Source organism: Geodermatophilus sabuli (assembly GCF_010686765.1).
GTDB lineage: Bacteria > Actinomycetota > Actinomycetes > Mycobacteriales > Geodermatophilaceae > Geodermatophilus > Geodermatophilus sabuli_A.
In genome coordinates this window covers 227,506-284,255 of sequence record NZ_JAAGWF010000002.1, presented here as the reverse complement: position 1 = coordinate 284,255, position 56,750 = coordinate 227,506, and the positions used below count along the sequence as shown (strand labels likewise).

The window sequence follows — 56,750 nt, the reverse complement described above, 5'->3', positions numbered from 1 at the left end:
ACCGCTCGGCGAGCTTGCGCACCTCGCCGGCGACGATCGAGAAGCCGACGCCGTGCTCGCCGGCGCGGGCGGCCTCGATGGAGGCGTTGAACGCCAGCAGGTTGGTCTGGTTGGCGATCTCGCCCATCACCCGGACGATCTCGGTGATGGAGTTGGACGACTTCTGGATCAGGGCGATGGCCTCCAGCGACGCGCGCAAGGCCTCGACGCCCTGCTGGGCGTTGTCCTGCGTCTCCCCCGCCAGCCCGGTCGCGGTCCGGGAGCTGCGGGCGATGTCCTCGATGGAGACGGCCAGGTCGCTCACGGACTCGGTCATGGCGCGGGTGGCGGCGGCGATGCGCGTCTCCCGCTCCACCTCGGCGGTGACGTCGTAGGCGAACTTGACGACCTTGAACGGCTGACCGGACAGGTCGAAGACCGGGTTGTAGGTGGCCTGGATGTGGACGTCCCGGCCGTACTTGCCCTTGCGGTGGAAGCGACCGGCGAGGACCTCGCCCTTGCCGAGCCGGAGCCAGAAGTCCCGGTACTCGGGCGAGCGGATGTACTCGGTGTCGCAGAACTCGCTGTGGTGGTGCCCGAGGATCTCCCGCAACGAGTACCCGAGGGTCCGCAGGAAGTTGTCGTTGGCCGTCAGGACGTTGCCGTCGAGGTCGAACTCGATGACCGCCTGGGCCCGGTCCACGGCGTCGATCCGCGCTTCGACCTCGGCCGACCTCAGTTTGCTCGCCGTGACGTCGACGGCGAACTTGACCACCTTGAACGGCTTGCCGGACTCGTCGAGGATCGGGTTGTAGGTGGCCTGGATCCAGACCTCCTTGCCGCCCTTGGCCAGGCGCCGGTACTCGCCACTGTGGAAGTCGCCGGTGCCGAGCTTCTCCCAGAAGTCCCGGTACTCGCCGCTGGCGGCGTACGCGGGGTCGCAGAAGATCCGGTGGTGCAGGCCCTTGATCTCGGCGAGGGTGTAGCCCATCGCGTCCAGGAAGTTGGCGTTCGCGGAGAGCACGGTGCCGTCCAGGTCGAACTCGATGACCGCCTGCGCGCGGTCCATCGCGGCGACCTTGCCCGTGAACTCGTTGTGCTGGCGCTTGGTCGCGGTGACGTCGGAGGCGAACTTCACGATCTTCACCACCCGCCCGGAGTCGTCGAGGATCGGGTTGTAGGTGGCCTGCAGCCACACCTCGCGCCCGTCCCGGTCCCGGCGCTTGAACTCCCCCGCCTGGTACTCGCCCTGCCCCAGCCGGCGCCACAGTTCCCCGTACTCCTCGGACGCGGCGTAGGCGGCGTCGCAGAACATGCGGTGGTGCTTGCCGCGGAGCTCGGCGACCGAGTAGCCCATCGTGTCGCAGAAGTTCTGGTTGGCGGTCAGGACGCGGCCGCTCAGGTCGAACTCGACGACCGCCTGCGCACGGTCGATGGCGGCGACCTTGCCCCGGGCCTCCGCGCCGGCGAACTTGGCCTCGGTGATGTCGCTGGCGAACTTGACGACCTTCAGCGGCCGGCCGTCCTCGTCGAGGATCGGGTTGTAGGTGGCCTGCAGCCAGATCTCGCGCCCGTCCTTGGCGATCCGCTTGAACTCGCCGGCCTCGTAGCCGCCGGCGCCCATCCGGGCCCAGAACTCCGCGTACTCCTCGCTGCTGGCCAGCGAGGGCTCGCAGAAGACCCGGTGGTGCTTGCCCTGGATCTCGTGCAGGGCGTAGCCCATGGTGTCGCAGAAGTTCTGGTTGGCGGTCAGGACCGTGCCGTCGAGCTTGAACTCGATGACCGCCTGGGCGCGGTCGATGGCGGCGACCTTGCCCCGGGACTCGGTGTCGGCGCGCCGGGCGACGGTGATGTCGGACGCCAGCTTGACGACCTTCAGCGGCCGGCCGTCCTCGTCGAGGACGGGGTTGTAGGTGGCCTGCAGCCACACCTCCCGGCCACCCTTGGCCAGGCGCCGGTACACCCCGCCCTCGAACTCGCCGTTGGCCAGCCGCCGCCAGAACTGGGCGTACTCGTCGCTGGCGGCCAGTGCCGGCTCGCAGAACACCCGGTGGTGCTTGCCCTTGACCTCGGCCAGGGTGTAGCCCATCGCGTCCAGGAAGTTCCGGTTCGCGGTGAGGATCGTGCCGTCGACGGCGAACTCGATCACCGCCTGGGAGCGGTCCAGCGCCACCGCCTGGCCCTCCCGCTCGAGCGCGGCCACCTTGCCCTCGGTGATGTCGATGGCCAGCGCGAGCACCTTCACCGGCCGGCCGGACGGGTCCGCGATGGGGATGTAGGAGGCCCGCAGCCACACCTCGCGGCCGCCCTTGGCCAGCCGCTTCACCACCACGTCGGTCTGGGAGATGCCGGCGGCCAGGTGCTCCCAGAACTCCGCGTACGCGGCGCTGTCGGTCAGCGCCGGCTCGCAGAACATCCGGTGGTGCCGGCCCTGCACCTCCGCCAGGGCGTAGCCCATGGCGTCCAGGAACCGCTGGTTGGCGGTCAGCACCGTGCCGTCGACGCCGAACTCGATGACCGCCTGGGAGCTGCGGATGGCGTCGACGATCGTGTGCAGCTCGAGCAGCTCTCCGGGGGACTGGGCGGACGAGCTCGGCGGCATCAGGCACTCCTCGACAGGCAACGGCGACCAACCGGACGACGGCCTGCTCGGCCCCCGGTTCCACCTTCGTCCGCAGGCCGGTGGTCTCCAGCTCAAGCCGGCGACGACGACCGTCTCGTCCCAGGAGCCCCACCCGCCTCACGACGTCCCCCGGCTGCGGGGCCGCCTGGGACGGTCCCCGAGCGCGGCGCGCGAGCCACTCGCCCGGGGCGAGCGCGGGCGCTGCGGCCGGTCGTGGACAGGGAGGTGGTTCCGCCGGACGCCGCCCTGACCGACGATGACGCCGGGTCCCGAGGCCTGCCCACCGTCCCGAGGAGGAAGTCACCGTCATGTCGCCTGCGCCGTCGACCGCACCACCGCCGGACCCGGACGCCTTCCCACCGGGCTCGGACGGAGACACTCCGGCGGTACGGCAGCGGGTCGTCGGCATGCTCGGCGGGATGAGCTGGGAGTCCACCGCCGAGTACTACCGGCTGGCCAACGTGCTGGTCCGGGAGCGGCTCGGCGGACTGCACTCCGCCCGCCTGCTCCTCGCCTCCGTGGACTTCGCGGAGGTCGAACGCCTGCAGGTCGCCGGCGAGTGGGAGCGCGCCGGGCGGCTCCTGGCCGAGGAGGCGACCCGGCTGGAGGCGGCCGGCGCGGAGCTCCTGGTGCTCTGCACCAACACCATGCACCGCGTGGCCGACCAGGTGCAGGCAGCGGTGGCCATCCCGCTGCTGCACCTGGCCGACGCGACGGCCACCGCCGTGCGGTCGGCGGGACTGTCCACGATCGGGCTCCTGGGCACCGCCTTCACGATGGAGCAGGACTTCTACCGGGACCGGCTGGCCGGGCACGGTCTCCGGGTGCTGGTGCCCGGGGCGGCGGACCGCGCCGAGGTCCACCGGGTCATCTACGACGAACTGTGCCTCGGCGTGGTCCGGCCCGAGTCCCGCGACGCCTACCGGCGGGTCATCGAGCGGCTCGTCGACGCCGGGGCGCAGGGCGTGGTCCTCGGCTGCACCGAGATCGAGCTGCTCGTCGGCGCCGAGGACAGTCCCGTCCCGGTCTTCCCGACCACGCGGCTGCACGTCGAGGCAGCGGTCACCGCCGCCCTGGAGGGCGTGCCGGCCCGCTGACCCCGCCCGCGTGCCGTGCCGCGCGCGTCTCCCGGATGGCGGCCGCGGTCAGGGCGACCCGACGGTCGGGGTCTCCGGTGAGTGCCTGCAGTGCCCGGTCGGCGGCGGAGCCGGGGATCTCGGCGAGGGACTGCACCAGTCGCAGCCGGGCGTCGGACTCCGTCCCCCGGCGGCCGAGCTCGTCCGCGAGCAGGTCGGCGATCCGGTCGACGGTGCCGCGCTCGCGGGCCAGCCGGCCGAGCGTCTCGGCCGCCTCCACGTCGTGGACGCCGGCGACGACCAGGCCGACGAGCACGGGGACGGCGCGGGCGTCGCCGCGGGCTCCCAGCGCGAGCGCGGCTGGCCCGCGGACGGCGGGGTCGGGATGGTCCAGCGCGCCGGTGAGCAGCGTGGCGGCCTCGTCGCCGTCCAGCTCGGCGATCGCGGTCACGGCCCGCCGTCGCGTCTGCGCCTCCGGGGAGTCGAGCGCGGGACCCAGGACGTGCAGCGCCCCCTCGGCCGAGCGCTGCAGCGCCCAGCGGAGCGCCCCGGCCACGTGCGGATCGGCCTCCCCGAGCACCGTCTCGGCGAGCAGCCGACCGGGCGTGGTCGTGTCGTCGCCCGCGGCGAGCGCGCTCCGCTGACGTCTGGACGCGTCGTCGGACTCCAGACCGCGCATCAACGCGACGATGCGCAGCACCTCGGTCCACTCCGTGGGTCCGCCGTCGTGCACGTGGCGCAGCCGCCGGAGCAGTTCCTCGTCGCGGGCGATGCGTTCCTGCGTGCTGGCGATGAGGTCGCCCACGAGATCCGCCGGCGTGGCGTCCGGCTCGTCCAGGGCGCGCCGGAGATCGCGCAGCGACAACCCGAGCGACCTGAGGGCCTCCACGTGGAAGAGCCGCCGGATGTCGGCGGGCGAGTAGTCGCGGTAGCCGCCGTCGGTGCGACCGGTCGGTGAGACGAGCCCGACGGCGTCGTAGTGGCGCAACATCCGGGCGCTGATGCCCGCACGTCGCGACACCTCACCGATCAGCACGACCCGCGGGCAGGGTCGGGGCGCCCTGCAGGGCGAGCACGCGCCGCGCCTCGGCGATCGCCGCGTCGAAGCCCTCGTCCGGGTCGCGGACCAGGCGCTCGGTCGCGATCGCATGGGCCCGCACCGCGGCGTCGCCGTCCCGGGCGGCGTCGGTCAGCACCGGCCCCGCCGCGTCCCCGAGGGCGGCCAGGGCCCGGCTGAGGCTCAGCTGGACGTCGCGGCCACCCCGCCCGAGCTGGGTCGCGAGCGCCGCGGCGAGCTCGGCCTCGCTGCCGTCCGGGACGAGCACCACGGCGGCGCGCCACGCGCTGCGGGCGACCTCGTCGTCGGCGTCGTGCAGCAGGTCCCGCGTGACCGCCGTCCAGCCCCGGGGGTCGCCGACCTTCGAGAGGGTGTGCAGCGCCTGGCTCCGTGCCTGGCGCCCCGCCGCCCTCGTCTCCTCGAGCAGGCGCGGGACGGTGGCGGACGCGGGATGCCTGGTCAGCGACCAGGTGAGCACGTCGCGGACGTAGAAGTCCGGTTCGACCGCGCACCGCTCGACGAGGGCGTCGACCTGGCCGGGGTCGGGGTGGGTGCCGGCCGCGAGCACGGCCTGCAGCCGTGCCGACGGGACCGGCGAGCTCAACGCGCTGCGCAGCCGCGTGCGGACGTCCGCTCCGGTGGGTGTGGGCATGGGGACCTCCTCCACCTCCAGGGAACACGTTCACACGGTGTCAGGGTCAAGACAGATCCCGCCGGGCGCGGCGCGGTGCCCCGCGACGACCCCCCGCCGGGGGCGGTCCGGCGCCAGGGATGCTGTCCGGGTGCCTGCCACCCAGCGACGCCCCTCGCGGGCCGCGCTCCTCACCGAGCCGCCGCGGGCGGGACTGGACGTCGCGGCGCTCGCCGCTGCCTGGCCGGTGCTCGCGACGGCCCGCCGCGGGGACGGCCACCCGGTGCTGGTGCTGCCGGGTCTGCTGACCGGTGACCCCGCCACGCTGGTGCTCCGGACCGCGCTGCGCGCGCTCGGCCACGACGTCTCCGGGTGGGAGCTGGGCCTCAACCGGGGCCCGACGAGCCGCGTCGTCGACGCGCTGCGCGCCCACCTCGAGCGAATGCACCGGAGCACCGGACGGCGGGTCAGCCTCGTCGGCTGGAGCCTGGGCGGCCTCTACGCGCAGGAACTGGCCCGGGCCGCGCCGGGCAGCGTCCGCGCGCTCGTCACGCTGGGCACGCCGGTCGGGCGATGGGCGCCCTGGGTCCGCACCGCCTCGCGGATCGTCGACGGGGGCGGCCGCCTGCCCGGAACGGCGTCGCTGCCCCGGCCGTGGGCCGAGCGCGGTTCCCTGCGCGTGCCCGCGACGTCGGTCTACACGCGGGGCGACGGCATCGTGCACTGGTCCACGTGCCGGTACGAGCTCCGCGCACGGCGGGAGAACGTGGAGGTCCGCGGCAGTCACCTCGGCCTCGCCGTCAACCCGGCGGTGCTGTGGCTGCTCGCCGACCGGCTGGGGACGGCGGAAGGGAGCTGGGCCCCGTTCCGGCCCCCGCTCGCCCTCCGCCCGCTCTTCCCCCGCCGCTGACATCGGAGGATCCGCTCCGCGGCCGGCTCAGAGCCCGAGCCGGGCGGATGCCGGATCCGCCCAGCGGCTGCTGGCGTCGTAGCCCCGCATGGTGGTCACCGACGCCCACCGGCCCGTGCGGGCCAGCTCCCGCTCGCTGACACCGGCCCGGTAGCCCTCGGTCGCGAAGGACCGGCGCAGGCTGTGCGGGCTCAGCCCGTCCAATGGGACGCCGGCCCGTTCGGCGGCGCGACGCAGGATCAGCCGCACCGACGACCTCGCCATCCGGGTCCGGCCGATGGCCGGCCGGGCGCCCCGGCCGACGCTGCGGAACAGCGGCCCGCTGCCGCCGCGCAGGCCGGCCGCGTCGATCCAGGCCTGCAGGGCGCGCACCGGGCAGGTCGGCGCCCGCACCCCCGGCGCCAGGGCGAGCACCTCCCCGGCACCCTCCTGGTCGGTCTTCGACCAGCGGATGGTCACGTCGAGGCCGCCGTGGCCGGCCGCGACCAGGTCGGCCACGTCCAGCCCGCAGGCGTCCGAGGCCCGCAGCCCGAGGGCGAACGACACGAGGATGAGAGCCCGGTCGCGGTCGCCGGCCGCTCCGGCCGGGAGGTCCTCGACGAGCGCCCGGATGGTCTGGGTGTCGACCGCCCGGGCCTGCCGGGGACGACGGCCACTGCGGGCGGCCGTGCGCCGGATGCCCCGCAGGACCGCGCGGGTCCCGGGGTGCTCGGAGGGACTGGGGTGCCCGGCCTCCCGGTGGGCGTACGCGATGCCCGACAGCCGCCGGGCGACGGTGCGGGGGCTCGCCCCGGCGTCGCTCAGCGCCGCGAGGTAGGCGGCCACCGCGGCGTCGGCCGCGGGCAGCGGGGTGGCGCCGCGCTGCCGGGCCCAGGCCGACCAGGCGCGGAAGTCCGCCTCGTAGGCGCGCCTCGTGGACTCGGCCTTGGCCGCGCTGAGGTAGCGCCCCACCGACGCGACGTCCCCGGGGAGCACCAGGCCGCCGTCGGCGGCGACGGCCGCGGTCGTCACCAGGGTGCCGCCTCGGGGGGCGTCGGAGGTCGGCGCGGACGTCGACAGGGAGGACTCCATAACAGGTGATTATGGAGTGCTCGGCCGCCATTCCCGGCGCGTCACGGCGGAGTGCCGGTCGTCCGTTCGTCCGTCGCAATGGCATCAAATGACGGACGACCGCAGACTGGGCGCCATGACGGCGGCGACGGGCACGTGCACCTTCCCCGGCTGTGACCGGCCCGTGGCTCCGCCGCCGCCCACCGGCGGGCGGTCCGCCTACTGCTCGCAGCCCGACCACAACCGCTCGACCGCCTTCGCCGTCCGACGGGCGGGGGCGACCACCCCGGCGTCCGCCGCGACGGAGGACGCCGCTCCACCGCCGGGCCGGGAGGCCGCCGGCACGCTGACCGAGATCGCCGACCGGCTCCGCGCCACCCTGGCCGGTATCGAGAGCCAGGTGAGCCGGGCCCGCGAGGTGCTGACCAGCGCCGCCGACGCGGAGGTGCTCGAGGCGGAGCGGGCGGCGATCCGCACCGACGCACGCCGGGAGGTCGCCGAGGCCGTGCAGCGGGCATCGCACGCGGAACGACTGCGGGCGGTCGCCGAGCGGGCGACGCGGGCGGCTCTCGAGGTCGCGGCCCGGGCGGAGGCCGACGCCGCCGGCGCCCGGGACGCGGCAGCGGCGGCCCAGGACCAGGCCGCCACCGCCCGGGAGTCCGCCGAGGCCGCGCACGGGGCAGCCCGGCAGGCGCGCGCCGACGCGGAGCTGGCGGACACGGCCGCGCGCACGGCCGAGGCGGGGCGCCAGGACGCCGAGCGGCAGTGGGAGGCGGCCGTGCGCGACGCGGAGTCGGCCCGCGCGCAGGCCGCCCGCTCGGACGAGGCGCGGGACCGCGCCCTCGCCGACGCCGCGGCGGCCCGGGAGCGGGCGGAGTCCGCGGAGGCGGCGCGGGACCGGGCGCTGGAGGCCGAACGCGAGGCCCGGACCGAGACCGGACGCGCCCGGATCGACGCGGCGCGGGCGGTCAGCCGTGCCGAGCAGGCGGAGGCGGCCCTCCGGCTGGAGACCGCCGCCGCGGAGGGCCGCGTCGCGGCGGCGGTGGCCCGGGCGGATGCCGCCACCGAGCACGCGAGCGCGCAGGAGGCGCGCGCCGAGCGTGCCGAGCGCCGGGCCGAGGAGAGCCGGGCGGACCGGCTGCGGGCCGAGGAGGCGCGGGACCGGGCGGTGGCCGACGCGGCGGCGGCCCGGACCCGCCGGCTCCCGTCGCCCGGCGCGGTCCGCGCCGGGAGCGACGAGGAGGCGGCACCGGGCGACGACGCCGGGGCCCCGCCCGGCGCGGCCGGCTGAGCGGCTGCCAACCGGGATGACGTCCGGGAGCCCCGGGCGACGGCGCCGGCGGCCGCACGCGACGGCAGTGCCGCGGGTCAGGCCACCGGCGTCGGCGCCCGTTCGTGGGGGTGCGGCTGGCCCGATCGCGCGAGCACGACGACGCCGACGGCAGCGACCGCTGCGGCGGGCAGCCAGATGGCGGCGTGCCCGGGCTCCAGCCGTTCCCCGAGCAGGAACCGGGCCGCCGGCACCGCGGACAGCGGGTCGAGCAGGATCAGGGCGGGCAGGGACCAGGCGAGCGACCCGCGCGCGTACGCCTGCTGACCGGCCAGGATCGCGACCACCGCCACGATGACCGCCCCCCAGACCGCGACCCCGGCCAGGGCGTGCACCCAGCCCCCCTCGCGCAGGCTGCGGATGCCGACGGAGATGAGGACGGCGGCGATCCCCGCCGCGATACCGGCGGCGCTCCCGCACGCCAGCGCGCCGTGCCGCCCGCGCCCGAACAGGGTGGCGCCGGCGACCAGGGCGACGGAGACGCCGACCGCGACGAGCATCTCGACCAGGGACGGCGGGGGCTGTTCCGGAGCCGCGGCCGGTCGGGCCGCGACGAGGAACACCGCCAGCCCGACGGTGGTGAGCGCGGCGCCCACGAGCTCGAGTCGCAGGGGTGCCTGCCTGGTGCGGATGGCGCGCAGCCCCAGCCCCAGGACCAGGGTGACGGCGAGCGCCGGCTGGACGACCGCGACCGGCGCGACCGCGAGGGCGGCGACGTGCGTCGCGGTCCCGAGCATGGTGGCGGCCTGGCCCACCATCCACCGGCGCCGCCGCATCAGGCGGCGCAGGCTGAGTCCTCGCGTCGTCGTGCTGAGCTCGGCCGCCTCGTGCTGCAGCACCGCGCCCAGCGCGAACAGCGCGGCCGCGGCCGCCGCGAGCCCCAGCCCGGCCGCCGGGTTGCCGGTCTGGGCCGCGGCGAGCACCTGCATGCCCCAGGTTGGCACGCCCGGCGGTGCCCTGCACGGCACCGCCGGGCGAGCGACGCGTGCGCCCGCCGGGACGCAACCCGCCGCCGGATCGGTCTCCGGCTGAACCGCCGCGGCCGCCGATCCGTGTACCAGGGCACAGGCCATCACGGAGGCGCGATGCACCCCGATCCCGTCCGGCACGTCGGCGCGCGCGCCGCGGGCCGGCGCCGGGTGCCGCAGCGCCCGCGAGCCCGCCCGCGCCCGGTGCCGCGGGCGACCGGGGGGTCACGACGGTGAGACAGGACCAGCGCGCCCCGTTCCTCGCGGGGCTGCAGCGGGCGCGGGAGACCGCCTACCCCGCGGGCGAGTACGTGGGCCAGGAGAGCTTCCTGCGGGCCACCGAGATCCGTCGGCTGGCGGCCCGCGCGGGCATCGGTCCGGGCGTGTCGGTCCTCGACCTGTGCTGCGGCACGGCCGGTCCGGGCCGGCTGCTCGTGGCCGAGCTGGGCTGCCGGTACCTGGGCCTGGACAGCTCCGCGAGCGCGGTGGAGCTGGCCCGGCGCCTGGCCGGCGACCTGCCGTGCCGCTTCGAGCAGGCGGAGCTGCCGCCGGTGCCGGACGGCCGCTTCGACGTCGTCCTCCTCCTGGAGACGATGCTGGCCTTCCCCGACAAGCGGGCCCTCCTGGCCGACGTCGCCGGCGTCCTGGCACCCGGCGGCCGCTTCGCCCTCACCCTCGAGGAGGGCCGGCCGCTCACGCCGGGCGAGCGCAGGCAGATGCCCGATGCCGACACGGTGTGGCTGGTGGAGCTCGCGGAGCTCACCGAACTGCTCGGCGAGGCCGGGTTGACCGTCACGTGGTCGGAGGAGTGGAGCGCCGCCCACCACGCGACGGCGACGGCGCTGCTGCACCGCTACCGGGCCGACGCCAGGGGCATCGCCGGCCAGATCGGACCGCTGGCCCTGACCGAGCTGATCGCCGCCCACGAGCTGTGGGCCGACTGGCTGGGCAGCGGACGGGTGCGGAAGTTCGCGCTGGTGGCGGTGAAGCGGTGAGCTACCCCTACACCCGCTACCTGGCCGCGAAGAAGAGCGTCGACGACCGGGCCCTCAACCGCCAGGTGCTGGCCGACCTGCGCCGCCTGATGCCGCCGGGTGCCGGGCGGGTCCTGGAGATCGGCGCCGGGCTGGGCACGATGGTGGCCCGGCTGCTCGAGTGGCAGGTCGTCACCGCCGGCGAGTACATCCTGCTCGACGTCGACCGCCGGCTGCTGCACGACTCCCGCGCGTGGCTCTGCGAGTGGGCGGACGCCCGCGGCCTGCCGGCCCGGCCGCTGCCCGACGGCGTCCGCCTCGGCGAGCTGCGGGTGCGGCTGGTCGAGGCCGAGCTCGGGAGCTACCTGGAGTCCGGCTGCGGGGAACCGGCCGACCTGCTGGTCGCCAACGCCTTCCTGGACCTGGTGGACGTGCCGACCGTCCTGCCGGGACTGCTGCGGCTGCTGGTCCCGGGCGGCGTCTACTGGTTCACCGTCAACTTCGACGGCGAGAGCGTCTTCCAGCCCGACCACCCGCACGACGACGACGTCCTGGGCGCCTACCACCGCAGCATGGACGACCGCGTCCGCCACGGCCGGGCCGCCGGGGAGAGCCGGACGGGTCGCCACCTGTTCGGCCACCTGCGTGCCGCCGGCGTGCCCGCCCGGTCGGCGGGGTCCTCCGACTGGGTCGTCATGGCCGGGCCCGACGGCACCTACCCCGGCGACGAGGCGTACTTCCTGGAGACGATCCTCTCGACGGTCGAGGAGGCCCTGGCCGGCCCGGCGGCACCGGCCGGTCTCGCCGACTGGCTCGCCGTGCGCCGGGGGCAGCTCGCCGGCGGAGAACTGGTGTACCTCGCCCACCAGCTGGACGTCGCGGGCAGGTCACCCGGGTAGCCGGCCGGGGGGGGGCGGCTCGTTCCGGCCGATGTGAACCGCCGGTCCCGCCCATCCGTGATCCCGGACAGTGGCAGCGGATCGCTACGGAGGTGCCGTGCGCTCGGTTCGGCTGGACGTGGTCCTCGGCACCCTCGCCACGCCCGCCCTCCTCGGCGTCCTCGCCCTGACCACCGGGCTCGACGCCCTCGGGTGGGGCGTCGGACTGGCGTCGGGCTGGGCGGCCACCGCGCTGCTGGCCGCGGGGCGGTCCCGGACCGGCGAGCGGATCCTCCCGGCGGACCGGGTCACCCTGACGCGGGCGCTGCTGACCGCCGGGGTCGCGGCGCTCGTCGCCGACTCCCCGGACCGCCCGCCGGCGCTCCCCGCCGTGGTCGTCCTCGCCTCCGTCGCGCTCCTCCTCGACACCGTCGACGGGCAGGTGGCCCGCCGCACCGGGACGGCCACCCCGTTCGGGGCCCGCTTCGACGCGGAGGTCGACGCCTACCTCATCCTCGTCCTGAGCGTCGCGGTGGCCCGGGACTACGGCGGCTGGGTGCTGGCCATCGGCGCCGCCCGGTACGCCCTGCTGGTCGCGGGGTGGGCGGTGCCGTGGCTGGCCGCGCCGCTGCCGCCCCGCTACTGGGGCAAGGTGGTCGCCGCCGTCCAGGGCGTCGTCCTCACCGTCGCGGTCTCCGGCGTGCTCCCCCGCCTCGCCGGCCTGGTCGCCGTCGGCGCCGCGCTGCTGCTGCTGGCCGAGTCGTTCGGCCACAGCCTCGTCTGGCTGTACCGCACCGGCGCCGGTCCGCGCACCCGGAGGGCGCTGCGCGTCTCCACCGCGGTGGCCGCCGGGGCGGTCGTCTGGACCGTCCTCGTCCTCCCGCCCCGGCTCGACCAGCTCACCCCGGCCGCGTTCGCCCGCATCCCGTTGGAGGGGCTGGTCCTGGTCCTCGCCGGGCTGGCGCTGCCGCCCCGGCCCCGTCGGGTGCTGGCCGTCGCGGCGGGCGCCACCTTGAGCCTGCTCACCGTCGTCAAGCTCCTGGACGCCGGCTTCACCGCGCAGCTCGGACGGCCGTTCAACCCGGTGTTCGACTGGGGCTCCTTCGGCCCGGCGATCGACGTGGCGCGCGACTCGATCGGCGACGCCGCGACCGACGTCGTCCTCGTCCTGGCCGGGCTCGCCCTGGCGCTGTTGCTGGCCGTCGTCACCGCGTCGACCATCCGGCTCACCGGCGTCACCGCCCGGCACCGGCACCGCTCGGCGCGCGGGATCGCCGCCCTGGGCGTGGTGTGGGCCGTCTGTGCCGCGCTGTCGCTGCAGCTCGCCCCGGCCGGACCCGTCGCCTCGGCGGGCACCGCCGGACTGGTGCTCGCCCACGGGCGGGAGGTGCAGGCGACCCTCGCCGACCAGCAGCGCTTCGAGGAGGCCAGCCGCTCCCCCGACCCGCTGGCCGAGCAGCCGGACCCGCTGGCCGGTCTGCGTGGCAAGGACGTCCTCGTCGTCTTCGTCGAGAGCTACGGACAGGTCGCCGTCCAGGACCCCGACATCGCTCCGGGCGTCACCGCCGTGCTGCGCGAGGGCACCGCCCGGCTGGCCCGGGCCGGGCTGGGGGCGCGCAGCGCCTTCCTCGACTCCCCCACCTTCGGCGGCATGAGCTGGCTCGCCCACGCGACCCTGCAGTCGGGACTGTGGATCGACAACCAGCCCCGCTACGACCAGCTCATGGCCAGCGACCGGGTCACCCTCGCCCGCGCCTTCGGCGACGCGGGCTGGCGCACCGTCGGCGTCAACCCGGCCAACGACCGACCGTGGCCGGAGGGGACGTCGTTCTACCACTTCGACCAGCTCTACGACCGGTACGGCCTCGGCTACCAGGGACCGGCGTTCAGCTGGGCCGCGATGCCCGACCAGTTCACCCTGGCGGCCTTCCAGCGGCTGGAGCTCACCCCGGGGCACGCCCCCGTGATGGCCGAGATCGACCTCGTCTCCTCGCACCACCCGTGGACGCCGCTGCCGACCATGGTGCCCCCGGAGCAGCTCGGCGACGGCTCCGTGTTCGACCCCATGCCCGCGCAGGGCATGTCGCCGGACGAGGCCTTCCGCGACGCCGACACCGTCCGGCGGCTCTACGGGCAGTCCATCGAGTACTCCCTCGAGGCGCTGATCTCCTGGGTCGCCGACCTGCCGGACGACGACCTGGTCCTGGTCCTGCTCGGCGACCACCAGCCCACGGCGGTGGTCAGCGGTGCCGACGCCGCCCGGCACGTGCCGATCTCCGTCGTGGCCTCGGACCCCGACGTGCTCGACAGCATCGCGGCCTGGCAGTGGCAGGACGGACTGCTGCCGAGCCCGTCGGCACCCGTGTGGCCCATGGACGCCTTCCGGGGCCGGTTCCTGGACGCCTTCACCCCCACGCCCGCGGCGCAGGCTCTGCGGCCGCCCCGGTGAACGCCGTGCCCGAGGAGGACGTGCCCGCAGACGCCGGACCCGAGCAGGACGCCGGGCCCGGCCGGGCCCGTGCCTTCTGGCTGCGGGAGCCGGGCGCCGGGGAGATCCGGGCGGTCCGGCTCCCGGAGCCCGGCCCGGACGACGTCGTCGTCCGGGCGCTGCACTCGGGCATCAGCCGGGGCACCGAGGCCCTGGTCTTCCGCGGCGAGGTGCCGGAGAGCCAGCGCGCCGCCATGCGCGCGCCGTTCCAGGACGGGGACTTCCCGGGCCCGGTGAAGTACGGCTACCTCAGCGTCGGGGTCGTCGACCACGGGCCCGCCGGGCTCCTCGGGCGCACCGTCTTCTGCCTGCACCCGCACCAGAGCGCCTACGTCGTCCCCGCCGATGCCGTGGTGCCCGTCCCGGACGGCGTCCCGGCCCGGCGCGCCGTCCTCGCCGGCACGGTCGAGACCGCGGTCAACGCGCTGTGGGACGCCCCTCCGCTGCTCGGTGACCGGGTCACCGTCGTCGGCGCCGGGATGGTGGGGTGCTGCGTCGCGCGGCTGCTGGCGCGGTTCCCGTGCACCGACGTCGAACTGGTCGACGTCGACCGGAGCCGGGCGGAGGTGGCCGCCCGGCTCGGCGTGCCCTTCGTCGTGCCGGAGGACGCCGCCGGCGACCGCGACCTCGTGGTGCACGCCAGCGCGACCTCGGCCGGACTGCAGCTGGCGCTCGGCCTGCTGCGGGCCGAGGGCACCGCGCTCGAGCTGAGCTGGTACGGCGACCGGCAGGTGACGGTGTCGCTCGGCGGCGCCTTCCACTCCCGCCGGCTGGACCTGCGCGCCAGCCAGGTCGGCACGGTCGCGCCCGCGCGCCGCGGCTCCCGGACCCTCCGGAACCGGCTCGCGCTCGCCCTGGAGGTGCTGCGCGACCCGGCCTTCGACGCGCTGCTGACCGGGTCCTCGGCCTTCGACGACCTGCCCGACGTGATGGCCCGGCTCGCCGACGGCCGGCTGCCCGCCCTCTGCCACACGATCACCTACCGCGAGGAGTGACCCGGTGTTCAGCGTGACGGTCCGCGACCACATGATGATCGCCCACAGCTTCACCGGCGCCGTGTTCGGCCCGGCGCAGCGCCTGCACGGGGCGACCTACGTCGTCGACGTCACCTTCCGCCGCGCCGAGCTGGACGACGACGGGGTGGTCGTGGACATCGGCGCCGCCGCCGACCAACTGCACGAGGTGCTCGGCGAGCTGACCTACCGCAACCTCGACGAGGACCCCGACCTCGCCGGCACGAACACCACGACCGAGGTCCTGGCGCGCGTGGTCGCCGACCGGCTGGCGCTCCGGATCGGCGACGGCGCACTCGGCCCTGGCGGCAGGAGCCTGGAGGGCCTGGCGGTCACCCTCCACGAGTCGCACGTCGCCTGGGCGAGCTACGACCGTCGACTGTGAGCTCCGCCCGAGCGAACAGGGCAGGACCGTGAGCGGCGTCTGCGTCGTCGTCCCGGCCGGGATCGACGACCCCGCGCGGGTCAGCGGCGGCAACCGGTACGACCGCCAGGTCTGCGACGGCCTGCGCGACGCCGGGTGGACGGTGTCCGAGATCGCCGTCGGCGGCCCGTGGCCGTGCGGCGACGACCCCGCCCTGGCCTCCCTGGCCCGGTCGCTCGACGACCTGCCGGACGGCGCGCTCGTCGTCGTCGACGGGCTGATCGCGTCCGGGGCCGCAGGGGTGCTCGTGCCACGCTCGGCGCGGCTGCGGCTGGTCGTCCTCGTGCACATGGTCTTCGGTGGCCAGGTCGTCGACGGCGTCGCCGTTCCCGAGTGCGACGAGGCTGCGGTGCTCGGTGCCGCGCGGGCCGTCGTCACCACCAGCGCCTGGACCCGCCGCCGGCTGCTCGAGCGCTACCGCGTGCCGGCGGCCCGCCTGCACGTGGCCCGCCCCGGCACCGAGCCGGCACCGGTGAGCCCCGGCACGCCCGACGGCGGCCGGCTGCTGTGCGTGGGGACGCTGTCCCCGATCAAGGGCCAGGACCTGCTGGTGCAGGCGCTCGGGGAGCTGGTCGGCCTCCCCTGGCGCGCCACCCTGGTGGGTTCGCACGATCGGGACCCGCGGTTCGCCGGGGCGCTGACGCGCCAGGCCGCGGCCGCCGGGATCGCCGACCGCATCCGGCTGCCCGGCACCCGCGGCCGGGCGGCGCTGCAGGCCGAGTACGGCGACGCCGACCTGCTCGTCGTCCCCTCGCGGGCGGAGACCTACGGCATGGTCGTCCCGGAGGCGCTGGCCGCCGGCGTGCCCGTGGTCGCCACCGCGGTCGGGGGCATCCCGGAGGCCCTGGGCCGTACCGCCGACGGCCTGCCCGGGCTGCTCGTCCCCCCGGAGGACCCCGCCGCCCTGGCCGCCGTCCTCGCGCGCTGGCTCACCGACGGCGAGCTGCGCCGGCGGCTGCGGGACGCCGCGCTGCGCCGGCGGCCGACCCTGCCGGACTGGCGGCAGACCGCCGCGCGCATCCGGGACGTGCTGGCCGCGGTCCGGACTGAACCGGATCCGCCGGGGGTCCGTGTTGCCCTGTAGACGGACGGAGGCCGATGGCGTGAGACGACGCGCGTGGGCTGGGGCACGCCTCCTGGGCGGTGTCCTGATCCTCGCCGTCCTGGTCTGGCTGCTGGGCGCCGGCCCCTTCCTCGACGGCCTGCGCGGGCTGGGCCCCGGCACCCTGCTCGCCGCGATGGTCATCGGCGCCGTGATCACGGTCTGCTCGGCCTGGCGCTGGCGCGTCGTGGCCGCGGCGCTGGGCGTCGGCCTGCCCCTGCCCGGTGCGACCGCCGCCTACTACCGCTCCCAGTTCCTCAACAGCACGCTGCCCGGTGGCGTCGTGGGGGACGTCCACCGGGGACTGCGGCACGGCATGGACGCCGGCGACCTCGGCCGCGGCGTGCGCGCCGTCATCTGGGAGCGCGTCGCGGGCCAGGTGGTCCAGGCAGCGGTCGCGGTCGCGGTGCTGCTGACCCTCCCCTCCCCGGTGCGCGCGGCGCTGCCCCAGGTCGTCACCGTCAGCGTCGTGGCGCTGGGCGTCCTGCTGCTCTGCGGCCGCGGGATGGCCCGGCACGGTCCGGCCCGTGCGGCCCGGGCCCTGCGCGCCGCCGCGGCCGAGGCCCGGGGTGTGCTGCTGCACCCAGCCGCCGCGCGACCGGTCCTCGTCGCGTCCCTCCTCGTGGTCGGCGGGCACCTGGGGATGTTCTGGCTCGCCGCCCGCGCCGCCGGGGTGGACGCCCCGCCGCAGCAGTTGCTGCCACTCGCGCTGGTCGTCCTGCTGGCCGCCGCCATCCCGCTCAACGTCGCCGGGTGGGGACCCCGCGAGGGTGCGGCGGCGTGGGTCTTCGCGGGCACCGAGTGGGGGGCCGGCGCCGGGGCGGCCGTCGCCACCGCGTTCGGCGTGCTGACGCTGGCGGCGGTGCTCCCCGGGGCCGCCGTCCTCCTCGCCGGCCGACGGCACCGGGCGTCCCGCGCCATCCGGCCGGCCGGTCCCGGACGGGAACCGGCCGTCGTCCACAGCGGGACCGGGGAGGACGGTGCGGCGCATGGCTGACCGGCCCTACACCCTGCTCAGCTGCGGCATGTCGATCGACGGCTACCTGGACAGCGCGGACGCCGCGCGGCTGCTCCTGTCCAACGCCGACGACTTCGACCGGGTCGACGCCGAGCGGGCCCGCTGCGACGCCATCCTCGTGGGCGCCGGCACGATCCGGGCCGACGACCCGCGCCTGCTGGTCCGCTCGGCCGCCCGGCGGGCCGAACGGGTGTCGCGGGGGCTCCCCGCATCACCGGCCAAGGTCACCCTCACCCGCCAGGGCGACCTGGCCCCGACGGCCTCGTTCTTCACGACGGGCGACTCGGAGAAGCTGGTCTACTGCCCCGGCGCCGCCGCCGACGACGTCCGGGCCCGACTGGGTGCGGTGGCCACCGTCGTCGACACCGGCCCGGGGAGCGAGGTCGACGTGGCCGGGGTGCTGGAGCACCTCTCGGCCCAGGGGGTGGACCGCGTCATGGTCGAGGGCGGCGGGACCGTCCTCACCCAGTTCCTCACCGCGGACATCGTGGACGAACTGCAGCTCGTGGTGGCGCCGCTGTTCGTCGGCGACTCCCGCGCGCCCCGGCTGGTCGGCAACGGGCGCTTCCCCTGGAACGCCCACCGCCGGGCGCGACTGGCCGGGGTCAGGGAGATCGGTGACGTGGTGCTGCTCCGCTACGCGCTGTCCGAGCGGTTCTGCGCCGAGCACACCCCGGGTGCGGGCTCATGATCCCCGCCCTCCCCGAGGCGGTCATCCGCACCCAGGTGCCGGTCCCGCTGCGCTTCCCGGACGGCTACGCCACCACGGTCCTCGTCACCACCTTCCGCGGCCTGGTTGACGGCCGGGAGCACCTGGCGCTCGCGTGTGGCAGCCCGACGGCGCTGCCGCTGGTCCGCCCGCACAGCGAGTGCCTGACCGGGGACGTCTTCGGCAGCCAGCGCTGTGACTGCGGCCCGCAGCTGCGGGAGGCGGTCGAGCGGATCACCCTGGCCGGTGGCTACCTGCTCTACCTCCGCCAGGAGGGACGTGGGATCGGGCTGTACGACAAGCTGGACGCCTACGCGCTGCAGGACACCGGCCTCGACACCTACGAGGCGAACGTCGCCCTCGGCCACGCCCCCGACGAACGCGACTACACGGTCGCCGCCCAGATGCTGCGGGCGCTCGGCGTGTCCACCCTCGCGCTGCTCAGCAACAACCCGGACAAGGCAGCCCAGCTCGAGCAGCTGGGCGTGACCGTGGCGGCGCGGGTGCCCACGGCCGTGCACCTCTCCGACGCGAACGCGAGCTACCTCTCCACCAAGGCCCGCAACGGTCACCACGGCCTGGCCTCGAACCACCGGTCCGGCGGGGTCTCCCCCTCCCGGGCCGAGGCCGGCTGAACCGGGGCCGGCCGGCGCGGCGCGCTCGTCCCGCTCCCTCCTCCCGCGGGGGCCCGGTCGCCGCTCGGCCCCCGGTGGCGCCCCGGGCGGCACCGGCGGGAGGATCGCCGGGATGGACGCGGGCCGGCGACTCGCCACCTGCGGCAGCCTGGCGCCCGGCCGTCCCAACCACCACCTCGCCGGGCTCCGGGGATCCGGTCAGCGACCGCCGGGACCCCGCCCGCTCCCCGATCCCGCCCGGTGACACCGGGGGGACGGGACGACGCGGGACGAGCCGATGGCCGCGGAGCGGGCTCCTGCGACCGGTCGTCGGCCGTACCGTGGTCGCGTCGCCGCGACCGGCCACGACCGGTGCCTCGTGCGCGACACCGGCGGAGAGGGAGACCGATGGCGACCGACCGGCCCGACCCGGGCGAGTTCCTCGAGATGGCGCAGCGGATGCTGCGCGAGGTGTTCGGCGGTCCGCGCAGCGACGACGACCCGTGGGCGCAGGCGACGCGCCGTCCGCGCGGGCACGCCGGTGCGCTGCGGGACGACGGCGAGCCCAGCCCCGAGCGGCAGCGCGAGAACCTCACGTTCGCCCTCGCCACGCGCGCCGTCGAGGCGCTCGAGGACCTGGCGCTCAACGTCGCGGCGATCCGTCAGCGCCTCGAGCGCCGGGACGCCCCGGCCCCGGAACGGCCCGAGAGCGAGACGCGTGGCCCGGACGGGGCGGACGCCACCGGACCGTGACGCGGAGCGGACGACCCTGACCACGGGCGCCGCCGGCATCGGCGGCCGGACCCCGCGGCTGCGACTGCGGGCGGCGGCGCCTCAGTGGTGGTGGTGGCCGTGCCGGCCGAGGGTCTCCACGGGGGTCGCGCCGGGGCGGGTCCACTGCGGCGCGGGCCGGCTGGTCGGGCCCCAGGTGGCGTTCCCGTCGGCGTCCGAGCGCCAGTACCAGCAGATCGGCGCGCCGTGCCCGCCGACCGGCGCGCCGACGTCGGGGGCCTCGGGCCAGCCCTCGGGGACCTCCTCCCACCCCTCGCGGCGACCGTAGGGCGTCATGTCCAGCAGGCCCAGCGAACCGTCGGCGGGCTCGTTGCCCCGGCCGGTCGTCGCGTAGGTGAGGAACACGCGGTCGCCGTCGCGCAGGTAGCAGACGATGTGCCCCTCCTCCGTGGCGATCGACGCCTCCACGCCCCGCACCGAGTACCAGGGCTGGGTGTACCCCATGAACTCGCGGTAGGGAGCCACCTCCTCCCACGGGCCCGAGGTCAGGACGGCGAAGGAGACGCCCCGGGCGTTGAGGTAGACGGCGTCCCGCATGTGCCAGACGTTGAAGGTGCAGCCCTCGCACTGCCCCTGGTGCGGGGCGCCGTCGTACCACATGGAGTGGTAGACCACGAGCTCGTCCCGGCCCTGGAACACGTTCCGGAAGGGGACCGGGCCGTCGGGTCCGACGACCTCGGCCGTCCCGTCGACCTCCACCATCGGCAGCCGACGGCGGGCCGCGGCGATCGCGTCGCCCTCGCGGGTGTGTGCCTTCTCGCGGACGAGGAGCTCGTCGCGGGCGGCCTGCCAGGCGGTGCGGTCGACGACGGGTGGCCGGCCGGGGAGCGCGGTGGTCGGGACGTCCGGCGTGGTCGTCATGGTGTCCTCCGTGGGTTCTCGGGGCCGGGCGGCGGACGACGTCCTCCGGCACCGGGACAGACCCGCGACCCGGCCGGAACTCATCGCGGCCGGGGGTCCCCGCTCCGGACGCCCCGCCGCTCACCGCCCTCCGGAGGCGCCGCCGGGTGGACACTCGGGCGGTCGTCCAGCCGCCGTCGGAGGTCGTCGTGTCGCCCACGTCGCCCCGCAGGGGAACCCCCTGCCGAGCCTCCCTGGCGGGCGCGGTCGCCGTCGTCCTGCTCACCGCCTGCGGCGACGGCGGGGACCCGGACACGCCGTCGTCCGCGGCCGGCGACGCCCCGGAGACCGGGACCACCGAGACGGCCGCGCCGTCGGGTGGAGCCGACTTCTGCGCCCGGGCGGCGGAGCTCGACACGCGGATCGACGCTGCGCTGTCCGACGCCGATGCCGAGGGCGACGACCCGTCGGTGCCGGACGCCTTCCGGCAGATCGCCGAGGAGCTGCGCGCCATCGACCCGCCCGGCACGATCAGGTCCGACTGGGAGGCGCTGGCGAGCGGCCTGGACCGGATGGCCGACGCGTTCGCCGACTTCGACATCACCGACTCGGAGTCGTTCCAGGCCCTGGACGACGCCGAGGGCGACCTGTCGACGGCGGGCAGCAACGTCGAGACCTACCTCCGCGACGAGTGCGGCATCGAGCCCTGAGGCCCCGGCCGAGCCGGCCGGACCGCGGTGGCGCGGGACCCGCGACGCCACCGCGGCGGGTGTCGTGGACACCGACGTGTCCGTGCACACCACGTCCGAGGGCGTGCTGGGCGAGATCCACTGGGCGGAGCGGGCGGGGTGCCGATCCCGCCCCGGCACCGGGTGGCGCCGGACGTCCTCAGCGCGGTCAGCGCGCTGGGCGCGCCGTTCGTCGCGCGGGGCCTGGTCGTGCGGAACGGCTGGACGGCGCTGTCCGGACGCGGTCCAGATGGCCGGCACGACCTGGTCCATCGACCGGCCATCGCGGCGGCCGGTGCCCTGGCGCCGGCCGCCCGCCGGTCAGGCCGCGCCGGACTCCGGCCTGGCCGACAGCGCGTCGGTCAGCAGCGTGACCAGCGCCTCCAGCTGCACGTCGGCGGACGCCGCGACCTCCTCGTCCGACCCGTCCAGCGCCCGGGCGGCGAGCCCCGCCTTGCTGTCGATCAGCTCGGCGATCCGGGCGTCCACGGTCTGCGCGGCGATGATCCGCCAGGCGGTGACCGGTTCGGTCTGGCCGATGCGGTGGCTGCGGTCGATGGCCTGGGTCTGCTCGGCGTCGGTCCAGGACAGCTCGGCGAGGACGATGTTCGAGGCCACCTGCAGGTTGATGCCGACACCGGCCGCGGTCAGCGAGCACACCGCGATCGCGACGCCCGGATCGTTGACGAAGGCGTCGATGTTCTTCTGCCGCACCCCGGCGGTCTGGTCCCCGCGGATCGAGGAGAACCGGACGCCCTGCGCGGCGAAGGCCTCCTCGGCGGCGTCCATCACGTCCACGTGCTTGGCGAAGAAGACGACCTTGCCCGCGCTCCGGGCCAGCTGCGCCGCGTAGTCGGCGGCCAGGCCGGCCTTCGCGCGGCCGATGCGCCGCATCATGCTGAACACGTTCTCGCCGGCCTCGCCGGTGCTCGCGTCCTTGAGCTCGGACCGGGCCACCCGACGCACCAGTTCGAGGTCGACGCCCTCCACGGCGGCGCCCGACGAGCGGTTGGCCAGCGCGGTGTCGTACCGGACCACCATCCGGCGGGCGAGCTCCTGCTCCGCTGCCCGGATCGACCGGCCGGCCGCGCCGTCGAGCTCGACGGGCAGGTCGGCGATGCGGCGGGCGGGGATGTCGGCCGCGACGTCGACCTTGCGGCGCCGGACGATGCCCATGTCCACCACGCACCGGCGGGCGGCGGCGTAGAAGCCGGGGTCGGCCGGCGTCAGGCCGGTTGCCTCGAGGGCGTCCATCAGCTCGCCCAGCGGCTTGCCGTCGTCGATCCAGCCCAGGAACTGCCAGATGGCGCGGAAGTCGTCGATGTCGTTGATGAGCGGAGTGCCGGTCAGGGCCATCAGCAGCGGCCGGGGCACCCGGGACCGGATGCGGTCGGACAGCTGCAGGACGTGCTGGGAGCGCTGCGAGGTCTTGTTCTTGATGAAGTGCGCCTCGTCGACGACCATCCCGCGGAAACCGAAGTCGCCCAGCCAGCCCACGTGGCGGTCGAGCACCTCGTAGTTGAGGACGACGATGTCGGCGAAGCCGTCGACGGTGTCCCCGTTGCCCTGCACGACGGTGACCCCGCGGTGCGGCGTCCACCGGCCCGCCTCGCGCGCCCAGTTGGTCTTGACCACGTTGGGCACGACGACCAGCAGCGGATAGGCGTCCGCCGCCTCCGCGGCGAGCAGGGCCTGGGCGGTCTTGCCGAGGCCGGGTTCGTCGGCGAGCAGGAAGGTCCGGTGCCCGGCGGCGGCCGCGGCGACGAGCTGACCCTGGTGCGCCATCAGCTCCGCACCCGCCGGCGTGTACCGCGCGGTCGGGAACGGCAGCGCCATGCACGCCGAGTCCCCGCCACCGGCGCGCTCGAACGAGCTGAACAGCGGGCCGAGCAGTTCCCAGCTGGCGAGCCGGCGGGCACGGGGCGGGCGCTGGGGGGCGGCGGAGAAGTCAGGAGCGAGGAAGGGGTTGGCCAGCTGCCTTGAGACCACCGACTGGGGCACCACGCGGCGCTCGGGGGTCACCGGCGCGGCCGCGGGCTCCGGCGCCGGGACGTCCTCCGGGGCCGGCTCGACGCCGACGGACGCCAGCATGTCCCGCTTGAGCGCCCGGGCCGCGTCGGAGGCGACGGCGTCCTCGGCGAGCAGCGCCAGCAGTCCGGCGTCGCGCACCGCGGTCGTCGCGAGGATGGTCGCGATGCCGTCCAGGCGCTTGAGCTGCTCGGCCCGGCGACTGTCGCTGCCCGTCTCGGCCTGGACGCGGGCGCGTTCGTCGCGCAGCAGCAGGGCGACGGCCTGGAACTGGGTGCGCACCGAGGACGTCACGCGGCCACGCTGGGCGGCGGCCTCGACCTCGCGGACGGCTCGGGCGAGCACCGAGACGAGGTCGCCGCGGGAGCGGACCCGTCGCTGGTTCCGCGGGGAGCTCCGGCGAGCGCCCGCCTGGCGCTGGCCTGATCGAGCCACGTACTCCTCCTCTGCTGTGCCGGCCGGCCACGGTGGCCGCGGCAGCATGCCGCACGGTGCCGCGGACGGGACGCAGAACGCCCCGGCGCGGGAGTGCCCGATCCCGCCGGACGGCGACCGCCCGGCGGATCCCCTGGGATCGACACCGCGGGCGTCCGCGGGCTCCCGCGGGAGACCCGGAGCCGCCGGGGGTGGCTGGTGATCGCGGACCAGGGGCGCCGACGTCGGACGACCGGCTCCGGTCTGGTCGTCAGCACTCTCTCACGTCAACGCCTGCGTCGGCGCGCCATTCCCCGGCCCGGCGACGCACCCGGGTCAGCCGGAGCGCCCGACGCGGGCGAGCCACTCGGTGAGGAGGGCGCGCAGCAGGTCCGGCTGCTCGTGCGGCAGGGCGTGTCCCGCGTCGTCGACCACCGCCAGCGACGCGCGCGGGTGGCGGTCGAGGAGGTCGACGGCGGCGGCGTACCCGACCGTCGAGTCCAGCCGGCCCGCCACGACGACTGTCGGGCCCGCGTACGCCGGCGCGGAGTCGGGGGTGAGTGCCCACCGTTCGCCGATCCGCTCGAGCGCCGCCTGGTCGACGAGCGCGGCGGCCGGTGCGACGAGGCGCTCGTACCGTTCGAGCATCTCCGGGGTCTGGACCACGAAGTAGCTCCGGAAGACGTCGTCCCCGATCCCACCCGGCCCGGCGACGACGCGGTGCTCCGGCACGTCCCGCACTCCCGGCAGCAACGGACAGACCAGCGCCAGGCCGGCCACCCGGCTCGGGCAGCGGGCGGCCATCGCCTGCGCGAAGTAGGCGCCCGCCGAGTGCCCCACGAGCAGGTACGCCGCCCCACCGGTGACCTCGTCGGCGAAGGCGAGCAGCACGTCGAGGACGTCGTCGGCGCTGCGCATCGTGTCGGGAGCGGCCGTCGCGCCCATGCCCGGCAGGTCGGGATAGACCCGCCGCAGCCCGTCCACGTCCTGGAGGGCCGGCTCGAAGCAGGCCTCGGCCTCGCGGTGGTCGACCCCCGCGCCGTGCAGCACCAGCACGGGCCGGCCGTCGCCGTGCGCCACGGCGTGCACTCCCACCCGGCCCGCTCCGCTTCCCATCCCGTCAGCCAACCGCGGCGCGGGCGCCGCGACAACGCCCCTCGACCGGCCGCTGCACGTCCCCGGCCACAGGCCGGCCCGGCACTGTTGCCCTGAGCGTCAGTATACGCTAACGTTCGCGAGCACTGACAGGGCGAGGAGAGGACGGCGATCATGGCTGCACCGGTGGCGTTCTTCGAGGTCACCAGCCAGGACTCCGAACGGGCGCAGGGCTTCTACGGCGCGATGTTCGGCTGGCAGGTCTCGGGCACCGAGGAGTTCGGCGGCTACGGCCTGGTCGACACCGGCGCCGGCGAGGAGGCGATCGGCGGCGGCATCGGGCCCGTCGAGCAGGGCGACTCCCCCGGTGTCCGGATCTACGTCCGGGTCGACGACCTCGAGGCGGCGCTCCAGCGGGCCGAGGACCTCGGCGGCGCCCGCCTGGTCCCGCCCACCGACCTGCCCAGCGGCTACGGGCGGTTCGCGATGTTCGCCGACCCCGACGGCAACGCCGTCGGGCTCTGGGGCTGACCGGCGATGTCCCCGGCAGCCGTCCCGGCCGCCGAGCCGCTGGACGAGGCGATGCGGGCGCTGGCCGAGCCGCGCCGGCGGGCGATCCTGCGCCTCGTCGCGCACGACGAACTGGCCGCCGGTGAGATCGCCGCGGCCTTCGAGGTGACCCGCACCGCGGTCAGCCAGCACCTGACCGTGCTCAGGAACGCGGGCCTGCTCTCCGAGCGGCGCGAGGGGACCCGCCGGCTGTACCGCGCCCGGCCCGAGGGCCTCAGCGGGCTGCGCGAGTTCCTGGACGAGATGTGGTCGTCGGCGTTGGATGGCGCCCGGCGCCTGGTGGAGGCCGACCGCGCCGACCGTGACCGCGCCGAGGGAGGCCGACCATGACGTCGACGAGCGAGCCGGCCGGCGCGACGGTGCTGCCGCTGCGCCGTCCGCCGATCCGCCAGTCCACCGTCGTGGGCAGCGACCGGGCGCACACGTTCGAGGTCTTCGTGGCCACGATCGGCGCGTGGTGGCCGGTGGAGCCGTTCTCCGCCGGCGGCGATCGGGTCCGCGAGGTGACCTTCGAGCAGCGCCTCGACGGCCGGGTCTACGAGACGTGGGCGGACGGCACCACGGTCGACTGGGGCACCGTCCTGGCCTGGGAGCCGCCGGCCCGCTTCGCGATGAGCTGGCTGGTCACCGGGGCCGCCACCGAGGTGGAGCTGACGTTCACCGCGCTGGGCGCCGCCCGCACGCTCGTGGCCGTCGAGCACCGCGGCTGGGAGGCGCTCTCCGACGCCGAGCTGTCCGCCGACTGCGCGCTCCCCGGCGGCTACACCGGCGGCGCCTTCACCCAGGGCTGGGCGACGATCCTGGGCTCGTTCGCGGCCTCGTTCGGGTCGCCCCCCACCCCCTCCCCCGGACAGGAGTCCCGATGAGCGGCAAGCAGCACTACCTCTACCGGCTCCTGCCCCCGCGCCCGGAGTTCCCCTCCGACATGACCCCGGAGGAGGCCGCGGTCATGCAGGAGCACGGGGACTACTGGGACGGGCTGCTCGACCGTGGTGTGGCCGTGGTCTTCGGGCCGGTCGCCGAGCCGACCGGGACCTGGGGCCTGGGCGTCCTGGAGGTCGACCACGCGGACGAGGTGGACCGCATCCGGGCCGGTGACCCCGCCGTCCGCTCCGGGGTGGCGACTGCGGAGGTGCACCCGATGATCTCCGCGTACCTGCGGCCCTCGATCCGATGACCCTCGTGCACGCCGGGGACCCCCCTGCCTGAGGAGCCCGTCATCGACGTGGTGATCGCCGGCGGTGGACCGACCGGCTGCATGCTGGCCGGCGAGCTGCGGCTGCACGGCGTGCGCACGCTGGTGGTGGAGAGGGACGCGGAGCCGACCAGGGACGTCCGCGCGCTGGGCCTCCACGTGCGCAGCATCGAGATCATGGACCAGCGCGGCCTGCTGGACCGGTTCCTCGCGCTCGGCCGGCGGTACCCGCTCGGTGGGTTCGCCGGCATCTCCAAGCCCCCGCCCGACCCGCTGGACACCGCGCACCCCTACGTCCTCGGCATCCCGCAGACGGCGACCGACCGCCTGCTGGCCGAGCGCGCCACCGAGCTGGGCGCGGAGATCCGGCGCGGCTGCGCACTGGTCGGGCTCGACCAGGACGACTCCGGGGTGACCGCCGAGCTGGCCGACGGCACGCAGCTGCGCTCGCGCTACCTCGTCGGCTGCGACGGCGGCCGCAGCGCGGTGCGCAGGCTGCTCGGCGTCGGCTTTCCCGGCGAGCCCGCCAGGCGCGAGTGGCTGACGGGCGAGATGGAGCTCACCGCGCCGCCGGACGAGGTGGCTGCCGTCGTGACGGCGGTCCGGGAGACCCAGAAGGGGTTCGGGGTCGGGCCCTCCGGAGCGGGGCTGTACCGCGTCGTCGTGCCCGCCGAGGGGGTGACCGAGGACCGCTCGATCGCCCCGACCCTCGAGGAGGTCAGGCAGCGACTGCGGATCGTCGCGGGCACCGACTTCGGCGTGCACACGCCGCGCTGGCTCTCCCGCTTCGGCGACGCCACGCGGCTGGCCGAGCGGTACCGGACCGGCCGGGTGCTGCTGGCCGGTGATGCCGCACACGTCCACCCGCCGACCGGCGGGCAGGGCCTCAACCTCGGCATCCAGGACGTGGTCAACCTCGGCTGGAAGCTCGCCGCCGAGGTCGACGGCTGGGCACCGGACGGGCTGCTGGACAGCTACCACACCGAGCGGCACCCGGTCGCCGCCGACGTGCTGGACACCACCCGCGCCCAGGCCGAGCTGCTGTCCACCGAGCCCGGACCCCAGGCGGTGCGCCGGCTGGTGGCGGAGCTGATGGACCTGGAGGAGGTGAACCGGTACCTGGTCGAGAAGGTCACCGCGATCGGCGTCCGCTACGACGTCGGCGCGGGCCACGACCTGCTCGGCCGCCGGCTGCGGGACGTCCGGTTGACCAGAGGGCGCCTCTACGAGCTGATGCACCGCGGGCGGGGGCTCCTGCTCGACCGGACCGGCCGGCTCTCGGTCGCCGGGTGGGCCGACCGGGTGGACCACGTCGTCGACGTCAGCGGCGAACTCGACGTCCCGGCGGTGCTGCTGCGGCCCGACGGCCACGTGGTGTGGGTCGGCGACGACCAGGCCGCCCTGCGCGACCGGCTGCCCGCGTGGTTCGGCGCGCCCGTCGGCTGACCTCGGGGTCCGGTCGCCGGCCCGTCCCGGGGTGCACGGTGGCCTCGACCGGCCGGGCAGCAGGATGGGCCGCATGTGCACGGTGGTGGTGCGGCGGTCCGCCGACCGGCCGGTGGAGGTCCTCGCCGTCCGCGACGAGATGACCGGGCGCGAGTTCGACGTCCCCGGCCGGTGGTGGCCGCAGCACCCCGACGTCGTCGGCGGGCGCGACCGCGTCGCCGGGGGCACCTGGTGCGCGACCCGGATCGGCACCGGCGCGACCGCCCTCGTGCTCAACCGGTACCACGAGAGACCGGCCGCTCCCGGGGCGCCGAGCCGCGGCGTGCTGCCGCTGCTGGCCGCCGTCCACGGGACCGGCTGGACCGCGCACGTCCGGCTGCCCGGGATGGCCGGCTTCCTGCTCGTGCTCGCGACGGCGGACCGGCTGACCAGCTGGGTGTTCGACGGGGAGGCGCTCACCGCGACCGAGCACCCCGAGGGCACGCACGTGCTGACCTCCGGCGGACCCGAGGACCGCAAGGCCGACCGCTGGCGGGCGGCGTTCACGGCGGCGGCCTTCCCCGACGGCTGGCGCGGCCTCGTGCAGGGCCGGCCCCCTGCCGACGACCCCTCGGCACTGGTGGTCCGGCACGAGCGGGACGGCCGGGTGTACGGCACGGTGTTCGCCGAGACCATCGACGCCCGGCCCGGACGGCTGCGGCTCTCCTACAGCCGCCGCCCGTGGAGCGCCGATCCCTGGGACACCGCCACGTTCGAGCCCGGAGCGTGACGGCCGGGGGACCGCAGCACCTCAGCGGCACTCCCAGGGCGAGTGGGCGCGCAGGCTCTGGTCCACCTCACCGACCGACGCCAGGATCGGCCCACCCTTGGCGAGGGCGTCGATGAGACCCTCGACCATCGGCTGGACGATCTGGTCCATGTCGTTCCAGAGCAGCGGCCGCTCGCTCGACGGCGGCCCCGACGCCGCCTCCCGGGCCGCCACGTACAGCGCTCGGGTCGCCGGGGAGAGCACCCCCCGCGCGTCGTAGCTGCCCGTCGTGAGCTGCGCGCGCAGCTCGACCGCCTGGACGGCGCAGAACAGCGCGACGGCCATGAAGTGGGTGAAGACGTCCAGCGACTCGCGGGCGAGGTTGGCCGAGTTCATGGCCTGGCTGTTCACGTTCTGGTTGAACTGCTCGGCGTGGGTCGGGAAGCGGTCGACGATCGACTGACCGTAGAAGGTCATCAGCGGCATCAGCTGGTTGCCGGCGATCTGCAGCGACTTGAGCCCGACGTTCATCCCGTCCGGGTTGCCGACGAGGGACGGGCTGAGGCCGTGGCTGAACTCCGGCGCCATGAGCAGCGCGATCTGCACGTCGAGGTGCTTGGCCATCAGCCCCAGGTGGTAGCGCAACTGGTCCATGGCCACGCCGGTGTACTGACCGAGGAAGTTGCCCGTGTGCAGGATCTCGCCGCGGTCGGGGTCGATCAGCGGGTTGTCGTTCGCGCTGTTCGCCTCGATCTCGATCTGCCGCTTGACGAGGGTGAGGCCGTCCACGATCGGGCCGGCGAACTGCGGCAGGCAGCGCAGCGAGTAGCGGTCCTGGATCAGCTCGCCGGCCGGGCGGTCGCGATCGCCACCCTCCTCGTGCCGGACGGTCGACGAGCCGCGGACGAGCCCGGCCATCGTCGCCGCCGTCCACACCTGCCCGGGGTGCGGCTTGGACGCGTGCACGAACGGCGCGAAGCTCTGGTCGGTCCCGAGCAGCGCCTGGACGACGAGCGCGTGGACGCCGAACCCGACGGCGACGAGGTCGATCGCGCGGTCCACCGCGTTCGCGGCGATCCCGGTGCAGGCGCCGGTGCCGTTGTTGAGCGCGAGCCCCTCCTTCGGCTGGAGCTCCAGCGGAGCGAGGCCCAGCCGCTCCAGCGCCGACAGCGCGTCCAGGGTCTCCCCCTCGTGGTCGACGAGGAAGGACCGGTCGAGGCCCAGCACCGCTCCGGCGATGTAGCTCAGCGGCACCAGGTCGCCGCTGGCCCCGATGGACCCCCGCTGGTGGACGTGCGGGGCGGCGCGGGCGTTCAGGAACGTGACGTAGCGCTCCACGATCTCCAGCCGGATCCCCGACGCGCCCTTGAGCAGCGAGTTCGCGCGCAGCAGCATCGCCGCCCGGACGTCGGGCTCCGGCAGGCGCGGCCCGGCGGCGGTCTTGTGCTGCCACAGCGCCAGCCGCTGGAGCTCGACCAGCTGGTCCGGTCCGACGTGCCGGTCGGCCATGGCGCCGAACAGCGTCGAGACGCCGTAGACCGGCTCCCCGCGCTCGATCGCGGTCCGGATCACCTGGCGCGACCGCTCCATCCGGTCGCGCACCCCCGGATCCGCCGTGACCTGCACCTCCGCCCCGCCGACCACGGCGGCGATCTGCTCGATGGAGAGGCCGTCGCCGGAGATCGTGACCGTCATGTCGGAGACCGTCCTTCGCGCTCGGGTGGGAACCGCCGGGACCGGGGTGGCCGAACGGTCGACGGGTCAGCCGGGCCCGGTCGCCAGCCGCATGAGCTCCGACACCCGGGGGTCGGCGACCCGGCGGCCGGTCTCCAGGAAGGACTCCTGGATGATCTCGGGGAGCCGCGCCCGCGACATCATGTCGTTGCCCATCACCTGCTGCTCGGTCGCCCCGGGAGCGAAGACCAGGGTCCTGGTCCCCGCCGCCTCCAGCGCCCTGACCTCCCGGGCCAGCAGGCGGGTGGCGTGCCGGCGCGCTGCCGTGTAGAAGTCGGGGCGCCAGCCGGCCGATCCGCTCATGGGCGAGATGACGATGACGAGGTCGAGGCCCGAGCCGCGCAGGATGGCGGCGTTCGTCGGGGAGTGGACGCCGCCGTCGACGTAGCCCCGGCCGTCGATCTCGACCGGGGCGAAGTAGCCGGGCACCGCGCAGGACGCGGCGACGGCGAGGTGGAGGGGCACCTCGGGCGTGCCCGGGCGGCCGAACACGACGCGGCGTCCGTCCCGCTGCCGCACCGCGCAGATCCACAGCCCGGCCGCCGGCCAGTCCGTCTGCTCGAGCTCCCGCAGGGCGGCCAGCTGCGCCACGATGTCGTGCCGTCCCGGCGCGAGCAGGGCCATCCCGGCGGCGAGCGGCCGGAACTGCCACGGCCGGGTCAGCGCCCGCTGGACCATGCGCCGGCCCGGCAGGCGCATGGGCCGGCGCAGCAGGCTGAGGGGGTCGAAGGGCGCCAGCTCGGGGACGGGCGTCGTCGCGATGGACCGCATCACCGCACCGTCGCCGGACAGGGGGGCCTTGACCGTCCAGGCCGCCAGGTCCTCCGCCGAGACCCCGAGCCGCAACAGCGTGCCGGTGATCGACCCGGCCGAGGTGCCGACGACGGCCTCGACCCGGCGGGCGTCGAAGCCCAGATCGTGCTCGAGCACCGCCAGCACGCCCGAGTGGTAGGCCTGCCCGACGACACCCCCGCCCCCCAGGACCAGGCCGACGCGCGTCATGCGTCGAGCGTGTCACGCCGGCCGGGCGCCGACACGCCGACGGCGGGGACGTCTCCCGGCGCCCGGGACGGTCTAGACGGGCGGGCGGGTGCCGATGCGGGCACGGATGGTCGTCTGGACGTGCGGCTCCACGGTCGGGCGTGCCGCGCCGCCGTCCTCCTCCCCCCAGACCACGACCGCCTCCGCGCCGTCCACGGCGTCGGCCTCGTCGACCATGGCCAGTGACACCCAGCCGCCGATGTTGGCCGTGTACCCCGCGTAGAGCGACAGGCCCACCAGGCGGTCACCGGAGAGCACCGCGTCGAAGGGCAGGGTCGCGTAGACCGACTTGGGGATGTCGAGGTACTTGGGCCGGGTGCCGGGCGGGTCGAACAGGCTGCTGCGGATGACGCGGGCGACGTCGTCGGGGTCCCAGTGCAGCCACACCTTCCGCCGGTGCGGGCGGTCGGCGAGCTGCTCGAGCGCGGACCGGCCCAGGAAGTCGTGGTCGAACCGCACCAGTCCGCCGTAGCCGAGGTCCCACGGCGTCGAGTAGTAGTCCTCGATGTCGCCGGAGGTGAAGCTGCCGCCCAGGGACGCGGTGGCCTCCCACCCGTCGCCGGGCAACCACTCCCGATAGGCCGTCATGTGCTCGCCGGAGTAGATCGCCGGCATGGGTGAGGCGATCCACCCGGACTCGAAGGAGGTGGTCGGGTAGGCGAGCACACCGCCCCGGCGCAGGCCGAACTCGTCGCCGGCCGCCAGGAGGGCCGCCATCACGGCCGGACCGTGCTCGGCCGGGCCGGTCATCTCCAGGCCGGTCGTCTCCAGGCCGGGGACCCCGGACATCGTGTGGTTCAGCGCCCGGATGGGGCAGCCGGCCAGCGTGAACTCCCCGATCCGGAAGAACGGGATGCGCTCGATCGGGCCGCCACGGGCCTGCTCGAGGATCCGCAACGCCATCGGGCCCTGCAGCTGGTACCGGAAGACGAGGCGGCCGGCCGGGTTGGCGACGGTCCGCTCGTCCCGCCGCACCTCGACGTCGTAGCCGCCGGTCTCCGCGTGGAAGGCGACCCAGTTGGGGACGGCGGGGCGGCCGACCAGGCTGACCTCGTCGTCCTCCAGACCGAAGAGGACGGCGTCGCCGATGACGTGGCCGGCCTCGGTGCACGCCACGAAGTGCTTGGCGCGGTCGCGACCGAAGGTGGCGATGCTGTTCACGCCCAGGTCCGACAGCAGCCGGCCGACGTCCGGGCCGCGGAAGTAGACGTCGGTCATGTGGGAGGACTGGTCGAACACGACCGCCGTCTCCCGCCAGGCGACCTGCTCGTCGCGCCAGTTGGTGTACTCGGGCGTGCCCGGGATGGCGTACGTGCTGGCCGGCGACGAGCGCAGCATCGTGACCGGGTCCCCGGCCTGCTGGATCTCCTGTTCGAGGCTCGTGCGAGGCATGACGACTCCAGGTGGGGAACGGCTCCGGGGACAGCGGCGCGGACGTGCGGGGCGGGGCGTGGGTGCCGGGCGCGGACGGGCGCCCGGCACCCACGGCCGCGCTACTCGAAGACCAGCGACTCCACGTCCACCTCGGGCAGACCCTCCGGGCCGTACTCCCGGGTGATCTCCTCGACCGTCCGCAGGCCCTCGACGTCCACGTCCGTCGACCACGTCGAGATGTTGATGTTCTCGATCACCGCCGGCGGGATCTGGGTGTAGCCGCCGATCGCCTCGTGCACGGCCTCGGGGTTCTCGTTGGAGAACTCGTTGGCCTCGAGGATCGCCGCGTTGAACCGCTCGATGACGTCGGGGTTGCCCTCGGCGTACTCACTGGTCGCGACCCAGTGGCCGGTCGGCAGGCCGGGCCGGGTGGCGTAGAAGGGGTCGAAGATGAAGCGTCCGCCGTTCTGGACCACCTGCGTGAAGAACGGCTCCGAGGTGACCGCGGCGTCCACCTGGCCGGTCTCCAGGGCGGCGGGCATGTCCGGGAACGGGATCTCGACGAACTGGATCGTCGAGGAGTCGACGCCCAGGTTGTCCAGGCCGGCCCGCATGGTGATGTCGGCCAGGTTCGCCAGGGTGTTCACCGCGATCCGCTTGCCCGCCAGGTCCTCGACGGTCTGGATCGGGCTGTCGCCCCGGACGGCGAGCGGAGATCCGCTCGGCTCCGCGTCGTCCTCGGGGCCGATCGTCCCCGGGGCCACGATGCGGATCGGCAGCCCCCGCGCGGCCGAGATCACCGTGCCGGTCGTCGCCGACCAGCCCACGTCGATGCCGCCGCTGACGAGGGAGGTGACGACCTCCGCCCCGCCGGCCTGGACGAGGGTCTCGACCTCGATGCCCTGCTCCTCGAAGAGGCCCTCGTTCTGGGCGACGTACAGGGGCGCCAGGTTCGCGATGGGCAGGACGCCCACGCGGAGCGTGACGGTCTCCTGCCCCCCTCCCCCGCTGGTGGCGGCCGCACCGCCGCCGCCCCCGCCGCCGTCGTCGTCGGAGCCGCAGGCCGCGACCCCCAGGGTGAGCAGCACGGCCCCGAGCGTGGCCAGGGTTCGTCTCATGTCTTGTTGCCTCTCCGTGGTCGCCCTCGACCCGCGTCGAAGGGCATGAGGGTGTGGGACGGTCAGTGATCCCCGAAGACGTGCGCCGACCAGGTCTCCTCCACCCGGCCGTCCACCTTGCAGTCGAGCAGGAACAGCCCTGCGGGAGCCCGCAGCCAGTCGGCGAACTCGCCCGCCATGTCCGCGCGGGAGCGGACGACCGCCGCGCGCCCGCCGAGGGCACGGGCGATCCCGGCGAAGTCCCGCGTCCCGAACTCGACGAGGTCGGTCGGCTCGCCGCGCGGGCCGAACAGGTGGACCTCGGCGCCGTAGGCGCCGTCGTCCATGACCACGACCAGGACCGGGTCGCCCTGGGCCGCGAGGCTGTCGAGTTCCCCCAGGTTCATGAACAGGCCGCCGTCGCCGGTGACCACCATCGGGAAGGCACCGGGCCGGCCGACGGCGGCGCCCAGCCCCGAGGCCAGGCCCAGCCCCAGCGACATGAACGCCTGCGTGAAGACGAAGCTCCTGGGCTGGTCGACGCCGACGTGCATCGCGACCCAGCCGACGTAGCGGCCGCTGTCGGTGACGACGGTGCGCGGCGACGGGAGCAGCGCATCGAGCTCGACGAGCACCTCGCGCGGGTCGATCGTCGTCGCGCTGCCCTCGTACACCAGGTCCCACCCGGGGTCGGAGACGTGCGACGCGTCCAACCGGGTACGCCAGCCCGTCGCGACGTCCCCGCCCGGGCCGAGCAGGGCCGACAGCGCCGCCGCGGTCGCCCCGGCGTCCCCGATCAGGGCGAGGTCGGGGGTCCGGTGGCCGGCCAGTGCCGCCGGGTCGTCGTTGACCGTGATCAGCGGGACGCCGGCGCCGATCACCTGGTCCTTCTGCGTCGTCCAGCCGTTGAGCGTGGCGCCGACGGAGACGACCAGGTCGGCCTGCGCGATCAGTTCCCGGGCCCGGGGCGAGGCGAAGCCACCGCTGATCCCCACGCACCACGGGCTGCCGGCGAACAGGCCCTTGCCCAGGGCGGTCGTCGCGAAGAGGGCCCCCAGCCGGTCGCCGAGCGCCAGGACGGCGTCCTCGGCGCCCGGTCCGAAGGCGCCCCGGCCGGCCAGGACCAGCGGGCGCTGCGCGGCCGCCAGCAGGTCCGCGGCCCGGCGCAGCGCCCCCTCGTGCGGCACCGTGGTGGACGGCTCCGGGAGGACGACGCCACCACCGGTGCGGCAGGTCTCGCGCTGGACGTCGATCGGCAGCACGAGCACCACCGGCCGGCGCTCGGTGGCCGCGCGCACCCAGGCCCGCCGGGTCTGGACCAGCGCCGAGGCGCCCCGCAGGACCCGCTCGACGCCCGCTCCGGTGGCCCGGACGAACGCCTCCTGGTCGATGCGCTGGTTGTCCAGGTTCGTGCCGGTCGTGGAGGAGTCACCCACGACCACCAGCAGGGGGGTGTGCGCCTTGGCCGCCTCGGTCAGCGCCGTCACCGCGTTGGTCAGGCCCGGCCCCTGGTGCAGGGTGCAGACGCCGACCCGGCCCGTGGCGCGGGCCCAGCCGTCGGCCATGGCGACCACCCCGGCCTCGTGCCGCGCCCAGCGGTGGGCGACGCCGTGCCGGCTGACCATGCGCTGGACCAGGAGGAAGTTGCCGCTGCCGAGCAGGCTGAACACCACGTCGGCACCGAGCTCGGCGAGCAGCTCGGCCACCGCCTCGAAGGCCGGCGCCTCCCGGACGGCCGGCGCGGCCCCCGCGGGCCGCAGCACCGCGCTCACCGCGCCACCGCCGGGGCGCCGGCCCCGGTGGCGTCCAGCCGGACCGGGTCGCTGCGGTGGACCGTGCCCGGCCCGGAGACGGCGCGCATGGGGGTTCCCTTCGATGGTGGAGGGCCCGGCGGCCGGGAGGCGCGACGGGCAGTGCCAGCGCAGAACGCGGTGCGCCACCGCAGGGCGGTGCGCGACCGTGTGGGAGGAACGCGTCGAGCGGCCGGCTCGGCCGGGCTCAGCGGCCTCGCGGGAGCCGGGATCCGCGAGGCATCCGGTCGGTCACTCCCGGAGCTGCTCGCCCAGTGCGACGCCGAGTGCCTGGTCGCTCGACTCGGGCATCCAGCCCGCCTCGTCCAGGATGTCGTGCTCGCCCTCGGCGATCCGGTTCTCGAGCACCCCGAGCCCGTCGCACTCGACGGTGACCACGTCCCCGGGCTCCACGGGGCGCGAGTTGGCCGGCGTGCCGGAGAAGATCATGTCCCCGGGCAGGAGCGTCATCATCCGGGAGAGGTCCGCGATGAGGTAGCTCATCGAGAACACCATGCCGCCCAGGGTCGACTCCTGGACGACCGTCCCGTTGACCGTCGTCCGCAGGACCTGGTCCCCCGGCACCCAGCCGCGCACCAGTCCCGGCCCGACCGGTGCCAGCGTGTCGGCGCCCTTCACCCGCAGCATCGACCCCCGGTCGGCGTGCCGGAAGTCGTGCAGGGCGAAGTCGTTGGCCAGCGTGAAGCCGGCGACCGCGTCCAGCGCGGAGGCGACGCCGACGTTGCGCGTCGCCCGGCCGATCACGATCGCCACCTCGCCCTCGTAGTTGAGGAACCGGCAGCCCCGGGGGCGGATCACCGTGCCCTTGTGCGCCGTCAGCGCGGACGGCGGCTTGAAGAAGTAGTTGGGCGCCGGCGGGCCCTCCGTCTTCAGCTCGTCGATCCGGTTCTGGTAGTTGAGGTGCGCGCAGATGATCTTGGTCGGGACGGCCGGCGGCAGGTGGACGGCGTCGTCGGGGGCGATCCGGCGCCCGTCGGGAGCCTCCAGCACGTCGCCGCGCCGGACCATCTCGACCGGCGCGCCGTCGAGCAGGATGCGACGGACCTCCTCCATCACGAGTCCTCGAGCGGAGGCGCGGACGTGGCGTAGCCGAGGCCCTCGTAGTCGTAGCCCTCGATCTGCAGGACGGAGAGCTCCGGGTCCTGCGGGGACGCGTAGTAGGCGCGGATCTCCTGGATGAAGCCCCGCTCGCTGAAGACGTACCACTCGTCGCCGCGCAGCAGCACCCCCGCCCGGCGCTTGAAGTGCGACCACTCGATGACCGCGCGCCGGGTCGGCGGGTCGGTCATCATCTGGTCGATCGTCCAGAAGGAGCCGCCCTCGGTCACCGCGGCGTGCCACTTCTCGCCGATGGTGCGCGCCCCGCGGAACGGCCCCTCGTACATGCCCGGGGGGAAGTAGTGCACCCCGTCGGGCTCGAAGTAGCTGGCCACCCCGTCGACGTCCCCCTCGTTGCAGGCGGCGAAGTAGTCGCGGATGAAGCGCTCCATGCTCTCGGGGGTGAAGTCGCACCCCACGCCTCCGGAGTTGGTCACGCCTGGGTCTCCAGCTTCGTCTCGCGCTTGGCCGACACCGGCGGGGTGGGCAGGAACGCCTTCCCGGGCTCGATGGTGAAGGTGTGCTCGAGGCTGTACCAGTCCTCGTCCACCGCGGGGTCGGGCGCCGGCTCGCCCTCGTGGTGCACGTAGGTGCCGATCAGGGTGCCGACGACCCCGAACTGGGCGTCGGTCTCCAGCATCGGGTCGTCGTGGCTGTAGAGCTGGGAGGCGATCGTCTTGTAGCCGGGCTTGTAGATCAGCGCGTGCAGGTGGGCCGGCCGGAACGGGTGCCGCTTGAGGCGGTTGAGGAGGTCCCCCACCGGTCCCCCCATGGGCACCGGGTAGCCCGAGGGCTTGATGCTCTGGAAGGCGAAGACCCCGTCGGCGTCGGTGAAGAACTTGCCGCGCAGGTTCCACTCGGCCTGGTCGGGGTCCTGGTTCTCGTAGAGACCCACCGGCGAGGCGTGCCACACGTCGACCTCGGCACCCTCGACCGGCTCGCCCTGCAGGTCGACGACGCGGCCGGTGAAGAACAGGGGCGGCCCGTCGGTGGGCGAGCGGACGATGGAGTCGCCGTTGCGCATCGTCGGGCTGCCGGCCCGCCAGAAGGGGCCGAGCAGGTTCGCCGAGGTCGGCTTCCCCTCGTCCCCGTTGTTCATCAGCGTCACCAGCGTCGACAGCCCGAGGGAGCCGGCCATCAGCCGGACCTCGTTGTGGCTGGGCGTGGTCATCTGCCCGAGCTTCGCCACGATGTCGATGGCGGCGTTGAACTCGGCCTCGGTGAGGCGCACCTCGCGGGCGAAGTCGTGCAGGTGCCGGACCAGTGCCTGCACGAGTTCCTGGAAGCGGGGGTCGTCGGCCCGCTCGGTCTCGGCGAGCACTGCGTTGGTGATGTGGTTCGCGTCCTCGATGATCACGTCGCACTCCCGTTCCCGGGCCGGCGGGGACGGAGGCGTCCGAGCCGGCCTGCAGTGAGGCGGCAACAGTGATGGAGGCAACCCACCAGTGTCAACATGATGAACGCGATTCCAGTATGTTGAACAGCGACCAGGCACAGTCGAAGGGGGCCCGCGTGTCGTCAGCTCGTGATCCAGCGTCCGGCGGGCCCGACCGGAGCTCCGCCGACGGGAGCCGGTCGGCCGTGCCGGCGCTCGACCGGGCGCTGCGCGTCCTGCACCTGCTGCAGGAGTCGCCGCAGCACGGCTACACGATCACCGAGATCGCCCGGACGCTGGACCTGCCCAAGTCGACCGCCTACAACCTCTGCGGGGCGCTGGTCCGGGGGCAGCTGATCCGCCAGTCGCGGGACGGCTTCCAGCTCGGCCGGGGCCTGCTCGAGCTCGGGTCGGCCTACGTGAGCAGCGTCAACATGGTCACCGAGTTCTACGACGTGTGCCGCGACGCGCCCCTGGACCTGAACGCCGTGGTGCAGCTGGCGGTGCTGGACGAGGACCTGCAGGCGGTCTACCTCGCGGAGCAGGACTGCAACAGCGGCCTGCGGCTGGGCCTGGGCGTCGGGATCGGCCGGCGCGTCCCGGCGAACTGCACCGCGTGCGGCAAGGTCCTCATGTCCATGCTCGCGCCCGACGAGCTCGACCGCCGGCTGGCACGGACGCCGGAGCTGCCCCGGCTGACCCGCAGGTCGATCACCTCGCGCCGCGGACTGCTCAAGGAGATCGCCGACGCCCGCACCACCGGGTACGCCTACGACGACGGAGGGGTCATCACCGGCCTGACCTGCGTCAGCACCGGCTTCCCGACCAGTCACGCCGACGGCGGCCTGCTCGCCGTCAGCATCTCGGCCTCGGACGACACGATGGACGACGCCCGTCGAGAGGTCATCCGCGGCGTGCTGGACGACCTGGTCGGCCGGCTCCGCGCCCGGCTGTAGCAGGACGGCCGGCTCACCCGGGCAGCCGCAGGACCCCGTCGACCCGCCGCGGGATGGCGTCGTGGTCGTCGGTGAGCTCCGCGGGGAGCAGGTCCTGCGGAGCGCCCTGCCAGGTCACCGGTCGCAGGAACCGCCGGATCGCCGTGGTGCCCACCGAGGTGTGCTGGGAGTTGGTCGAGGGCCACGGCCCGCCGTGGTGCTGCGCCCACGAGACCGCCACCCCGGTCGGGTAGGCGTCGTAGACCAGGCGCCCCGCGCGGGTGCGCAGCTCCTGCGAGACGGCCAGCGGCAGCTCGGTCTCGCCGTCGCCGCGGAGCACCGTCGCGGTGAGCGAGGAGGGCATGGCGTCGAGGGCGGCGAGCAGCTCCTCCTCACCGTCGTAGCGGGCCACGACGGAGACCGGGCCGAAGCACTCCTCGGTGACCTCGGGCGGCAGGTCCCGGGCCGACGTCGTCAGCAGCCGGGCTGCCGCCCCGAAGCCCGGGCCGGAGGGCTCCTCGGCGCGGGCCACCTCCTCGACCCCCGGGGCCGTGGCCAGCTGGTCGGAGACGCGGCCGTACGAGGCGGCGATGCCCTCGTTGAGCAGGATCTGCGTGCCGACGGCGCGCACCGCCTCGGCCATCGCGTCGACCAGCCGGTCGCCGTCGGCACCGGCGGGTACGAAGGCCAGGCCGGGCTTGGTGCAGAACTGGCCGGCACCGAGGGTGAACGACCCCACCAGCTCGCGACCGATCGTGGTGCCGCGCTCGGCGGTCGCCCGCGGCGTGACGACGACCGGGTTGAGGCTGCTCAGCTCGCCGTAGAAGGGCACGGGGTCGGGGCGCTGCTCGATGATCTGCTGCAGGGCCCGGCCGCCGGACAGCGAGCCGGTGAAGCCCACGGCCCGGATGGCGGGGTGGGCGACCAGGTCGGCCCCGGCCTGCAGGCCGTGCACGATGCCGAGCGTCCCCTCCGGGGCGCCGGCCCCGCCGGCGGCCGCCGCGAGGACGTCGAAGACCAGCTGCGAGGTCGCCGGGTGCGAGGCGTGCGCCTTGACCACGACGGGGCAGCCGGCGGCGAGCGCCGAGGCGGTGTCGCCGCCGGGCACGGAGAAGGCGAGCGGGAAGTTGCTCGCGCCGAAGACGGCCACCGGGCCGATCGGGACGAGCATCCGGCGCAGGTCCGGTCGCGGCCCCATCGGGGTGTCCCCGGCGTGGTCGATGGCGGCCTCGAGGTAGCTGCCCTCGTCCAGCACCTCGGCGAAGACCCGCAGCTGGTAGCAGGTCCGGGTGAGCTCGCCGCCCAGCCGGGTCGGCCCGAGCGCGGTCTCCCGGTCGGCGACCGAGACGACGTCGTCCCGCCGGGCCTCCAGGGCGTCGGCGAGGGCCCGCAGCAGTGCCGCCCGGCCGGCGCGGCCGAGCTCCTCCAGCGGAGCGGCGGCGGCCAGCGCGGCGGCGCAGAGGCGGCCGACCTCCTCGGTCGTGGTCTCGGGGGCGACGACCTCGACGGCCGCTCCGGTGCGCGGGTCGACACTGACGACGTCGGCCATGGTGGTCCTCCGGGAGTGCGGGACGGGTGGTCAGCGGGGCCGGTCGATGTATACCCGGTGCGCCGTCCGGGGCCGTCGCCGGTGCAGGGACGTGCGCTCCCGTTGACGTCGACGGCACGATCGCGGGAGGCGCGCTCCCGGATGCGCGCCGGGGAGGGCGCGGTGGGCCTCGACCCGGAACTGCTGCCGGTGCTCAGCGGGCGGCGCGAGCTGGTCGCGTGGATGGTGCTGGCCTTCCTCACGACCTTCCTCGCCACCCGGTTCGTCACGCACGCCATCCGCTCCGGTCGCGGACCCTTCCGCGACGCGAGCGTCGGCGGCGTGCACGTGCACCACGAGGTCTACGGCATCTTCCTGCTGCTCGGCAGCGGGACCGCGGAGTTCGCCTACCGGCCCGGCGGCGGCTGGGGCAGCCTCCTCGCGGTGCTCTTCGGCGCCGGCGCCGCGCTGACCCTCGACGAGTTCGCGCTGTGGCTGCACCTGGAGGACGTGTACTGGTCCCGGGAGGGCCGCAGCTCGGTGGACGCGGTGCTCATCGCGCTGGTGATCGGCGTGCTCCTGCTGATCGGCGCCAATCCCTTCGACGCCGACCGGTCAGCGGGCGAGGGCGTGGTGGCCCTGACCCTGCTGGTGAACCTGTGCGCCGCCCTCGTCGCCATCCTGAAGGGGCGGGTCGTGCTCGGCGTGGTGGGGGTGTTCGTGCCGCTCGTGGCCGTCCTCGCCGCGCTGCGGCTGGCCCGGCCGACCTCCCCGTGGGCCCGCCGCCGGTACCCCGCCGGCAGCCGGCGCGCCGCCCGGTCCCGGCAGCGCTTCCCGCCGGGGCGGAGGAACCGCTGGGACGCCCTGGTCGACCTGTTCGCCAGCGTCCCGCACGGCACGCGGCCCCGAACGGCGACGCCGACGGAGCCAGACCCTGAGCACACCCGCTGAACGGAGCCCGGCATGCACGCCTTCTTCGAGGACGACGACCTCCAGTTCGCCGTCGAGAACGTCCTCGGCAGCGTCTTCCACCGCGCGGCCGACGTCGGCGAGGTCCTGACCACCGTCGACCGGATCCCCCACGGCCATCCGGAGGCCTGGGTCTCCGAGTGGACCGCCACCGCCGACCGAGTCGCCGGGCAGGCCCGGACCGCCGAAGCGGCCGGCCACCCGCGATCGGCAGCGGCCCGCTGGCTGCGAGCAGCGAGCTACTACTCCGAGGCGTCCGACCGGGCGGAGGCCGCCGACGACGCCACCGGCCTGTGGGAGAGGCACCGGGCGGCCTGGGACCGGTTCGCCGACCTCACGGACACCACCGTCGAGCGGCTGCAGATCCCCTACGAGGACACCACCCTGCCCGGCTACTTCTTCCGCTCCGGACCGCCCGACGCAGCGCGCCGCACGCTGGTCTACACCAACGGCAGCGACGGCTCCGTCGTCGGCGCGTGGACCCGCGGCATCGCCGACGCCCTGGCCCGCGGCTGGAACGCCATGACCTACGACGGTCCCGGCCAGAACGCCGCACTGATGCGCCAGGGGCTGCCGTTCCGGCCGGACTGGGAGAACGTCCTGACCCCGGTCATCGACCATCTCGCGCCACGCCCGGACGTCGACCCGGCCCGGATCGCGGTCATGGGCGTCAGCCAGGGTGGCTACTGGGTCCCCCGTGCAGCGGCCCACGAGCACCGCATCGCCGCCGCGGTCGCCGACCCGGGCGTCGTCGACGTGTCCACCACCATGCTCCGACAGCTCCCGCACGTCTTGATCCGGCTGCTCGAGTCCGGGCACCGCGAGGAGTTCGACCGGGAGATGGCCTGGGCGTTGAAGCTCTCACCGTCGACCCGCAGGATGCTGCAGTGGCGCATGCGCCCCTACGGCGTCAGGTCACCGTTCGACTTCTTCACCGCCGCGCGCTCCTACGCGGTGACCGACGACCAACTGGCCGCGATCACGTGCCCGATGCTGGTCACCGACCCCGAAGACGAGCAGTTCTGGCCCGGCCAGTCCGCGCGCCTGGCGGCCGCTCTCACCTGCCCGGTCACCCTGCTGCCCTTCACCGCAACCGAGGGTGCGGACTCGCACTGCGAACCCGCGGCAGCCGGCCTGCGCGGCGAGCGGATCTTCGACTGGCTCGACGAGCACGTCGCCGCCTGAGGCCGGCTCCGTCGCCCGTCCCCCGACGGGCCCGGGCCGGTCGGCGTCGTCACCGGACCGCGACAGCCTGGGCCGGAGCCGGGGTGCCGGCAGGGTCGGCCGCCTGACGCCGGGCCCGCCACAGCGAGACGCCGAGGCCGGTCATCGCGACGGCCACGGGCAGCGCGGCCAGCCGGGCCAGCGAGTGCGGGACCAGCGGCACCGCCAGCGTCACGACCGTGCCGGCCGCCAGCAGCGCGGCAGCCCAGCGGGCCAGCACCCGGGCGCGGAACAGCGCGACGCCGAGGGCGAGACCGCCCAGCAGGTAGAGCCCGAAGCCGAGGGGTCCCACAGCGGTCACGGCGCCCAGGCCGCCGGTGCCCTCACCGCTGAAGATGCCCAGGAGGTCGTCCACCAGCTGCGGCGCCTCGCCGGCCAGCTCCGGGAGGACGAGCGCCTCGACGAAGGTGAACGCGACCGTCAGCAGGTAGAAGGACCCGAACAGGACGAACCCGACGAGCCCCAGGAGGCCGGCCTCGCGGACCTGCCGCAGGTAGATGCCGGTCACGCCGACCAGGCCGAGCACGGCCATGGCGAGCGTGAGGTGGTGCATGACCGCCCAGCCGGTGGTCGAGACCGCCGAGACCGTCTCCGCGGGGTGGATGAACTGCACGAGCCCGTACAGCAGGCCGGAGGCGGCGGCGGCGAGGCCGGCGGCGCCGCTGAGTCGGGCGGTGGTGACGGTCATGACGGGTCTCCTGGGTGGGGGTCGTCGCCGGCCGGGTGCCGGACACGGTGCGACGCTAGGGACCGGGATGGTGAGCCCGGATCACCAGACGATGTGATCTCCGGTGGTGATCCTCCGTCGGAGGGGACCTGCCGGAGCGACAGCAGCGGGAGCCCGGTGTCGCGCAGCCGCTGCAGGACGCCGTGCAGTGCGGCCTGGTCCGGGACGGGACCGCGCAGGAGCGTGGTGCCGTCGTCCTCGGTGGTGATCCGCAGCCCGTCGAACCAGGCCGCCCACCGGGCGGCGAGGTGGCCCCGCACCCGGATCTCGTAGCCCAGCGGGCCGTCTGCACGATCGCCGCGGACTGCGCTCATCGCCTGCTCCCCGTCTCGTCGATGCGCGGAGTCTGGGCGTCGCGATGGTGAGCCGGGATCACCACGCCTGGTGACCGGACTGGTGACCCGGGACCGGGGTGGGTGGTCAGCGCGGGCGGGACCGGGACAGCAGGTCGAGTTCGGCGCCCCGGCGGACCGCCGCGCGCCGGTTGTTCACGCCGAGCTTGGCGTAGACGTTCCGCGTGTGCGTCCGCACGGTGTTCAGCGACACCACGAGCTCGCGGGCGATGCCGGGGCCGTCGAGGTCGGTGCCGAGCAGCCGGAGGAGCTCCAGCTCGCGGACGCTCAGCGGCTCGACCGGTCCCCGCCCGCGCGGGTCGTGGGTGGCCGCGGTCCGGGCGGCCAGGAGCCGGCGCACACCCGCGGGAGCGGTTCCGCCCTTCGCGGCCGCGCGGAGCAGGGACGTCATCTGCGGTCCCTCGTCCAGGAAGACCCGCACCTGCCCCTCCGGTTCCGCGAGCGCCACCGCACGGGTCACCGAGCCGACGGCACCAGCCGGGTCGCCCCCGGCCTGCTGCGCCAGCGCTCGCAGCACCAGGACCTCGATCACGCTGCCCGTCCGCCCGCCGTCCTCCGCCGCCTGCAGCAGTCGCTCCAGCAGCCGGTGCGCCTCGTCCAGCGGCCGGTCGTCGCCCGCCGTCGCGTGCTCCGCCAGGAGGACCCGGGCCAGCGTGACGTGCTCGAACTCCCGCAGGTAGGACAGCTCGTCCGCCACGGACAGCCCGCGCTCGCGCGCCCAGCCCCGCGCGCGGTCGGCCTCCCCCTGCGCGCTCCACAGCCGGGCCCGCAGCGCCGCGATGGGCCGGACGTCCGGGAACATGTCGCTGACGTAGAGCCGCTCCGCCTCGTCCAGGAGGGCGAGCGCACCGTCGAGGTCACCGTCGACCGCGTGCACCCGGGCCCGGGCGATCCGCAGCCGGTGCCGGTTCTGCGGCAGGCCGGCGTGCTCCCCCAGCTCCGCGCTGGTCGCCAGGTGCCGGCGCGCGGCCTCGAGGTCGTCGCGCTCGAGGAGGACCTCGGCCATCCCCACGTGCATGTCGGCGGTCCCGCGCAGCACCGGCGTCCCCTGCGCCGTCGCGCTCCCCAGCCCGCGCTCGTAGCCGGCCAACGCGTCGCCGAGCCGGCCCTGCGCGATCCGGATGTCGGCCAGGGCGATCGCGATCCCGAGGGCGTCGGCGGCGTGTCCGGCCCGCTGCAGGCTCGCGTGCGACTCCGACCACCACCGGTGCGCGGTCTCCAGCTCGCCGCGGCTCCAGTGCGCGAGACCGAGCAGCCCGGCCGCCGACCCGCGCGGGAGGTGGTCGTCGTCCCCGGCCAGGTCGAGCACCCGGCGCGCGTGGGTGATCGTGCCGGCGACGTCCCCCGTCACCCGGGCGAGGGCGGCGCGGTAGACGGCGACCTCGCCCCGCACGCGGCGGAGCAGGGCCTCGTCCGCGCCACCCGGGGCGACCGGCGAGACCCTCTTCCCCGCCGCGTCGACCCAGCCTTCGGCGTCGCGGAGCCGCCGGTCCACGCCGTCGACGCGGCCGCGCATGAGCAGCACCCCGGCGTACGTCGTGCTGAGGAGGGGCCGGTCGGCCAGCACCTCGTCGGGGAGGGCCTCGAGCCAGTGGCTGAGCGTCACCTCCTGGCGGTCCCGGCGCATCGCCGGCAGCGCCAGCTCCACCAGCTCGGCGGCCCGCTCGGCGTCCCCGCCGGCCAGCGCGTGTCGGATCGCCTCCGCGGGCTCGCCGTGGCGGGCGTGCCAGCCGCTCGCCCGCCGGTGCAGGTCGGGGACCAGCTCGGGGCGCTCGTCGAGCAGGCGCACGCGCAGCACGTCGGCGAACAGGTGGTGGTAGCGGTACCACTGGCGGCGGTCGTCGAGCGGCACCAGGAACAGGTTCGCGCGGTCGAGCGCCTCGAGCACCGACCGCGCTCCCGTCCCGCCGACGACGGCGTCGCACAGCGCACCGGTCAGCCGGCCGAGCACGGAGGTCCGCAGGAGGAAGTCCCGGACGTCGTCGGGCTGCCGCTGCAGGACCTCCTCCAGCAGGTAGTCCACGACGTACCGGTCGTCGCCGGCGAAACCCGCGATGAAGCCGGTGGCGTCGTCGCGGCCCTGCAGCGAGAGCGCGGCCAGCTGCAGCGCGGCGATCCACCCCTCGGTGCGGGCCGCCAGGGTCTCGACGTCCCCCGGGCTCAGGGCCAGGCCCGTCGACCGGTCGAGGTAGGCCGCGGCCTCCGCGGTCGTGAACCGCAGGTCGTCGGCACGGACCTCGACGAGCTCCCCGGCCGCCCGCAGCCGGGCCAGCGGCAGCGCCGGATCGGCGCGGGTCGCGATCACCAGGTGGACCTGCGGCGGGAGGTGGTCGAGCAGGAAGGCGACCCCGGCGTGCACCTCGGGCGACGCGACGACGTGGTAGTCGTCGAGGACCAGCACCAGGTCGACCGGGACGGCAGACAGGTCGTTCACCAGGGTCGCGAGGACCTCGTCCAGCGTCGCCCCGGACGACTGCAGGAGGGCGAGCGGGGCGTCACCGACCCCGGGCGCCGTCGCCTGCAGGGCGGTGATCAGGTAGGTCCAGAACACCACGGGGTCGTCGTCCCGCTGGTCGAGGGAGAGCCACGCCGTCGACCGGCCCTGCCCGGCGGCGGCCAGCCACTCCGTGAGCAGGGTCGTCTTGCCGAACCCGGCCGGCGCCGACACGAGGGTGAGCGCTCGCTGCGCGCCACGGTCCAGCTTCTCGCCCAGGCGTGGGCGCGCGACCGCGCCGCGTCGCCGCTGGGGGCGGTGCAGCTTAGTCGCGAGGAGTGGACCCGCCATGAGCCCTCCCCTCGACGGTGCAGTTCGCTGCCCCGACGGGCACGCCGGGCCCGGGACGGCACGACGGTGGGAGCTGCGCGCATCCTCCCAACCGGGACGGGCCGATGTCGATCACCTCGCGGGGAGCCGATCCCTCCGGGGTGCCCCGTCGGGGTGGGCCGCCGTCACCCGGGCGTACCGGTGGCACCCTGCAGCTGCGTCGCCGCGGCCGACGTGGTGGTGATCCAGTCGTCGATCGTCTCCCACCACCGGTAGAGCCAGTCGGTCAGCTCCGCCTCGTCCCGCGGCACGTCCGCAGCGGGGATGAACCACCAGCGCAGGTGCAGGGTCTTGTCCATCGGCAGGCCCCGCCACAGGTCCCGCACCGTGCTGAGGTGCTCCAGCCCCGTGTGCGCGACGAAGACCACGTCGGCGTGCGGTGCGGCGCGCAGCGCCGCGGTGACCCCGGCCGGCCGGGGTGGCAGCACGTTGCGCATCGCCTCGGCCCGGCGCACGGCGGACAGCAGCCCGCGCTCGCGCAGCCGCTGGATCGCCCGGGTCCGGCGCCGCGGGGTGAAGTTGGCGCCCTCGGGGAAGATCAGCAACGCGTCCTCCTCGCCCAGGTCGCGGGCCAGGTCCGCGATCGCCTCCTCGGAGCTCTGCCCCGCCGCCGGGTCGGCCGAGACGAAGTGGTTGGGCAGCCGGTTGAGGTAGACGTCGAGCAGCGGGTCCAGCTGCAGCAGGTCCCTGAGCACGATCCGCGGCTGGCGGAGGTGGTCGCGGTTCATCAGCGTGTGCACGAGCAGGAAGGAGTCACCCGGGCCGGCGTGGCGGGACAGCACCACCATGGCGTTCGTCGAGCCCGGCACGCCGTCGTCCAGCGGCGACCAGGACGCGCCGTCGGTGACCAGCCGCAGTGCGAACAGCCGCTGCGCCACCCGCATCAGCACGTCGAGCAGCAGCCGCAGCACGGTGTAGTGGGCGGCGCGTGAGCCGCGGGAGTGCAACCGGCGACCGAAGCCGCCGAGCACCCACAGCACCCCGGCCACCGCCAGCCCGGCGACCTCCATCGCGAGGTACGCGAACGCGAAGCACAGCAGCCGCAGCGCCCGCCAGCGCCCCGGCAGGAACACCGAGGCGATCACCGCCACCACCACGAGGACGGGCAGCAGGACCACCCCGGCCGCCAGCGCACCGATGAGCAGCGGGCCGGTGACCCGGCGCACGCGGCGGGGAGGCAGCACCTCAGGCTCCCCCGTCCCCGCGTGCGCCGATCGCGTCCAGGTGGCCGCCGGCCGCGGCGTGGGCCCGGTCGATCCGGGCGGGGACGGCGGAGAAGTCGCGGTAGCGCAGGTTCCCGGTCGCCGGCGGATCCGGCTCGCCCGAGGGCAGCACGTGCACCGTGACCCCGGGCGGGAGGGCGGCGAGGTCCGCGGCGAACCGGTGCCGGCGGGCGATCTCGAAGGCGACCAGCGCGACCTCCCACGGCCGGGTGGGCGGGCGCAACGGGCGGTCGATCCGCCCGACGTGCAGCACGTAGATCGTGCCGGCGCCGAGGGCGACCGCGCGGCCGACCGGGATGCTGTGCACCAGCCCGCCGTCCAGGTAGTGCTCGCCGTCGAGCTCGACGGCCGGCAGGAGCCCGGGGACGGCGCAGGAGGCGAGCACCGCGTCGACCAGGGACCCGTCGCTGAACCAGTGCTCGGCGGCCCGCTCGATGCTGGCCGCGACGCACTGGAACGGCACGCGCAGCTCGGCGAAGGTCCGCACCGGCAGGTGGGCCTCGAGCAGCTCGCGCAGTGGCTCGCGCGGGTGCAGGTGGGTGCGGGTCCGCGCCAGGGTGCCCATCCGAGCGAACACCGACCCGGCGAACACCTGCGCCGAGGCCAGTTCCTCCCACACCCCGCGCAGCCGGGAGACCACGCCCGAGGTCGGGTCCGCGGCGACGAGCGCGCCGTTGATCGCGCCCACCGACGTGCCCACGACCAGGTCGGGCTGGACGCCGTGCTCGAAGAGGGCCTGCAGCATCCCCACCTCGGCGGCCCCGAGGACGCCCCCTCCCCCGAGGACGAACGCCGTGCCGCCCGCGCCGGCCGGCACCTCCGGCGATGCCATGGCCGCATCGTGCCATCCACGCCGGGTCGCGAGCAGCCCGTCGCCGGCGGCCGGGCGGTGGGGCCGGCGTCCCCGGGTCAGCGGTCCACGACGTTGCGCAGCTCCCGCCCGGCGAGCAGGCCGGCGAGGTTGGCCGAGACGAGCTCGTCGGCGCCCACCGGCCGGCCGCCGGCGGCGTGCGGCGTGAGGACGAGGTCCGGGGCGTCCCAGAGCGGCGACCCCGGCGGGAGCGGTTCGGTGTCCGTCACGTCCAGCGCCGCACCGGCCAGACGGCCCTCGGCCAGGGCCGACACGAGCGCCGGTTCGTCGACGGTGGAGCCACGGCCGACGTTGACCACGTAGGCGTGCGTCGGGAGCGCCGCCAGGCGGGCGGCGTCCAGCGCCCGCGTGGTGGCCGGCGTCGACGGCAGGATCATGACCAGCACGTCGGTCCGACCCAGCTCGGCCTCGAGGTCGTCCTCGCCGACGACGGTGCAGCCGGCCCGCTCCCCCGGGGTGCGCGCCACGCCCCGGACGTCGGCGCCCAGCCCTCGCAGCAGCGGCGCCAGCGTCTGCCCGATGGCGCCGAACCCCCAGATCAGCACCCGGGCGTCCAGCAGGGTGGTCACCGGCCCGTCGGGGTGCAGCGGCTGGAGGCCACCGAGCTCACGGGCCCAGCGGTGCTCGGCCTGCGCACCGGCGGAGGCGGGCAGCCGGCGCACCAGCGCCAGGGTCAGGGCCAGGGTGTGCTCGGTGACCGTGCGGCTGTGCAGGCCCGCCCCGCCGGTGACGACGACGTGCTCGGGGAAGCCCGCGGCGAGCACCGCGTCCGGCCCGGCCGCCAGGGTCTGGACCCACCGCAGCCGCGGCATCCGGCCGGCGACGGCGGCCAGGTCGGCAGCGGAGCTGCCCCACACCACCAGTGCCTCGGCGTCGAGGTGCTCGTCCGGGACCGGCGCGGAGGCGGCGTAGGTGACCGCGACGACCCCCTCGGGCAGGTCCGGCGCCAGGGGCAGCGAGTCGGGCAGCAGCAGCTTCATGGGCGGTTCGTCCCTCCGGGTCAGGGCGTGGCGGCACGCCGGCCGTCCCGTCCCCGTGCCCGGGGGACGGCGGACGGCTCCGGCGCCGTCGTCCGACCCAACCAGGGACGCCGCCGCCCCGCAGCCCGGGCCGGCCGCGCCGTTGGCGGCCCGCTCGCGGCTGCCGCACACTGCCGACCGTGGACGCCGACTGCGCGCGCACCGCTCCCGGCAGCGCGGGTCCGCCGGCGCCGGGAGGCCGGTCGCGGTGAGGGTGACCCGGGTCGAGACCTTCCTCGTGCCACCCCGCTGGCTGTTCGTCCACGTGTCGACCGACGAGGGCGTCAGCGGCTGGGGCGAGGCGACGCTCGAGGGGCGCAGCCACACCGCGCAGGCCGCGGTGCACGACCTGGCGGACCTCCTCGTCGGCCGGGACCCGCTCCGGATCGAGGACCACTGGCAGGTCCTGTCGAAGTCCGGTTTCTACCGGGGCGGCCCGGTCCTCTCCTCGGCGGTGGCGGGACTGGACCAGGCGCTGTGGGACATCGCCGGGAAGACCTACGGCGTGCCCGTCCACCAGCTGCTCGGCGGCCCGGTGCGCGACCGGGTCCGCGTGTACAGCTGGATCGGCGGCGACGACCCAGCGGAGGTCGCCGACTCCGCCGCCGAGCAGCGGGCCGCCGGCTTCACCGCGGTCAAGCTCAACGCCGCCGGCCGGACGAGCCCCCTCGACACGACCGCCGCCGTCGACCGCACGCTCGCCCGCGCGGCTGCCGTGCGCGATGCGATGGGGCCCGACGGGGACTTCGCCCTCGACTTCCACGGCCGGTTCACCACCCCGATGGCCCGGCGGATCGTGCCGGAGCTCGAGCCGCTGCGCCCGCTGTTCATCGAGGAACCGGTCCTGCCGGAACACTCCCCGCACCGGCTTCGCGACGTCGTCGAGGCCACCACGATCCCGGTCGCCACCGGCGAGCGGCTCTACAGCCGTACCGACTTCCTCCCGGTGCTGCAGGCCGGCATCGCTGTCGCGCAGCCCGACGTCGCCCACGCCGGCGGCATCTCCGAGTGCCGGCGGATCGCCGCCCTGGCCGAGACCTTCGACGTCCTGCTCGCCCCGCACTGCCCGCTCGGGCCGATCGCCCTGGCGGCCTGCCTGCAGGTGGACTTCGCGGCGCCCAACGTGCTGATCCAGGAGCAGAGCCTGGGCATCCACTACAACACCGGCGCGGACCTGCTCGACCACCTCGTCGACCCGTCCGTGTTCGCCTTCACCGACGGCTGGTGCGCGCGCCCGACGGGGCCGGGCCTCGGCGTGCAGATCGACGAGGCCGCCGTCCGCCGGGCGGCGGGGACCGGCCACCGGTGGCGCGGGCCGGTGTGGCGCCACCCCGACGGCTCGTTCGCCGAGTGGTGAGGTCTCAGCGCCCCTCGACGACGGCGTACGTCGGCCGGCCGGTCCGTGCCCAGTCGACGACGTTCTGCGCGGCCTTGCGCCGCAGCTCCGCCTCGGCCGCCTCGGAGTACCACGCGACGTGCGGCGTGACGAGCGCGCGCGGGTGGGTCAGCAGCGGGTGCCCCGCCGGCGGCGGCTCCTCGGGGAGCACGTCGAGCGCGACGCCGGCGAGCCGGCCCGAGGCGAGGGCGTCGAGCACCGCGTCGGTGTCGACGAGGCCACCGCGGGCGGTGTTGACCAGGTGGGAGCCCGGCGGCATCGCGCCCAGCAGCCGCGCGCCGACCAGCCCCCGGGTCGCGTCGGTCAGCGGCAGGTGCAGCGTCACCGCCGAGCTGCGGGCGAACAGCTCCGCCAGCGGCGCCCGGACGACGCCGTCGGGCCACAGCTCCTCCGGCAGGTGCGGGTCGTACCCGACGCACGCCCCGAACCACGGCGCGGCCCGCTCCACCACCATCCGGCCGATCCGGCCGAGCCCCACCACGCCCAGGGTCAGCTCCTCCGGACGGCGCAGCGGCCCGCCGAGGGAGTAGTCCCACCGGCCCGCGCGCACCTCGCGGTCGTGCCCGGGCAGGTTGCGCAGCAGCGCCAGCAGCATCGCGACCGCGTGCAGCGCGACCTCGGTGGTGCCGTAGTCGGGCACGTTGGACACCCAGACCCCGCGCGCGCGGGCGGCGTCGAGGTCGACGACGTCCAGGCCGACGCCGTACCGGCTGACCAGCCCGACGCCGGGCAGCGCGTCGAGCACCGCGGCGGTGATCGGCGCGTACTGGACCACCAGCGCCTCGGCGTCCCCCGCGGCCGCGATGACGTCCTCCGGCGTCCGGCACCGCCCGCGGACCAGCTCGTGGCCGGCTGCGCCGAGGATCGCGGCCTCGACGTCGAGCGAGGCGTACTCCGCGTCGGTCACCAGCACCCGCACCGGCGCTCCTCAGCCGCCGGCCGGCACCGGCGAGGCGGCGGCGCGCTCGGCCGCCCCGGCGGCGTCGAACGAGGCCGGAACCGGCAGCAGCGGTGGGCGCACCGTCCCCATCGGGTGCCCGTGCCGCTGCTCGGCGACCCGCTTGAGGACGCCGGCCGAGGTGTGCTGCTTGGTCATGGCCCGCACCTCCTGCAGGTGGCCGGACAGGCGCGCGGCCTGATCGGTCCGTCCGGCGCGCACGTGCGCGTAGAGCGCCACCACCTGCTCGGGGACGATGTTGGCCAGCGCCGAGATCGAGCCGTCCGCGGTGAGCAGCCGGGTGGGCAGGTCGTCCTCGGTGCCGACGAGCACCCCCTTGCCCGCGTCGCGCACGGTCTGGGCGTAGCCCGCCTCTCCCCCGGAGTCCTTGACGCCCCACACCGGCAGGGCCGTCACCAGCTCCGGCGGCAGCGGCACCGCGTACTTCGGGATGTGGTACATCACGACCGGATGGCGGGTGGCCGCCAGGACGCGCTCGTAGAACGACCGCAGCCCGTCGGCCTCCACCGGCGTGAAGTAGTACGGGGGCAGGACCATGACCGCCCGGACCGGCAGGTCGTCGAGGTACGCCAGCAGGTCGAGCGTGTCGGGCAGGTTGCCCTCGGCCACCGTGGGCACGACCTGCAGGTCCCCGACCCGCGGCAGCAGCGCCTCGAGCACCGCCCGCTTCTCGTGCGCGGCGACCGACGGCCCCTCGCCGTTGGTGCCGAACGGGATCACGCCGGTCACGCCGTGCCCGGCGAGCCACTCCACGTGGGCGACGTAGGCGTCGACGTCGACGCTGAACCGGTCGTCGTCGCGGAACGGCGTCACGTTCGCGACGTACACCCCCTGCAGCACGTCTCCGGGTCCGGACACGCAGCTCACCTCCCGAGGTCGACGGTCTGGTCGAGGAAGGCCGTGAGCTCGCGTCGGCTCGGCAGCCCCTCGTAGTCACCGAGGCCCTGGACGCAGAACGCGCCCATGGCGTTGGCGGTCCGCAGCCGCTCCTCCGGCGCGGAACCCCACAGGGTCGCCGCGAGGTAGCCGGCCGCGAAGGCGTCGCCGGCACCGATCGGGTCGACCTGGCGGACCGGGAAGCCGGCGGCGGTCAGGCGATCGCCGTCGATCACCGCGGCACAGCCGCGGGCACCGAGCTTGACGACGACCTCCCCCGGTCCGGCGTCCGGGAACCGCTCGAGGCAGGTGTCCTCGTCCCATCCCCACAGGGCCGACGCCTCCTCGTCGCCGACGAGGAGCACGTCGACGTGCGGCAGCACCGCCTCGGTGGCCGCCCGCGCGGCCGCCGGGTCCCAGAGCCGGCTGCGGTAGTTCACGTCGTAGCTGACGCGGACCCCGGCCTCCGCGGCCGTCCGCGCCGCCCAGGGGACGAACTCGGCGCACTCGGGCGACAGCGCTGCGGTGATGCCGGTCAGGTGCAGGAAGCCGGCCCCGGCCAGCACCGAGGGGTCGAACGCGCCCGGCGCCAGCGTGGCGGCGGCCGAGCCGCGGCGGTGGTAGTAGACCCGCAGCGCCCCGGCGACCTCCTCGCGCAGGTACAGCCCCGTGGGCCGGTCGGGCACCCGGCGGACCGCGCCGGTGTCGACGCCCTCGGCCCGGATCCGGTGCAGCACCAGCTCCCCCGGTTCGTCGTCCCCCAGAGCGCTCACCCAGCTCGCCGGGACGCCGAGCCGGGCCAGGCCGATGGCGACGTTGCTCTCGGCGCCGCCGACGGACAGCCGCACGCTGGTGGCGTGCCGCAGCCGGCCGGGCGACGTCGGGACGACGAGCACCATGGTCTCGCCGGCGGTGACCACCCGGAGCGCGTCGGTGATGGCCGGGCTCACGCTCACCCGCCGAAGAGTCGGCGCAGCTGCTCGTCGAAGGTGAGCACCGAGAGGAACCCGAAGAGCAGGAACGACCAGACCAAGGCCGCGACCCGCACCATGCCCGGGCGGATCTCCGGCGGCAGGGTGCGCCGGTTGAGGACCAGGAGCAGCGCCGAGTAGATGAACATCATCAGTCCGCCGGTCACCGCGGCGATCACCAGCAGCACCAGCGGCTGGTCGAGCCCGGAGAGCAGGACGACGCACCCGATGAGGACCAGACCCCAGACCAGGGCGAAGTAGATCTTGCTCTCGTTCGCGCCCTTCAGGTACGCCGTCTTGAGGACGTCGGCCCCCAGCCGGCTGGTGTAGTCCACGATGCCCAGCGCCGCGGCGAACAGCGAGATCGCCCCGATGACCCAGAAGAAGGTGCCGAACCAGCCGCCGACCGCGTCGTTGAGCGCGTCGCCCTCGACCTGGAGGAACGAGATGTCGCTGGCCAGCCCCTCCTCACCGAAGACGGTGGCGTAGGCCAGCAGCGAGGTGAACAGGATGGTCAGGAAGCTGATCGCGACGAAGGTGGTCAGCTGCTCGACGTTGGCGAACTTCCACCACCGCCGCCAGCGCCCCAGGTTCTCCGGGGTCGGCTCGAACGCGAACCCGGTCGACGGCGCCGCCTCGGGGTTGCCGGTGACCGGGCTGACGATCCGCGGCACGTAGGCGCCCATGCCGAAGCGCTTGTCCCGGATCCAGTTGCTCTGGCACAGGTTCTGCCCGCCGCCGGCGCCGGCGAAGGCGAGGGCACCCAGCAAGAGGGCGAAGCCGAGCTCCTCGGCCGGCAGGCCGGCCTCGGTGACGATCTGCGAGGTGTCGGCCCAGTCCGAGGCGCCGATCGCGAAGATCGACGCGACGATGATCAGCACCAGGACGGCGGCGACCTTGAACATCTCGATCTTCTCGAGCGCCTGGTACACCACCGGGGCCATCGTCAGCGTGACGCCGATCAGCAGCAGCATGCCGATCGCGATCGGCACCACGTCGCCGCCGACCAGGTAGGTGACCAGCGTCGCCGAGCTGGTCGCCCATCCCGGCCAGATGTTGGCGAAGTACGCCAGGATCGCGAAGACCAGGCCCCAGTGCCGCCAGTACCGGCTGAAGCCGGTGAGCGCCGTCTCCCCGGTCGCGAGCGTGTAGCGCTCGATCTCCATGTTGAGGAAGTACTGGGTGGCCAGCCCGACGAAGGCGGCCCACACGAAGACCAGCCCCACCTGGGAGGCGATGTAGGGGTACAGGATGAACTCGCCGCTGGCCATGCCGACGCCGGCCGCGATGATCCCCGGGCCGATGACGTGCCGGAACCGCGCCGGCGGCTCGGGCATGTCGCGCACCGACGGCGCGGGCAGGTGCTTGGTCGGGAACCGGTCGGTGACCGAGGCCCGGCGTCCTCCGGATTCACGGGTGGTGGCCATCACGCCCCCTGTGATCGGGATCACTGGCGCGGCCATTCCCCCACGTCGGCGCGGCGCTCGCAAGCGGAGCGACGGCCCTCGGCGGCGTCCCCGTCAGACCGCCGTCCCGCTGGTCCCGGCGGGGGCGGACGCGACGTGGCGGGGGCCGAGGTCCGCACTGCGCCGGACGCCGAGCAGCTGCATGCAGCGCTGGTACTCCTCGGCGAGGATCTCGCAGGCCCGCAGGACGCCGTCCTGGCCACCGGCCATGAGCCCGTAGAGGTAGGCCCGGCCGATCATCGCCGCGTCGGCGCCGAGCGCACGGGCGGCGACGACGTCCTGGCCGTGCAGGACCCCGCCGTCGATCAACACGGTCGCGCGGTTCCCGACGGCCGCCCGGATGGCGGGCAGGACGTCCAGCGTCGCCGCGGAGCGGTCCAGCTGGCGGCCGCCGTGGTTGGAGACCACGATCCCGTCCGCGCCCCGCTCCATGATCCGGCGGGCCGAGTCCGGCGTCGTGACGCCCTTCACCAGCAGCGTCCGCGGCCAGCGCCGGCGCAACCAGTCCAGCGCCGCGAGGTCCGTGCCCGGGTCGAACATGAGGCTCGCCACCTCGCCGGGCGTGGGACTGCCCTCGACGGCGCTGCCGAGGACGGCGAACGTCAGGCCGGCGGTGGTCAGCTTGTGGAACAGCCAGCCGGGTCGGCGCGACATGTCCAGGACGGTCCGGGCGGTGAGCGCCGGCGGGATGGTGAGCCCGTTGGCGACGTCCCGCAGGCGCATGCCGGACACCGCCGTGTCCACGGTGACCAGGAGGGTGGAGTACCCGGCGTCCTCGGCCTGGGCCACGAGGGTCTCGTTGAGTCGTTCGTCGGCGGTGAAGAACAGCTGGAACCACAGGTCCGCACCGGGCGCGGCGGCGCGGACGTCCCCGATCGAGGTCGACCCGACCGTGGAGAGGCAGTACGGGATGCCGACGTGCTCGGCCACGCGCGCGACGGCGGCCTCGCCGTGGTGGTGCATCATCCGCGTGTAGCCGGTGGGCGCGAGGACCAGCGGGAGGCGGATGCGCCGCCCCAGCAGGTCCACCCCGGTGTCCGGGTCGGCCACCGAGGCGAGCGCGTCCGGCGCGAAGGTGACCCTGCGGTACGCCGCGACGTTGCGGGCCGCGGTGATCTCCTCCTCCGCGGCCCCGTCGACGTAGTCGAAGACCGCCCTCGGTGTGGTGCGGGCGGCGGCC

General features: G+C 75.3%; 52 protein-coding genes and 1 pseudogene (2 of these 53 only partly in view). 25 read left to right on the top strand and 28 right to left on the bottom strand.

The window, feature by feature from the left end:
* On the bottom strand, positions 1 to 2,581 hold the 5' portion of the coding sequence (locus tag GCU56_RS01510; protein ID WP_163479728.1) for a methyl-accepting chemotaxis protein. It extends 233 nt beyond the left edge of the window; the window shows 2,581 of its 2,814 coding nt (coding positions 1-2,581); its start codon is at positions 2,579 to 2,581; its stop codon lies off the left edge, out of view.
* 440 nt (positions 2,582 to 3,021) lie between these two features.
* Between GCU56_RS01510 and GCU56_RS01505 the strand changes: the two genes are divergently transcribed.
* Positions 3,022 to 3,699, top strand: a complete 678-nt coding sequence (locus tag GCU56_RS01505; protein ID WP_239521575.1) for an aspartate/glutamate racemase family protein — start codon at positions 3,022 to 3,024, stop codon at positions 3,697 to 3,699.
* On the opposite strand, the gene GCU56_RS01500 is transcribed toward GCU56_RS01505, so the two are convergent.
* Positions 3,665 to 4,699, bottom strand: a complete 1,035-nt coding sequence (locus tag GCU56_RS01500; protein WP_204331307.1) for a MerR family transcriptional regulator — start codon at positions 4,697 to 4,699, stop codon at positions 3,665 to 3,667. The two genes, GCU56_RS01505 and GCU56_RS01500, sit on opposite strands and share 35 nt — an antisense overlap.
* Before the next feature lies 1 nt (position 4,700).
* On the bottom strand, positions 4,701 to 5,387 hold the full coding sequence (locus GCU56_RS01495; protein ID WP_163479725.1) for a HEAT repeat domain-containing protein: 687 nt from the start codon (positions 5,385 to 5,387) through the stop codon (positions 4,701 to 4,703).
* A gap of 130 nt (positions 5,388 to 5,517) precedes the next feature.
* On the opposite strand from GCU56_RS01495, the gene GCU56_RS01490 reads away from it, so the two are divergent.
* On the top strand, positions 5,518 to 6,276 hold the full coding sequence (locus GCU56_RS01490) for an esterase/lipase family protein (protein ID WP_163479724.1): 759 nt from the start codon (positions 5,518 to 5,520) through the stop codon (positions 6,274 to 6,276).
* 27 nt (positions 6,277 to 6,303) lie between these two features.
* Here the strand turns inward: GCU56_RS01490 and GCU56_RS01485 are convergent, their stop codons facing one another.
* Positions 6,304 to 7,347, bottom strand: coding sequence for a site-specific integrase (locus tag GCU56_RS01485; RefSeq protein ID WP_163479723.1), 1,044 nt, complete (start codon positions 7,345 to 7,347; stop codon positions 6,304 to 6,306).
* A gap of 115 nt (positions 7,348 to 7,462) precedes the next feature.
* On the opposite strand from GCU56_RS01485, the gene GCU56_RS01480 reads away from it, so the two are divergent.
* Positions 7,463 to 8,617, top strand: coding sequence for a hypothetical protein (locus tag GCU56_RS01480; protein WP_163479722.1), 1,155 nt, complete (start codon positions 7,463 to 7,465; stop codon positions 8,615 to 8,617).
* A 77-nt stretch (positions 8,618 to 8,694) separates the two neighbouring features.
* Here the strand turns inward: GCU56_RS01480 and GCU56_RS01475 are convergent, their stop codons facing one another.
* Positions 8,695 to 9,600, bottom strand: a complete 906-nt coding sequence (locus GCU56_RS01475) for a DMT family transporter (protein ID WP_163479721.1) — start codon at positions 9,598 to 9,600, stop codon at positions 8,695 to 8,697.
* 257 nt (positions 9,601 to 9,857) lie between these two features.
* Between GCU56_RS01475 and GCU56_RS01470 the strand changes: the two genes are divergently transcribed.
* From GCU56_RS01470 to GCU56_RS01425, 10 genes are all read left to right on the top strand, one after another.
* On the top strand, positions 9,858 to 10,619 hold the full coding sequence (locus GCU56_RS01470; protein ID WP_204331252.1) for a methyltransferase domain-containing protein: 762 nt from the start codon (positions 9,858 to 9,860) through the stop codon (positions 10,617 to 10,619).
* Entirely contained in the window at positions 10,616 to 11,497 is an 882-nt protein-coding gene (locus tag GCU56_RS01465; RefSeq protein ID WP_163479720.1) for a class I SAM-dependent methyltransferase, read from the top strand. The genes GCU56_RS01470 and GCU56_RS01465 overlap by 4 nt, the downstream gene beginning before the upstream one ends.
* A gap of 97 nt (positions 11,498 to 11,594) precedes the next feature.
* Positions 11,595 to 13,925: a CDP-alcohol phosphatidyltransferase family protein gene (locus tag GCU56_RS01460; protein ID WP_163479719.1), complete on the top strand. Its 2,331-nt coding sequence runs from the start codon at positions 11,595 to 11,597 to the stop codon at positions 13,923 to 13,925.
* Between the two features lie 20 nt (positions 13,926 to 13,945).
* On the top strand, positions 13,946 to 14,959 hold the full coding sequence (locus tag GCU56_RS01455; RefSeq protein ID WP_163479718.1) for a zinc-dependent alcohol dehydrogenase: 1,014 nt from the start codon (positions 13,946 to 13,948) through the stop codon (positions 14,957 to 14,959).
* 4 nt (positions 14,960 to 14,963) lie between these two features.
* Positions 14,964 to 15,362 (top strand): 6-carboxytetrahydropterin synthase, encoded by a 399-nt coding sequence (locus tag GCU56_RS01450; protein WP_163479717.1) that lies wholly within the window; start codon positions 14,964 to 14,966, stop codon positions 15,360 to 15,362.
* A gap of 28 nt (positions 15,363 to 15,390) precedes the next feature.
* Positions 15,391 to 16,485: a glycosyltransferase gene (locus tag GCU56_RS01445; RefSeq protein WP_163479716.1), complete on the top strand. Its 1,095-nt coding sequence runs from the start codon at positions 15,391 to 15,393 to the stop codon at positions 16,483 to 16,485.
* Between the two features lie 19 nt (positions 16,486 to 16,504).
* A complete protein-coding gene (locus GCU56_RS01440; RefSeq protein ID WP_204331251.1) occupies positions 16,505 to 17,500 on the top strand; it encodes a lysylphosphatidylglycerol synthase domain-containing protein in 996 nt (331 codons plus the stop codon).
* Entirely contained in the window at positions 17,493 to 18,212 is a 720-nt protein-coding gene (locus GCU56_RS01435) for a RibD family protein (RefSeq protein ID WP_163479714.1), read from the top strand. The genes GCU56_RS01440 and GCU56_RS01435 overlap by 8 nt, the downstream gene beginning before the upstream one ends.
* A complete protein-coding gene (locus tag GCU56_RS01430) occupies positions 18,209 to 18,865 on the top strand; it encodes a GTP cyclohydrolase II (RefSeq protein WP_163479713.1) in 657 nt (218 codons plus the stop codon). The genes GCU56_RS01435 and GCU56_RS01430 overlap by 4 nt, the downstream gene beginning before the upstream one ends.
* 387 nt (positions 18,866 to 19,252) lie before the next feature.
* Complete coding sequence (locus tag GCU56_RS01425; RefSeq protein ID WP_163479712.1) at positions 19,253 to 19,597, top strand: hypothetical protein; 345 nt, start codon at positions 19,253 to 19,255, stop codon at positions 19,595 to 19,597.
* An 81-nt stretch (positions 19,598 to 19,678) separates the two neighbouring features.
* Here GCU56_RS01425 and GCU56_RS01420 read toward each other — a convergent pair whose 3' ends face one another.
* Positions 19,679 to 20,497: a DUF899 family protein gene (locus GCU56_RS01420; RefSeq protein WP_163479711.1), complete on the bottom strand. Its 819-nt coding sequence runs from the start codon at positions 20,495 to 20,497 to the stop codon at positions 19,679 to 19,681.
* 146 nt (positions 20,498 to 20,643) lie between these two features.
* On the opposite strand from GCU56_RS01420, the gene GCU56_RS01415 reads away from it, so the two are divergent.
* Both GCU56_RS01415 and GCU56_RS25450 read left to right on the top strand, forming a co-directional pair.
* A complete protein-coding gene (locus GCU56_RS01415) occupies positions 20,644 to 21,186 on the top strand; it encodes a hypothetical protein (RefSeq protein WP_163479710.1) in 543 nt (180 codons plus the stop codon).
* 27 nt (positions 21,187 to 21,213) lie between these two features.
* Positions 21,214 to 21,387: pseudogene (locus GCU56_RS25450) on the top strand (hypothetical protein); the annotation flags it as partial.
* A 138-nt stretch (positions 21,388 to 21,525) separates the two neighbouring features.
* On the opposite strand, the gene GCU56_RS01410 reads toward GCU56_RS25450, so the two are convergent.
* A complete protein-coding gene (locus tag GCU56_RS01410) occupies positions 21,526 to 23,667 on the bottom strand; it encodes an SNF2-related protein (RefSeq protein WP_163479709.1) in 2,142 nt (713 codons plus the stop codon).
* Between the two features lie 315 nt (positions 23,668 to 23,982).
* Entirely contained in the window at positions 23,983 to 24,762 is a 780-nt protein-coding gene (locus GCU56_RS01405) for an alpha/beta fold hydrolase (RefSeq protein ID WP_163479708.1), read from the bottom strand.
* 153 nt (positions 24,763 to 24,915) lie between these two features.
* On the opposite strand from GCU56_RS01405, the gene GCU56_RS01400 reads away from it, so the two are divergent.
* From GCU56_RS01400 to GCU56_RS01375, 6 genes are all read left to right on the top strand, one after another.
* Entirely contained in the window at positions 24,916 to 25,272 is a 357-nt protein-coding gene (locus tag GCU56_RS01400; RefSeq protein WP_163479707.1) for a VOC family protein, read from the top strand.
* Between the two features lie 6 nt (positions 25,273 to 25,278).
* A complete protein-coding gene (locus tag GCU56_RS01395) occupies positions 25,279 to 25,641 on the top strand; it encodes an ArsR/SmtB family transcription factor (RefSeq protein WP_163479706.1) in 363 nt (120 codons plus the stop codon).
* Positions 25,638 to 26,177 (top strand): SRPBCC domain-containing protein, encoded by a 540-nt coding sequence (locus tag GCU56_RS01390; protein ID WP_163479705.1) that lies wholly within the window; start codon positions 25,638 to 25,640, stop codon positions 26,175 to 26,177. The genes GCU56_RS01395 and GCU56_RS01390 overlap by 4 nt, the downstream gene beginning before the upstream one ends.
* Positions 26,174 to 26,488, top strand: coding sequence for a YciI family protein (locus GCU56_RS01385; protein WP_163479704.1), 315 nt, complete (start codon positions 26,174 to 26,176; stop codon positions 26,486 to 26,488). Before GCU56_RS01390 ends, GCU56_RS01385 begins: the two co-directional genes overlap by 4 nt.
* Before the next feature lie 48 nt (positions 26,489 to 26,536).
* A complete protein-coding gene (gene rox / locus GCU56_RS01380; RefSeq protein WP_345771571.1) occupies positions 26,537 to 27,952 on the top strand; it encodes a rifampin monooxygenase in 1,416 nt (471 codons plus the stop codon).
* Positions 27,953 to 28,025: 73 nt separating this feature from the next.
* Positions 28,026 to 28,721 (top strand): NRDE family protein, encoded by a 696-nt coding sequence (locus GCU56_RS01375; protein ID WP_204331249.1) that lies wholly within the window; start codon positions 28,026 to 28,028, stop codon positions 28,719 to 28,721.
* A 21-nt stretch (positions 28,722 to 28,742) separates the two neighbouring features.
* Here the strand turns inward: GCU56_RS01375 and GCU56_RS01370 are convergent, their stop codons facing one another.
* The 8 genes from GCU56_RS01370 to GCU56_RS01335 all read right to left on the bottom strand — a co-directional run bounded on the left by GCU56_RS01370 (position 28,743) and on the right by GCU56_RS01335 (position 38,212).
* Positions 28,743 to 30,395, bottom strand: a complete 1,653-nt coding sequence (locus GCU56_RS01370) for an HAL/PAL/TAL family ammonia-lyase (protein WP_163479703.1) — start codon at positions 30,393 to 30,395, stop codon at positions 28,743 to 28,745.
* A gap of 66 nt (positions 30,396 to 30,461) precedes the next feature.
* Positions 30,462 to 31,436: a patatin-like phospholipase family protein gene (locus GCU56_RS01365; RefSeq protein ID WP_163479702.1), complete on the bottom strand. Its 975-nt coding sequence runs from the start codon at positions 31,434 to 31,436 to the stop codon at positions 30,462 to 30,464.
* A gap of 72 nt (positions 31,437 to 31,508) precedes the next feature.
* On the bottom strand, positions 31,509 to 32,867 hold the full coding sequence (locus tag GCU56_RS01360; protein WP_163479701.1) for an aminomethyl transferase family protein: 1,359 nt from the start codon (positions 32,865 to 32,867) through the stop codon (positions 31,509 to 31,511).
* 101 nt (positions 32,868 to 32,968) lie between these two features.
* Positions 32,969 to 33,967, bottom strand: coding sequence for an ABC transporter substrate-binding protein (locus tag GCU56_RS01355; RefSeq protein WP_163479700.1), 999 nt, complete (start codon positions 33,965 to 33,967; stop codon positions 32,969 to 32,971).
* A gap of 62 nt (positions 33,968 to 34,029) precedes the next feature.
* Entirely contained in the window at positions 34,030 to 35,718 is a 1,689-nt protein-coding gene (locus GCU56_RS01350) for a thiamine pyrophosphate-binding protein (RefSeq protein ID WP_163479699.1), read from the bottom strand.
* 270 nt (positions 35,719 to 35,988) lie between these two features.
* On the bottom strand, positions 35,989 to 36,810 hold the full coding sequence (locus tag GCU56_RS01345) for a fumarylacetoacetate hydrolase family protein (RefSeq protein ID WP_204331248.1): 822 nt from the start codon (positions 36,808 to 36,810) through the stop codon (positions 35,989 to 35,991).
* Complete coding sequence (locus GCU56_RS01340; protein ID WP_204331247.1) at positions 36,810 to 37,292, bottom strand: nuclear transport factor 2 family protein; 483 nt, start codon at positions 37,290 to 37,292, stop codon at positions 36,810 to 36,812. The genes GCU56_RS01345 and GCU56_RS01340 overlap by 1 nt, the downstream gene beginning before the upstream one ends.
* Positions 37,289 to 38,212, bottom strand: a complete 924-nt coding sequence (locus GCU56_RS01335; protein WP_163479697.1) for a dioxygenase family protein — start codon at positions 38,210 to 38,212, stop codon at positions 37,289 to 37,291. The genes GCU56_RS01340 and GCU56_RS01335 overlap by 4 nt, the downstream gene beginning before the upstream one ends.
* Positions 38,213 to 38,436: 224 nt before the next feature.
* On the opposite strand from GCU56_RS01335, the gene GCU56_RS01330 reads away from it, so the two are divergent.
* Positions 38,437 to 39,186: an IclR family transcriptional regulator domain-containing protein gene (locus GCU56_RS01330; protein WP_163479696.1), complete on the top strand. Its 750-nt coding sequence runs from the start codon at positions 38,437 to 38,439 to the stop codon at positions 39,184 to 39,186.
* A 13-nt stretch (positions 39,187 to 39,199) separates the two neighbouring features.
* Here the strand turns inward: GCU56_RS01330 and GCU56_RS01325 are convergent, their stop codons facing one another.
* Positions 39,200 to 40,714: an aldehyde dehydrogenase (NADP(+)) gene (locus GCU56_RS01325; protein ID WP_163479695.1), complete on the bottom strand. Its 1,515-nt coding sequence runs from the start codon at positions 40,712 to 40,714 to the stop codon at positions 39,200 to 39,202.
* A 141-nt stretch (positions 40,715 to 40,855) separates the two neighbouring features.
* Between GCU56_RS01325 and GCU56_RS01320 the strand changes: the two genes are divergently transcribed.
* Positions 40,856 to 41,644 (top strand): hypothetical protein, encoded by a 789-nt coding sequence (locus tag GCU56_RS01320; RefSeq protein ID WP_204331246.1) that lies wholly within the window; start codon positions 40,856 to 40,858, stop codon positions 41,642 to 41,644.
* Between the two features lie 12 nt (positions 41,645 to 41,656).
* Positions 41,657 to 42,847 (top strand): alpha/beta hydrolase family protein, encoded by a 1,191-nt coding sequence (locus GCU56_RS01315; protein ID WP_163479694.1) that lies wholly within the window; start codon positions 41,657 to 41,659, stop codon positions 42,845 to 42,847.
* 49 nt (positions 42,848 to 42,896) lie between these two features.
* Here the strand turns inward: GCU56_RS01315 and GCU56_RS01310 are convergent, their stop codons facing one another.
* The 6 genes from GCU56_RS01310 to GCU56_RS01285 form a co-directional block, all read right to left on the bottom strand.
* Positions 42,897 to 43,574, bottom strand: coding sequence for a hypothetical protein (locus tag GCU56_RS01310; protein ID WP_204331245.1), 678 nt, complete (start codon positions 43,572 to 43,574; stop codon positions 42,897 to 42,899).
* Positions 43,571 to 43,927 carry a hypothetical protein gene (locus tag GCU56_RS23330; RefSeq protein WP_204331244.1) on the bottom strand — a complete coding sequence of 119 codons (357 nt, stop codon included), beginning with the start codon at positions 43,925 to 43,927 and terminating at the stop codon, positions 43,571 to 43,573. The genes GCU56_RS01310 and GCU56_RS23330 overlap by 4 nt, the downstream gene beginning before the upstream one ends.
* A gap of 106 nt (positions 43,928 to 44,033) precedes the next feature.
* The gene (locus GCU56_RS01300; RefSeq protein WP_163479693.1) at positions 44,034 to 46,751 is read right to left on the bottom strand and encodes a LuxR C-terminal-related transcriptional regulator; all 2,718 of its coding nucleotides are present in this window, start codon (positions 46,749 to 46,751) and stop codon (positions 44,034 to 44,036) included.
* Positions 46,752 to 46,915: 164 nt separating this feature from the next.
* Positions 46,916 to 47,974, bottom strand: a complete 1,059-nt coding sequence (locus GCU56_RS01295) for a 1-acyl-sn-glycerol-3-phosphate acyltransferase (protein WP_163479692.1) — start codon at positions 47,972 to 47,974, stop codon at positions 46,916 to 46,918.
* A 1-nt stretch (position 47,975) separates the two neighbouring features.
* The gene (locus tag GCU56_RS01290) at positions 47,976 to 48,845 is read right to left on the bottom strand and encodes a patatin-like phospholipase family protein (protein ID WP_163479691.1); all 870 of its coding nucleotides are present in this window, start codon (positions 48,843 to 48,845) and stop codon (positions 47,976 to 47,978) included.
* A 77-nt stretch (positions 48,846 to 48,922) separates the two neighbouring features.
* Complete coding sequence (locus tag GCU56_RS01285) at positions 48,923 to 49,864, bottom strand: phosphoglycerate dehydrogenase (RefSeq protein ID WP_163479690.1); 942 nt, start codon at positions 49,862 to 49,864, stop codon at positions 48,923 to 48,925.
* Between the two features lie 247 nt (positions 49,865 to 50,111).
* On the opposite strand from GCU56_RS01285, the gene dgoD reads away from it, so the two are divergent.
* On the top strand, positions 50,112 to 51,260 hold the full coding sequence (dgoD, locus tag GCU56_RS01280; protein WP_163479689.1) for a galactonate dehydratase: 1,149 nt from the start codon (positions 50,112 to 50,114) through the stop codon (positions 51,258 to 51,260).
* A gap of 4 nt (positions 51,261 to 51,264) precedes the next feature.
* Here dgoD and GCU56_RS01275 read toward each other — a convergent pair whose 3' ends face one another.
* The 5 genes from GCU56_RS01275 to GCU56_RS01255 all read right to left on the bottom strand — a co-directional run.
* Complete coding sequence (locus tag GCU56_RS01275) at positions 51,265 to 52,218, bottom strand: NAD(P)-dependent oxidoreductase (protein ID WP_163479688.1); 954 nt, start codon at positions 52,216 to 52,218, stop codon at positions 51,265 to 51,267.
* Between the two features lie 9 nt (positions 52,219 to 52,227).
* The gene (locus GCU56_RS01270) at positions 52,228 to 53,115 is read right to left on the bottom strand and encodes a dihydrodipicolinate synthase family protein (RefSeq protein ID WP_163479687.1); all 888 of its coding nucleotides are present in this window, start codon (positions 53,113 to 53,115) and stop codon (positions 52,228 to 52,230) included.
* Between the two features lie 5 nt (positions 53,116 to 53,120).
* Positions 53,121 to 54,089, bottom strand: coding sequence for a sugar kinase (locus GCU56_RS01265; RefSeq protein ID WP_345771570.1), 969 nt, complete (start codon positions 54,087 to 54,089; stop codon positions 53,121 to 53,123).
* A complete protein-coding gene (locus GCU56_RS01260; RefSeq protein ID WP_163479686.1) occupies positions 54,086 to 55,531 on the bottom strand; it encodes an Nramp family divalent metal transporter in 1,446 nt (481 codons plus the stop codon). The genes GCU56_RS01265 and GCU56_RS01260 overlap by 4 nt, the downstream gene beginning before the upstream one ends.
* A gap of 93 nt (positions 55,532 to 55,624) precedes the next feature.
* Positions 55,625 to 56,750: the 3' portion of an alpha-hydroxy-acid oxidizing protein gene (locus tag GCU56_RS01255; protein WP_163479685.1), read on the bottom strand. The gene runs 152 nt beyond the window's last position; 1,126 of the gene's 1,278 nt are visible here — the last part of the coding sequence; its start codon lies off the right edge, out of view; the stop codon is at positions 55,625 to 55,627.

Bases quoted from the DNA above. Each gene is read 5' to 3' on its own strand.
- GCU56_RS01395 (WP_163479706.1), top strand. From the start codon at position 25,279: ATGTCCCCGGCAGCCGTCCCGGCCGCCGAGCCGCTGGACGAGGCGATG.
- GCU56_RS01495 (WP_163479725.1), bottom strand. From the start codon at position 5,387: ATGCCCACACCCACCGGAGCGGACGTCCGCACGCGGCTGCGCAGCGCG.
- GCU56_RS01285 (WP_163479690.1), bottom strand. From the start codon at position 49,864: ATGAAGCTGCTGCTGCCCGACTCGCTGCCCCTGGCGCCGGACCTGCCC.
- GCU56_RS01385 (WP_163479704.1), top strand. From the start codon at position 26,174: ATGAGCGGCAAGCAGCACTACCTCTACCGGCTCCTGCCCCCGCGCCCG.
- GCU56_RS01315 (WP_163479694.1), top strand. From the start codon at position 41,657: ATGCACGCCTTCTTCGAGGACGACGACCTCCAGTTCGCCGTCGAGAAC.
- GCU56_RS01355 (WP_163479700.1), bottom strand. From the start codon at position 33,967: ATGAGACGAACCCTGGCCACGCTCGGGGCCGTGCTGCTCACCCTGGGG.
- GCU56_RS01310 (WP_204331245.1), bottom strand. From the start codon at position 43,574: ATGACCGTCACCACCGCCCGACTCAGCGGCGCCGCCGGCCTCGCCGCC.
- GCU56_RS01485 (WP_163479723.1), bottom strand. From the start codon at position 7,347: ATGGAGTCCTCCCTGTCGACGTCCGCGCCGACCTCCGACGCCCCCCGA.
- GCU56_RS01345 (WP_204331248.1), bottom strand. From the start codon at position 36,810: ATGGAGGAGGTCCGTCGCATCCTGCTCGACGGCGCGCCGGTCGAGATG.
- GCU56_RS01420 (WP_163479711.1), bottom strand. From the start codon at position 20,497: ATGACGACCACGCCGGACGTCCCGACCACCGCGCTCCCCGGCCGGCCA.
- GCU56_RS01430 (WP_163479713.1), top strand. From the start codon at position 18,209: ATGATCCCCGCCCTCCCCGAGGCGGTCATCCGCACCCAGGTGCCGGTC.
- GCU56_RS01260 (WP_163479686.1), bottom strand. From the start codon at position 55,531: ATGGCCACCACCCGTGAATCCGGAGGACGCCGGGCCTCGGTCACCGAC.
- GCU56_RS01320 (WP_204331246.1), top strand. From the start codon at position 40,856: ATGCGCGCCGGGGAGGGCGCGGTGGGCCTCGACCCGGAACTGCTGCCG.
- GCU56_RS01505 (WP_239521575.1), top strand. From the start codon at position 3,022: ATGAGCTGGGAGTCCACCGCCGAGTACTACCGGCTGGCCAACGTGCTG.
- GCU56_RS01360 (WP_163479701.1), bottom strand. From the start codon at position 32,867: ATGCCTCGCACGAGCCTCGAACAGGAGATCCAGCAGGCCGGGGACCCG.
- GCU56_RS01400 (WP_163479707.1), top strand. From the start codon at position 24,916: ATGGCTGCACCGGTGGCGTTCTTCGAGGTCACCAGCCAGGACTCCGAA.
- GCU56_RS01370 (WP_163479703.1), bottom strand. From the start codon at position 30,395: ATGACGGTCACGATCTCCGGCGACGGCCTCTCCATCGAGCAGATCGCC.
- GCU56_RS01290 (WP_163479691.1), bottom strand. From the start codon at position 48,845: ATGGCATCGCCGGAGGTGCCGGCCGGCGCGGGCGGCACGGCGTTCGTC.
- GCU56_RS23330 (WP_204331244.1), bottom strand. From the start codon at position 43,927: ATGAGCGCAGTCCGCGGCGATCGTGCAGACGGCCCGCTGGGCTACGAG.
- GCU56_RS01480 (WP_163479722.1), top strand. From the start codon at position 7,463: ATGACGGCGGCGACGGGCACGTGCACCTTCCCCGGCTGTGACCGGCCC.
- GCU56_RS01425 (WP_163479712.1), top strand. From the start codon at position 19,253: ATGGCGACCGACCGGCCCGACCCGGGCGAGTTCCTCGAGATGGCGCAG.
- GCU56_RS01435 (WP_163479714.1), top strand. From the start codon at position 17,493: ATGGCTGACCGGCCCTACACCCTGCTCAGCTGCGGCATGTCGATCGAC.
- GCU56_RS01405 (WP_163479708.1), bottom strand. From the start codon at position 24,762: ATGGGAAGCGGAGCGGGCCGGGTGGGAGTGCACGCCGTGGCGCACGGC.
- GCU56_RS01325 (WP_163479695.1), bottom strand. From the start codon at position 40,714: ATGGCCGACGTCGTCAGTGTCGACCCGCGCACCGGAGCGGCCGTCGAG.
- GCU56_RS01375 (WP_204331249.1), top strand. From the start codon at position 28,026: ATGTGCACGGTGGTGGTGCGGCGGTCCGCCGACCGGCCGGTGGAGGTC.
- GCU56_RS01390 (WP_163479705.1), top strand. From the start codon at position 25,638: ATGACGTCGACGAGCGAGCCGGCCGGCGCGACGGTGCTGCCGCTGCGC.
- GCU56_RS01300 (WP_163479693.1), bottom strand. From the start codon at position 46,751: ATGGCGGGTCCACTCCTCGCGACTAAGCTGCACCGCCCCCAGCGGCGA.
- GCU56_RS01365 (WP_163479702.1), bottom strand. From the start codon at position 31,436: ATGACGCGCGTCGGCCTGGTCCTGGGGGGCGGGGGTGTCGTCGGGCAG.